This is a genomic window from Flavobacterium hydrocarbonoxydans (assembly GCF_009789235.1).
GTDB classification, from domain to species: domain Bacteria; phylum Bacteroidota; class Bacteroidia; order Flavobacteriales; family Flavobacteriaceae; genus Flavobacterium; species Flavobacterium hydrocarbonoxydans.
The window spans coordinates 1-57,671 of sequence record NZ_WSTB01000006.1; the positions used below are offsets into that span (position 1 = coordinate 1).

The window sequence follows — 57,671 nt, forward strand, 5'->3', positions numbered from 1 at the left end:
CTATTATACTTATATATAGTATCGTTTTTTTTAAGGAAACCCGACAGGTTTTAAAAACCTGTCGGGTTGGGGATGGTTTTTAATATTATGAAAATATTCGTTTTAGGGCTTTTAGTTCCGGAATCTCATTGATTATAAAGCGTTCTTTTGAAAACGGATGCCCTAGCCCCGATAGAAGCGGAAATCCTTTTGTGCCGGGGTTCGGCACAAAAGATTGAAGCGGATAGCGGGAAATAGCTCCTAATCTTTACTATTATATATAAGGTGTAATTTATCATTACATACCGAAAAACAATAACCCGTCTTGTTTTCTACAAGACGGGTTATATTTATTTAGAAACTTGGATTTTGCGAATCTTAGTCTCTTTATTTTAAACTTCTTTTGGCTTGGTTAGATAGTAAACCGGGATTCCGATAAGCATGATTAAAATTCCCCAACCACAAGTTGAGAATTTGGTGATTAACAACGAAACACTAATTGCCGAAGCTACTATAATATATAATAGTGGTAAAAATGGATACCCGAATGCTTTATAAGGTCTCTCTGCATTTGGCATTTTTTTACGCAGAATGAATATTCCGTAGATTGTTAGGATGTAAAAAATCAAGACAATGATGATTACAAAGTCTAATAAATCTCCATATTTTCCGGTAAGACACAAAGCCGAAGCCCAGATACATTGTGCCCAAAGTGCCCATTCCGGAACACTGGCTCCATTAAGAACCGCTGCTTTTTTGAAGAACAAGCCATCGTTTGCCATCGTATAATATACACGGGCACCCGCCATGATTAATCCGTTGTTGCAGGCGAAAGTTGAAATCATAATCATTAAGGCAATAATCAGGGTTCCGATATCGCCAAAAATATATTGTGAAGCGACTACTGCCACCCTATCTGATTTTGCGGTTGCGATTTCGTCTAGCGGGATTACAGCCAAATACATCAAATTAGTCAAAACATATATAATGGTAACTATAAAAGTTCCCAAAAACAAACTGAAACCTACATTGCGTTTTGGATTTTTGATTTCGCCGGCAATAAAAGTTACTCCATTCCAGGCATCACTAGAGAATAACGAACCTACCATTGCGGCTGAAATTCCAGTAATTAAAGCTTTTCCGCTAATTGGCAGCCAAGAACCATTTTCAGGATTATATGAGCGTGGTGTCCAGGCATCTGTCCAGTTAGCATCCCAAACAGAAGCTTTTGCAGCGAGCGTTAATCCGAAGACGATCAAACCTAATAATGATAGAATTTTGATGATTGTAAGTACGGTCTGTAGAATTTTTCCGTTTTTTACACCACGGCTATTTATATAGGTAAGTAAGACAATCGTAAAAATAGAAACAATCTGAGCAGCATTTAATTTGAAAGCACCTAATTCAAATAAAATATTCTCATCGCTTAAAGGCGGGAAAATGTACGCTGCAAACTTTGAGAAAGCTACACCAACGGCAGCAATTGTTCCGGTTTGAATTACGGCAAAAAAACTCCAACCGTACAGAAAGGCAATTAGTTTGTTGTAAGCTTCTTTTAGATACACATATTGTCCTCCGGCTTTAGGAAACATAGCACTTAATTCGCCATAACTTACAGCAGCAATAATGGTAATCAATCCTGAAACTAGCCAAATAAGGGTGAGCCATCCTGCCGAACCAACTTGTCTGGCGATATCTGCACTCACGATAAATATTCCTGATCCGATCATAGAACCTACCACAAGCATGGTTCCGTCTAGTAATCCGAGTTCTCTTTTAAAATTCTCCTGGTCGTTTTCTTGCATTTTTATTTTGGTTTTGGGTTGGTTAAAGATATACTTTTTTCTGAAATTTTAGAATTTAGATGAAAGATTTTAGACTGAACATCAAGCTGAATAGTATGTTTTAAAACTTAAGCTGATTTTTTAAATATTTTATACTCCTTGTAAGATTAATGTAGTGTAAGATTTTATATTTGTATTAATCAAATTAACCAAAACCTAACCATGAATAAAGTTTTAAAATCGATTACACTCGCTCACCAATTAAAAATTGCATTTGTTTTTTTTCTTTTAACCATTAATACTATGGTTTTTGCTCAACAAGAACCTGAATTAAGCGTTATTTTTTTAGATAATGACAAAATTGCAAGTGTTAATGTTGATGAAAAAGAGTTTTTAAAATCTATTAGTGCTGTTATTGAAATTTGTAAAAAAGACTTTAGCACTATTAGTGCTGATCAAAAAATAGCTTTTCTGGTAATTGCTCATAAAACTGAAAAACCAACATTTCAATTGTATTCGAATCCAAAAATAAGTACTGCAATAGAAACTAAATTTTTAGAACAAGTAGCTGCTTTAAATATTGGAAATACAAAATTAGTTGATTTTCCAATTTTAATATCGGTTAACTCTAAATTTGATGAGACCAATACCGATTTTAAAGATATTGATCTGCCCAACCAAAAAAAGGTAACAGCATATCTAAATGCAGATTTGAAAACAAAAGCAGAACTGAATAAAAATTATGCAATAAACGAAGCACTTCCTGTTTTAGCTGCTTATCAAACTATTGTTGACGCGAAGTTTGAAGGCGTTAAAAATTTTGGAAGCCTGGTTGCCAAAACAGCCTTCAGAGACAAACAAGATGTGATACAATTGACAGGCAATAATCCTGATTACTGGAGAGCCACCATGGAAATGGAATTAGATAATCAATTAATACCGGTTACTAAAATATTCATGCTTATTTCGCAGGGCGAATTTGACTATGCTAAAAAATATATCGAAATCGTAAAAATGTTTTCGAATCCTGAAACTATTACTCATCATTATTTAATAGAAATCACCGATCGATTAAAATTGTTTGAAGAACAGCTTAATACTGAAATCAACAAAGGAATTGCAGAGCATGACAAAGGAGAATTTGAGAAAGCAATTTCAATATACAATACTATTTTAGAAGAATACCCAAACTCCTCCTGGGCTAATTTTGAAATTTTCTATTCGCAAAGTGAACTCAACAAAAAAACAGGAAATACCGCTTCTAACAGTATAGAAAATTGGAATCTTAACAAAGGAAAAATATTAAACCATAATCCTTTTTATGGTTTACCAATTGGAGCTCAAAGTCCGGAAGATGCCTACTTACTTGATCGAAGAAACTCATTAAGTCAACTTTTTAAAAATAAATCCCTACAGATAAAAGATATCGAAACATATGCAGATGTGGCAATGGATCTGAAAATTTACGATTTCGCAGCACAGTTATATTGGTACACTTCAAGCTACAACGACAAGAAAAGCAATTCAATTTATAAATTATTGTATTGTTTAGAAAAATTAGGCGTTCCAAACCTAAAAAACAACTTTAAAGGAAACTTTGAAAAAGAATTTAAATCGATTGAAAAAAATCAGGAAAAAGATATGGTAAAAAGTGATGCGTATAAATCATACTAAAAAAATCTTTTTATCTAGAAAACATAAAAAGCATATTTATAATACTATTACTTATGATATCAAGCATAATAGTAATCGTTTAGGCATAAAAAACTTACTCAGAATTAAAGAAATTAAAAGCTATCTCAGAAAAACCATTTAGCAAGGAATTAACTTACAAAGTAAATCATTTATCACGTTTATTAATCTTATAAACAAGTTAATATACCTGCATCCAACAGGACAAACTTCAAGAAAAACAATTCATGACATCATTAAACAAAAGTTAGTATTTCCTGCGCCTTAACTGTTTTCTTCTTACGTCATAAAAATACCCCACACTCGCTTTACGGCCATGTCTCAATCGTAATTTATATCTAAAAATATTTTATTAAAATTAAAAAATAATCATAAATTACTGTTTTTCAGGTGTTTAATTATTTTTAAAAAATAAAATTTTATCTTCAAATATTTGTTGAACCAAATTATATTTTTGTTATATTTGATTATACAATTAAACAATTTGATCAAAAACATGATTTTTACATTAACATTTGTTTAATTATATATCCTTCAACCACCACCCAAAAGGATTACTATTTATAGAAAAAGCCTCTCAATTAGAGGAAGCATAAAGGTTCAAGCATTTTAATTATAAATCGATTAATAAAGATTGATGTCTATGGGCAAATTTTTAAGAACATTTCGTTTTCCTAATGTTTTCATGCTTTTATTAATTGTATTTGTTTCATGCGCCTTACTTATTTGTATTAACTTTTTTACTATCAAAATTTTATCTGCGAATCGTGTTTATGTCAACGGAGAATCGCTTTACTCTAAAGGTCAAAATAATGCTACCATACATCTTATAAGTTATTTGTACACGCAAAACAAAAAAGAATGGGATCTTTTTAGACAGGAATTAGAAGTTCCTCAAGGTGATCGTGATGCTCGTGTTGAGCTTTCGAACGGAGATGAAACTGAAACAATTAAGGAAGGTTTTCGAGCTGGCCGAAATAATGAAAAAGATTTAGATGATGCAATCTGGCTTTTTAGAAATTTTAAAAATGTATCTTTTTTTCTAAAGCAATTCATGAATGGGAACAAGGAGATAATTTAATTTATCAACTTGAACTCATTGGAAAGGAAACCAATGAGAAAATAGAAAGTGGCACACTGCAACCTCAGGACAAAGAAAAAATCCTCGATGAAATCAGTGTAATAAGCAACAAATTAACGCTAAACGAATATAACTTTTTAAATACATTAGGCCAGGGCTCACGTGACATCAAAGACATACTCATCATAACCAATATTTTTTTTATTTTAATTATCATTTGTAGTGTTAGTTTTTATTATTCGATAATGGTTAAAAGATTAATTATTTCTAAAAAAGAGATTGAAAATAAAAATGAAAACCTTATTCAGGTAAACCATGAACTCGACCGGTTTGTTTATAGTGCTTCGCATGATTTACGTTCGCCTATAACCTCTTTAAAAGGATTGATTGAGCTTACACAAATTGAAGACGATACTGACCAGATACGAGAATATTTATGTTTAATGCACCAAAGTCTCACCAGACAGGATCAGTTTATTAGCGACATTATAGACTATTCGAAAAACAAACGAAAACAAAAGATTGTGGAACAAGTAAGTCTGCATGATGTGGTTAATGAAGCTATCGAACAAATGATGCACATAGAAAATGCGAATAAAATTAACTTTAAAAAAGAAATATTAGTTGACGAAATTATGAGTGATGGCTTACGACTTAAAATTATCGTTAACAATTTACTGTCGAATGCCATAAAATATGCCGACACTAATAAGTCAGAAATGTTTATTTCGATCAAAACTTATTTTGCAGATGGTTTTCATAAAATTGAAATTGATGATAATGGTATTGGAATTAAAGAAGAAATTAAAGACCGAATTTTTGAAATGTATTTTGGAACAGACAAAAACAAAGGCTCTGGATTAGGGCTATATATTATAAAAGAAGCTATCGAGAATATAAAAGGAAATATTATGGTTGCTTCTGAAGAAAACGTTGGAACTAAATTTACCGTAACAATCCCCTTGAATTATGGAATCTAAACCTACATTTTTAGTGATCGAAGACAATTTAATTGACCAATATGTAACGAGACAATTACTCAAAAAAGTACTTGAGGTAGATGATGTTTCGGTAGTAAATAATGGCAAAGAAGGTATTTTATGGCTTAATGAGCATCCTGATATTTCTTCGTTAATCATTTTACTGGATATTCAGATGCCTGTTATGAATGGTTTTGAATTCCTGAAAGAGTACAACAAACTTGAAACAATAGTAAAAAGAGAAACCCGAATTTACGTTCTTTCTTCAACACTGGACTCTGATGATATTAAACTGGTTAAAGAAAATTGCTGTGTAACTGCCTTTTTCAACAAGCCGTTCCCAATAGACAAATTCAAGCAGACTATTTTCCAGCATTCATAAAACTTACTGCCAGCGTTATTGCTGCAAAATTCGGTTTACCTGCGAAAAATTTCTTTGATAATAAGGTTCTTTAGTTGATGAAATCATCACACCTCCGTGAGTCGAAGCGTGGACAAACTTAATTTCACCTTCCAGCACTTCGACTACCATTCCAACGTGATTAATCTGACGCCTTCCATTGGTTTTAAAGAAAATCAAATCGCCCTTTTGAGCCTGTTCAGGCTCTACTTTTAGACCTACACGTGATTGCTCATGAGAAGTTCTCGGTAATTTAATGTCAAAGTTTCCAAAAGTAGAGCACATTAATCCGGAACAATCAAAACCAGCATTTGTAGTACCTCCCGAACGATATCGAACTCCAATATTATCAGTTGCCTTAAAAACCAATTGGTCAATAAGTTCAGGAGTTGATGTAAAGACAAAAACTGTTGAGTCTTTCTTTACAACCGAATCATTAGTGGTTTCGGTGACTATTTTTTCAGGATTTTCGGTTACTGCCGCAATGGGTTTGGCTGTCTGAAATGCTGCAGCTTTTTCAGGCGATGTAAGAATCTTTAACTGATATCCTAAGGGGAGTTTCTTTTTTATTCCTGGGTTCTGCTTTTCTAATTCGGCTACTGTGATACCAAATTCTTTGGCGATGGCAAATTTTGTTTCTTTAGGCAAAACTTCCCGAACAACTTCTACCTGAGGAATTGGAGCACTTTCAGTATTTACATTCTCAGCCACAACTTCAACAGCTATAGAAGGAATATTGATTTGCTGTCCGATTTTGAGTCCGTCAGAGACTAAAATCGGGTTTGATTTTTTTAAATCATCAACTGAAACGTTGTATTTTTTGGATATTCCCCAAAGCGTTTCTTTGGCCACAATTGTATGCACTGAAGGATTAACTGCATTGATTTCCTGAACAACTGCAGGCTTTGCCACTACAGCATTATTATTTGGAATTAGTAAAACTGAATTAAGTTTTAAGATTTTAGGAGCATTAGGATTCGCTTCTATTATAGCTTTTGGTTTTACACCATATTGTTTTGCAATTGCATAAATATTATCACCTTTCGAAACAGTGTGTTTGATGAAATTATCCTGAGAAAAGGCACTTATACTAAAAAAGAACAATACTACGATTAACCTAAAAATCATTACTTGGGGGCTTATATTTTTTATTTCCAATTCAGGTTTCATTTATTTAAAACTCAAAAAAGACTTTTATATTTCATAAAGAGCGAATTTAACTTTTAAAACCATAAAAACCGATTTTTTTAACATCTTTTTGAATTCAAAATTACCTTTTAAAACTATTCTAAACTGAGAAGTTTAATTTAAGATGAATTGACTTAAAAACACTAAAGCCCTAGCCCAGATGGAAGCGGTATCCTTTTCTGGCTTCTTTAGCCAGGAAAAGATATAGCGGACAGCTGGAAATAGCTCCTAATAAAAAAACGCCCTGTTTTCACAGAGCGTTTCTTGTATAATAGAGTCTTAAAAATTTATGCTTTTCCGGCTGCAATTAAGTTTAGTGCTGAACCAGCAACGAACCAGCCAATCTGACCTTCGTTGTAGGTATGGTTTGCTAAAATGATATCTTTAGTACCATCGGCATGAACAAACTCTAATGTTAATGGTTTTCCCGGAGCAAACTCGGTTAAATCCGTAAAATTGATGGTATCGTTCTCCTGGATTTTATCGTAATCTGCTTCATTTGCAAAAGTCAACCCTAAAAGACCCTGTTTTTTAAGGTTGGTTTCGTGAATACGGGCAAAAGATTTTACCAATACAGCTTTAACTCCTAAGAAACGAGGCTCCATTGCAGCATGTTCACGAGAAGAACCTTCGCCATAATTGTGATCTCCCACCACTATAGACGGAACTCCAGCCGCTTTATAGGCGCGAGCTACTGCAGGAACTGCATCGTAAGCGCCTGTTAATTGATTTTTAACCGAATTTGTTTTTTGATTGAAAGCGTTTACCGCACCAATCAGCATATTATTTGAAATATTATCTAAATGTCCGCGGAAACGCAACCATGGTCCCGCCATAGAAATATGGTCGGTCGTACATTTTCCGAAAGCTTTGATTAATAATTTTGCACCTGTAATGTTTTTACCATCCCAAGGATCAAACGGAGCTAATAATTGCAAACGATCAGATGTTGGACTTACCGCAACCTGAACTCCCGAACCGTCTTCGGCCGGAGCCTGAAAGCCCGGATCTTCGGCATCGAAACCTTTTGGAGGCAATTCGTCACCTGTTGGCGCATCCAGCATTACTTCTTCTCCATCTTCATTAATTAATGTATCTGTCAATGGATTGAAACCTAAATCACCCGCGATTGCCATAGCTGTTACCAATTCCGGAGAGCCTACAAAAGCCAAAGTGTTTGGATTACCATCTGCACGTTTAGAAAAGTTACGGTTGAAAGAGTGAACGATTGTATTTCTCTCCTCTTTCTCTGCTCCTTCCCTGTCCCACATACCAATACATGGTCCGCAGGCATTCGCAAAAACAGTCGCTCCTATTTTATGAAAAGTATCGATAAAACCATCTCTTTCGATGGTATAACGAACCACCTCTGAACCCGGCGTAATCGTGAATTGAGATTTAGTTTTTAAATTTTTAGCACTTACTTGTCTTGCCAAAGAAGCGGCGCGAGCAATATCTTCGTAAGAGGAGTTGGTACAAGACCCAATTAACCCCACCTGAATTTGTAATGGCCAGTTATTTTTGATGGCTTCTTCTTTCATTTTAGAAATTGGAGTAGCCAGATCTGGTGTAAACGGCCCGTTTAAGTGTGGTTCTAATTCTGATAAATTGATTTCGATCACCTGATCAAAATATTGTTCCGGGTTAGCATACACTTCCGGATCTCCAGTTAAATAAGACGCTACCTTATCAGCAGCATCTGCAACATCTGCTCTGTTTGTAGAACGGAGGTAACGCCCCATAGAAGCATCATAACCAAAAGTTGAAGTTGTTGCACCAATTTCGGCACCCATATTACAAATTGTACCTTTACCTGTACAAGACATAGAAGTAGCACCTTCTCCAAAATATTCTACAATTGCACCAGTTCCTCCTTTTACAGTAAGAATACCAGCGACTTTAAGGATAACATCTTTAGGAGCTGTCCAGCCTGATAATTTACCAGTTAGTTTTACTCCAATTAGTTTCGGAAATTTCAATTCCCAAGCCATACCCGACATCACATCTACCGCATCAGCTCCACCAACTCCAATTGCTACCATTCCTAAACCACCTGCATTTACAGTGTGCGAATCGGTACCAATCATCATTCCACCAGGAAAAGCGTAATTCTCCAATACTACCTGATGAATAATTCCAGCTCCTGGTTTCCAGAAACCAATTCCGTATTTATTAGAAACTGACGATAAGAAATCGAAAACTTCATTGCTTTGTGTTTTTGCTCTGGCCAAATCGGTTACTGCATCTACTTTTGCCTGAATCAGGTGATCACAGTGCACTGTTGTAGGAACAGCAACTGTTTTCTTTCCAGCATGCATAAATTGCAATAACGCCATTTGAGCGGTTGCGTCCTGACATGCTACGCGGTCCGGTGCGAAATCAACATAATCAACTCCTCTTCCAAATGCCTTTGTAGGATTTCCATCCCAAAGGTGATTGTACAAAATTTTCTCGGTTAAAGTAAGTGGACGACCAACTATTTCTCGTGCTTTATCAACACGACCAGGCATGTTGGCGTACACTTTTTTTATCATTTCAATATCAAAAGCCATATGTTTTATTTGTTTTGTTATTTTTTTTTGAACATTCTAAGATACGAAAAATTGATCAGTTACATAAAAAAAAGCCTGAGTTTATGACTCAGGCTTTCAGAATTATGATTAAATTAACTAATCAGTCAATTATTTCACAAGTAATTTATGAGAAGGCGCAAACTTAGTTAAGTTAATTCCTTTCACTGCAGTTACGTATTCTTCAATCGTAGGAGTTCTACCTAATATTGTAGAAAGAACGACAACCGGAGTTGAAGAAAGCAATGACTCTCCTTTTTTACCCTCAGTATCTTCTACTACTCTTCCCTGGAAAAGACGTGTAGATGTTGCCATTACCGTATCTCCCTTAGCCGCTTTTTCCTGATTACCCATACAAAGGTTACAACCAGGACGCTCTAAATACAGCATGTTTTCGTATTCTGTACGCGCTGCACCTTTAGGAGCATCATCATTAAATTCGAAACCAGAATATTTTTGTAAAACTTCCCAGTCACCTTCAGCTTTAAGCTCATCTACGATGTTATATGTAGGAGGTGCTACAACAAGCGGTGCTAAAAATTCTACTTTTCCTTTTTGATCTTCAATGTTTTTAAGCATTTGAGCCAGGATTTTCATATCGCCTTTGTGAACCATACAAGAACCAATAAATCCAAGATCTACTTTTTTATCTCCTCCGTAGAAAGATAAAGGTCTTATTGTATCATGAGTATATCTTTTAGAAACATCAGCATTATTTACGTCTGGATCAGCAATCATTGGCTCAGCAATCACATCAAGATCCACCACAACTTCAGCGTAATATTTCGCATTTGCATCTGGAGTTAAAGCTGGTTTCTCACCAGATTTAATCTCTGCTATTCTTTTATCTGCTTTATTAATCAATCCCTGAAGAACATGTTTTTCATTGTCCATTCCTTTATCGATCATGATTTGGATTCTGCCTTTTGCAATTTCAAGCGATTCAACCAAAGTATCATCTTCAGAAATACAGATAGAAGCTTTTGCTTTCATTTCCGCAGTCCAGTCTGTAAATGTAAATGCCTGGTCTGCCGTAAGCGTTCCTAAGTGAACCTCAATAATTCTACCCTGGAATACGTTTTCACCACCAAATTGTTTAAGCATTTGAGATTGTGTAGCATGAACCACATCACGGAAATCCATGTAGCTCTTCATATCTCCTTTGAAAGTAACTTTTACAGATTCCGGAATTGGCATTGAAGCTTCTCCAGTAGCCAATGCAAGAGCAACAGTTCCTGAGTCAGCACCAAAAGCAACCCCTTTTGACATTCTGGTATGAGAATCTCCACCAATAATAATCGCCCACTCATCGATTGTAATATCGTTAAGTACTTTATGAATTACGTCGGTCATGGAATGATAAACACCTTTTGGGTCACGAGCTGTGATCAATCCGAAATCATTCATAAATTTCATCAATTTTGGAATGTTTGCCTGTGCTTTTTTATCCCAAACCGAAGCAGTATGACAACCTGATTGGTAAGCACCATCAACGATTGGAGATATTACTGTAGCAGCCATAGACTCTAATTCCTGAGCCGTCATCAAACCTGTAGTATCTTGCGAACCTACAATGTTAACTTCAACACGAACATCAGAACCAGCGTGTAATACTTTCCCCGGAGTTGTACCAACTGCATTTCTGTTGAAGATTTTTTCAACTGCAGTAAGCCCTTGTCCTTCAATAGAAACCTCTTTTGATGGAGCGAAAACAGTAGGAATATCAATTCCTAAAACTTTACATGCAAATGTTTGGATTTTTTTACCAAATACAATTGCGTAAGATCCACCAGCTTTGATAAATTCCATTTTCTGAGGCGTAAATGCCTTAGAAATGTCAATTAATTCTTTGTTTCCGTTATATAATTTTTTAGTTTTTGTATTGATGGTAAGAACCGTTCCTGTAGCTACAGAATAAGTTTCTTCCAGAACAGGATCGCCACTTTCGTTACGAACAACATTACCTGCAGCATCTGTCTTTTTTACCCAGTTTTTAAGGTCAAGACCAATACCACCTGTAACATCTACAGTAGTAAGGAAAATTGGAGAAATCCCGTTTGTTCCAGCAACAATTGGAGCAAAATTCACAAAAGGAACATACGGACTAGCTTGTTTTCCTGTCCAAAGTGCCACGTTATTTACACCTGACATTCTAGATGAACCAACTCCCATTGTACCTCTTTCAGCAATCATCATCACACTTTTATCAGGATGTTGTGCCTGTAACGCTTTTATTTCGGCTTGCGCCTCAGGAGTAATCATACATTTACCGTGCAATTCACGATCTGATCTTGAGTGCGCCTGGTTACCCGGAGAAAGTAAATCTGTAGAAATATCTCCCTCACCAGCAATAAATGTAACTACTTTAATTTCTTCTGCTACTTCTGGCAGTTTTGTAAAAAACTCAGCCTGTGCATAACTTTCAATAATTTCTCTGGCGATTGTATTACCGCTTTCGAATGCCGCTTTTAAACGGTCTGTATCTGCATCATAAAGATACACTTGTGTTTTTAGGACTTTTGCCGCTTCTTTTGCAATAGCATCATCATTACCTAAAGCTAAATCTAGTAGCACTTCAATCGAAGGACCACCTTTCATATGTGATAACAATTCAAAAGCAAAAGCAGGAGTTATTTCTTTTACTACCTCTTGCCCAAGAATAATCTCTTTTAAAAATTTGGCTTTTTCACCAGCAGCACTGGTTGTTCCTGGTATAGTGTTGTAAATAAAAAACTGAAGAGAATCTTCTCTGTATTCATTATTTAAATCTTTAATTTGAGCAATAATAACACTTAATAAGTCAGCACCATCAATTGGTTTTGGATTAAGTCCTTGTTCTTTTCGCTCTTCAATTTCTTTAATGTAATCGTTATAAATATCAAAAGCCATAGTATGTTAGGTATTTTATTTTTTTTGTACGCAAATTTAGAAATTAAACCCGAGAATTAAAAAGAATATAACAGAAGTCCCTTTTTCAAAAATTATTATTGCTAAAAAACGATTTTGATTGTACATTTTTGCCAAAACCTCAATTTTGAATCAAAATAATAAATTATTAATAATTTAAAATCTTTTATTTAACAAAGTCGAAATTACATGTTACAATTGAATTACGATTTTACCTCTATTTAAACAAAGAACCTTTCTAAATAAGGATTTATAACGTTATAGTTAGTCTAGATTTCAACTTGTTTTTAGCTTTTTTTTCAAAACAAACAAAATTGCTTCTGCTCTAAAAAGCCGATTAAAATTTCATTCAAAAAAAAGCAAATAAATATTGCTATTAAAAATATTCTTATAACTTTGCAATTCAAAGTACTTTTAAAAACATATAACTATGAAAAGCAAAATTGAAATTTTTGAAGAATATACTCAACAACCAGGAGTAAAAATCAGTCTTATAGTAAGCGCACTTAGTTCGATCATTCTTATCGTTGCGCTAATCGGGAAAAAATTCCTGCTCAACGAATTAGATTCCATAGGCGCACTTAGTCTGATCATCGAATTTATTTACGGAACGGTACTTACCTATTTAATTTTAAGAAATAAAGAAAAATATCTGCACCTTGTTCCATTCTTAATATTGAATTGGTTCATTGGGTGTTTTTGTACCAATACTGTTATTCCGATTTTCGAAAACCTTTCGATTTGGGTATATATACTAACGCTTGCTTTTTGTCTTTCTAATTTTTTTATTTATCGAAATATCCAAGAAAAATACTTCTCAGAAATTTTCTATTTTATAAATGGACTATCCTTCACATTGATAATTTATTTTGCTGCCTATCTTATTCCTATTACTCACTATTCCTTTATTGGAATGATTGCTCTGGGATTAGGGTTTTACGGCTTAGTTCCTTCAATTGTTTTGGTGCTTCATTCGTATATGATTCTCGGTTTTTTTCAGGAAAACAAAAAATATTTTCTTTCTTTCATTGCAGGGTTTTCAATTGTACTAATTAGTTTAGCAGGATTTGCATTAAAATTAAATGCCGAAAGCACTACAATAACACAAAACACCATTACTAAATCATTTGATAATGACAATGATTTACCTAATTATATCAAGGTTTCACAAAATCTGGAGCCTAATTTTTTTAATGAAATTCTGCTAAAAAAAGAAATCGTTTATATTGGGGCTGATAACTTTTTTAGATTCGATGGTTTCAATTCGTTTGGAAGCAAACAATTCAACGAAAAAAAAATACACAATCCTTTTATTAATATTGCTTATTTCTTTTGTAAGGATATCAATTTAGATTATGATGACCGAATAAATATTTTAAAATCAAATTTTGACAAAAGACTGGAAACCGAAGAACAATTATGGAGCGGTGACGATTTGTTTACAAAAAACATCAAAGAAGATATAAAAGTATATCCTAACTCCAGACTTGCCTACACCGAAATCACCATAGATGTAGCCTGCAATAAAGAATCCTGGCAAGACAAGGAAGCTATTTATTCTTTTCAGTTACCCGAAGGTGCTGTTGCCACTTCATTATCACTTTGGGTAAATGGTATGGAACGAAAAGGTGTTTTGACTACCAAAGAAAAAGCGGCAAATACTTATAAACAAATTGTTGGCGTAGAAATCCGCGATCCGTCATTAATGCAATGGAGAGAAGGGAACAAAGTCGTGGTTAGAGTTTTTCCTATCAATATCAAATTGCCAAGAACCTTCAAATGTGGTTTTACAACTCCTTTAAAAGTTGAGGACAATCAAATGAAATACCAAAGTCTTTCTATAAAAGGCCCTAATATTGCTAATGCCGAAACATTGTCCCGAATTCAGATTGTTGGAAATACGAAAATAGAAACCAGTAAACATTTTGAATTAAATAATAACTACTTCATCAATCAATCCAAGGGTCTTGATCGTTGGGAAGCTACAATGCCTTTAAATAAAAATAAAATTCAGGATTCTTTTGTTTGGAAGAATAACGTTTATGAAGTAAAAGACATTCAAAAAACAATTATTTCATTTGACCCTTCTGAAGTTATTCTAGACCTGAATAGCAACTGGACAACCAGAGAAATAGAATCTCTATTGAATCTTCCGAAGAAAAAATTTTACGTTATTATTGATAAGGAGAAGCAAATCATCAACAAAGAAAATTTTGAATCTGTTCAGTCACAATTTAAGAACTTACATTATTCTTTATTGCCTTTTTATAAAATAAACAAAAATGCTTTAATTATAACTAAAAGCGGAACTTTTTCAGCCAACTTTGAAGAACTGGAAGGTTCTGATTATTTGAAAAAAATAAAAACCAGGACAAAGCAACAGAACCTGAAAGTCATTAATATTTCAGCTGAAATTAATCCGTTTTGGCAAACCATCAAAGAACAAAAATATGTTGATTTTTATCAGACAAGTTTAAAAAACACTTTGCAATTGATAGAAAATAAACAATTTGTTTTGTTTAAAACAGAAATAAATTCGGTAAACATTGAGCCTGCAAACATTTCGATTCATCAAAATTCGAAAAACATTCCATCAAAAAGTACTGGTTCTAACCATATTTACAGAATGTATGCTTTTGGAAAAGTACTCGAAGAGCAAGTTAAAATTCAAAATGACAGTTTAGCTCAAAATCAATATGTAGCACTGGCAAAAGATGCCAATATTGTAACTCCAATTTCGTCCTTAATTGTTCTGGAAACTGATGCTGATTATAAAAATAATGGCATAGAAAAAAATGTTGACACACTAGGAAATGCTTCTATAAACAATGACGGCGCAGTTCCTGAACCATACGAATGGCTACTGATTATCATTGGACTAACCTCTCTGTTTTTCTATTATCAAAAAAATAAAAAACAAATTAGCTAATGATAATTTCATTCTTACATACTAAAAAAGCAATTGCTGTTTTTGTTTTGGCTTGCCTATTGGCTGTCAACTATCCTATTGTGGCAGCCGGGCTTGACAATAACTTTTTTGGTATCTTATTTTCTATCGCACTATTTCTTATCGCGGGCAGACCAACATCTTTGAAATTGAGCTACCCGCTTTTAGTACTAATTTTAGGCTTAGAATTTATCAGCTTCCGACTGCATACTAAAACCTTGCATTTTCAGGCTTTGTTGTTATTGGCCTGTTTGCTTTATTATGGCTTCACTGGAAAGTTTTCGTTTATAGCCTTTATCTGCCTCTTTTTGTTTTCGTCTATTTTTGATCAATTATTCAATTATTTAACGGTCGAAATCAAGCAAGGGCTTTGTTATAGTGTATTTGTAACTTTAAGAAACTTTATCCCGATAAATAAAATCGAAGGCGTAAACTTTTATATCAATAACTCAAAAATTTCTATCGATACGGCCTGCATGGGATTATCTATGTTTAAGACAGGTTTACTTAGCGGGGCATTTTTATTAACTTTAGAAGAACGAAAACAACAAAAATATTATAGCATTCTGCAAATTTTACTTTTTTGCTGTCTATTAGTTCTATTGAATATTATTTCGAATTATTTCAGAATCATAACCCTGATTTTATTCAAATGTACCGAAGAAAACTTCCTGCATCACACTATTGGCATACTTTGTTTTGTGTTTTACCAAATTATTCCAATGCTGTTTTTAATTCGTTTTTTTAAACCGAAGATTAACAAAATTAGCTCAATTGCCTTTTATCCGAAGTTAATTCCGGTAATAACGATCATTGCTATCATATTTATAACGAGTTTCGAAATAAAAAAAGAACAAAACCATTCTATACTTGAGAACCTAAACCCAAAATACAATGTTCAAAAAGGAAGTTGGGTAAACAAAGAAGTTTTTAAAATTGCAACTCCTGAAGAACTGGTGTACATTAAAACGCCTATTCATAAGCCTTTGATTTGCTGGACTGGAAATGGTTATAAAATAGTTGAGTCAAGAAAAATCACAAAAAACAAAGAAGAAATATGGTTTGTGAAAATGGAGAAAAACAATATAGAATACTATTCGTATTGGTGGTATGAATGTGGTAATAAAAAATACACATCGCTTGTAGAAGTATTATTGATCAAACTTTTTTATAATAAATCCGTTCGTTTGATTAATGAAACAAGTAGAGCATGAAAAAAGCCTGATAGATTTTATAATCTGTCAGGCTTTCTTTTTATATGTATCATACTTTACTTTATCTGAGATTCCTGCGAAATGACAAGATTGTGTAGTTTTATTTACATCAACTTCTGAATAATAATCTCTTCAGTAATTCCTTCAGCATCGGCTTTGTAGTTTTTAATAATTCTGTGACGCAAAATTCCGGTTGCTACTGCTTTTACATCTTCGATATCCGGAGAAAATTTCCCATGAAAAGCGGCGTGAGCTTTGGCAGCCAAAATTAAATTTTGAGATGCTCTTGGTCCTGCTCCCCAATCCAGATAATTTTTTACAAAATCATTTGATAAAGGATTGTCCGGGCGGGTTTTACTAACCAAAGTTACAGCGTATTCAATAACATTATCTGCCACAGGAATTCTACGGATTAAATGCTGAAAATCGATAATTTCCTGAGCCGTAAATAATGGATTTATGGTAGTTTTTATATCTGATGTAGTTTGTTTTACTACCTGAACTTCCTCCTGAAAAGTAGGATATTCCAGTTTTACCGCAAACATAAAACGGTCTAATTGCGCTTCTGGCAACGGATACGTTCCTTCCTGCTCAATCGGGTTTTGAGTTGCTAATACAAAATAAGGTAAATCTAGTTTGTGATTTTCACCAGCGATTGTAACGGAGCGTTCCTGCATCGCTTCCAACAAAGCGGCCTGCGTTTTAGGCGGCGTTCTATTGATCTCATCCGCAAGAATGATATTTGAGAATATTGGTCCTTTAATGAATTTGAACTGGCGATTCTCATCCAAAATCTCACTTCCTAAAATATCCGAAGGCATCAAATCCGGCGTAAACTGGATTCTTTTAAAATCAAGACCTAAAGCCTGTGACAAAGTATTTATCATTAAAGTTTTAGCCAAACCGGGAACGCCTATTAAGAGAGCGTGACCTCCGGAAAATATACAAAGCAGAATTTGATCTACTACTGCATCCTGACCAACAATGATTTTTGCTATTTCAGTTTTTAATTCGTTTCGTTTTTGTACTAAGTTATGAATTGCTGCTACGTCAGACATTTAAATATGTTTTAAAATTAAAAAGAGTTAGCGTTATGAAATCATAAAACTAACTCTTTTTATTTATTTTATAAAAATTATTTTTTCAACCAATTGTTTGTAAAAGTACAATTTTTGTATTCTCCGATAATTTTAATGTAAGTATCTTTAATTTTATCATCAAACCATTTTCCAATCGCTTTAATTTGTTTTTCTTTTAAAGCCAATTCTCTAATTTTGGTATAATCTTTAGCATAATCTGCTGTATGCGCGTCGATTCTATTGGTAACCGTAATTAGTTTGTATGTTTTTTTTCCTTTTTCATCAGCTGTCAAAAGTGGCTGAGAAACTTCATCGTCTTTTAAGTTAGAAACCTGACCGTATAATGTCGGATCCATTTTAGTCAATTCAAAACGGGTATCTTGTGTATTTGGATTGATTAAGGTTCCCCCGTTTGCACGAGTTTCTTTCTCATCAGATTCTGTTTTAGCAGCATCTGCAAATGATATTTCCTTGCTTACAATTTTTTCCCTGATATTTGAAATTCTCTCTTTAGCATCTTTTAAAGCTTCTTCAGGAACTGTAGGAGCTATCAAAATGTGACGTAATTCTACTTCCTGACCTTTAATTTTTTCAACCATAATAATATGATAGCCATAAATAGTTTCAAATGGCTCTGAAATTTCGCCTTCCTGCAAGCTAAAAGCCACATCCTTAAACTCTTTTACGAAAGAAGTTTTACGGTTCATTTTATAAAATCCTCCGTTAGGAGATGATCCTGGATCCTGAGAATACAAAACGGCTTTAGTGGCAAAACTAGATCCGTCTAAAACATCTTGTCGAATTGATTTTAATCTATCTATAACTTTTTGTTTATCTTCTTTAGAAACCTTAGGCTCTACAACAATTTGTGCTACTTCCATCTCAGCTCCAAAGGTTGGTAAGTCACTTGCGGGAATTTTTTTAAAGAAATTACGAACTTCTTCTGGTGTTATTTCAACAGCATCAACAATCTTCTTCTGCATTTCAGAAGCTAGTTTTTGTTCTTTCAAAATATCAGAAAAATAGGTTTTAAATTCTTCAACCGAATTCTTTTTATAGTAAGCAACCACTTTATTAATGTCACCAACTTGCTGAATCATATAGTTCAGCCTTTCATCCATCATCCCTCTGATTTCGGCATCACTCACAATAATACTATCCTGAATTGCCTGATGTGCATACAGTTTGTCTTCTAAAAGTTTTCCAAGCATCTGACATCTTGAAATATCTTTTACAGAACCTCCCTGACCCGTAATCTCTAAATAGGCTTTGTCAATATCCGAATCTAAAACAATATAATCTCCAACATTAGCAATGATACCATCAATTTTTAACTTTTGTCCTGATGGCGCTTCAACTGGAAGTTGTGCTACAACTGAATCCTTTATAACTTCTTGTGCAGAAAGAATGGAGTTGAAAAAAAGTAAAAAACATATTGTTAATACAGATTTGTAATCAATAGTTTTTAGCTGTAATTTTTTTGATAACATTATTTTAAATTTAATTTGAATGTAAGGTCCTTATGCTGAGCCAAATTGATTTTTATTTTCCGAATGTAAATAAACGTCGTTTTTTTGACTTATTGCGAACAAAAATAACAATTCAAACACATAATACAACAATACAGAATACTATTAACAAAAAATTATATAGAAGTGAACAAATTCAATAAATTATATAAGACATTAACTAACCTAATCGGTATTTTTTATTTTTTTTATTTACATACAAAAGCACTTTCTACTCACTTCACAAACCCAAATAATTATTTCATTTTCAGTTAAATAAAAAAACTTTTCAACACTACAACGTTTTCGTAGAACAAATATTTTCCTACAATTATTATAAAACAAAAATAATACTACTTTAGTTTTCAAATTATCATTTATCTAATTCAAAAATAATGATTCATCATTTTTAAAGTATAAAATTAATTTAATCACAATTTATAACTATAACCAACCTAACCCCCTTAATTATGAAAAAACCAAATTTTAAAATTTATTTGCTAACTGCAGCTTGTGCCTTTTTGTATTCCTGCGAATCAAATGAAACCGAAACAAACTTAGACTCAAGAGCTGAAAGCGAAAAATTTCAGATTATCAACGTTACTAAACATGACGGAAAACCTTTTAGCACAGGAGCTTCAAAATCACTTACTGGAAAATATGTCGCAAACCCAGGCGGAGGAGTCATGATGCAGGCCTTTTATTGGGATGTTCCTGCTGGAGGAAACTGGTGGAATACAGTAAATGGTAAACTTACAGCCTGGTCAAATGCAGGAATTGGTTCCGTTTGGCTGCCTCCGGCTTCGAAAGCGCAAAACGGGGCATTTTCAATGGGATATGACCCTACTGATTATTTCGATTTTGGAGATTTTAATCAAAATGGTACAACCGAAACTCGTTTTGGTTCCAAAGCAGAATTGGTAAGCTTAATAACAAAAGCACACACAGAAAACATGCAGGTATATGCTGATATTGTTATTAACCATAATAGCGGAGGGCAATCTGAAGCAAATCCATATACGGGAACAAACACCTGGACAGATTTTAGCGGTGTGGCTTCAGGAAAATTTAAGCGTTCTAGTCATGACTTTTATAAAAATAGTTACGGAAATAATGACGAAGGAGCTTTTGGAGGTTTCCCGGATTTATGTCATGCAAATCCTTATGTACAAGACTGGTTATGGGGAAGAGCTGATGGTGTCGCCAAATATTACAAAAACACGATGAAATTTGATGGTTGGAGATTTGATTACGTAAAAGGTTTTGGCGCCTGGGTTGTGAATCAATGGAACACCAATGTAGGAGGTTTTTCTGTTGGAGAATTATGGGATTCTAACGTAAATACCTTAGAATGGTGGGCGAACAATGCTAATAGTTCTGTTTTTGATTTTGCCTGTTATTACAAGATGAATGATGCTTTCGACGGAAACAATCTGAATGTTTTAAACGATGACATGATGTGGAAAAGAAATCCGTACAAAGCGGTTACTTTTGTTGCCAATCATGATACAGATGAAATCTGGAGCAAAATGTTAGCTTATGCTTATATCTTAACTCATGAAGGCTACCCAACTATTTTCTATAGAGATTATGAAGAATGGCTGGATAAAACCAAATTAAACAACCTGATCTGGATTCACAACAACAAAGCAACCGGAAATACTTCTATTTTATATACTGATAATGATGAATACATCGCCAGAAGAAATGGCTATAACGGAAATCCTGGTTTAGTAGTATATATCAACAATTCTGACTCCTGGCAGGAAAGATGGATTCAGACCAATTGGGCGAATACTCAAATTAAAGATTTTACAGGAAACTCAGGTTGGTATCCAACTACTCAAGCCGATAAATGGGTCAAAATTCAATGTCCTCCAAGAGGATATTCGGTTTGGTCAATTAATCAATAATTATCTAAAAATCATGTTCAAAGGCTGTTCTAATAGAGCAGCCTTATTTTTTTATAACAGAATCATTTTTATGACGTAACTGATTCTAAATTTAAGAACTGAATATTTTTATTAGCCCATAATTAATAGTACTTTTGCAACCTATTTATACAAAAATATGAGCTTTTTAAAAGAAATACAACGCAGAAGAACTTTTGGAATTATATCGCATCCCGATGCAGGTAAAACAACACTAACCGAAAAATTATTACTTTTTGGAGGTGCAATTCAGGAAGCTGGTGCCGTAAAAAATAATAAAATCAAAAAAGGAGCAACGAGTGACTTTATGGAAATCGAACGCCAAAGAGGTATATCGGTTTCTACATCTGTACTTGCTTTTAATTATAAAGAGAAAAAAATCAATATTCTTGATACTCCTGGTCACAAGGATTTTGCCGAAGATACTTTTAGAACCTTAACCGCAGTTGATAGCGTAATTGTCGTAATTGACGTTGCAAAAGGGGTTGAGGAACAAACAGAGAAATTAGTTGCCGTTTGTAGAATGCGTAACATTCCGATGATTGTTTTTATCAATAAATTAGACCGTGAAGGAAAAGATGCTTTTGACTTAATGGATGAAGTAGAGCAAAAATTAGGTCTTACTGTAACACCACTGAGTTTCCCAATCGGAATGGGTTATGATTTCCAGGGAATTTATAATCTTTGGGAAGAGAACATCAACCTTTTTAGCGGAGACAGCCGTAAAAATATCGAAGAAACTATTGCTTTTTCTGATGTTCAGAACAATCCGGAATTAGATAAAATTGTAGGTCAAAAAGCAGCTGAAAAACTTCGTGAAGAATTAGAATTAATTGATGAAGTTTATCCAAAATTTGATCGTCAGGATTATTTGGACGGAAAATTACAACCTGTGTTTTTTGGTTCTGCTTTGAATAATTTTGGAGTTCGCGAATTATTGGATTGTTTCGTGCAAATTGCTCCTTCACCAAGACCTAAAGATTCTGAAACCCGTTTGGTTGATCCTGCAGAGGATAAAATGTCTGGTTTTGTGTTTAAAATTCACGCTAACATGGATCCAAAACACCGTGACCGTTTAGCTTTTATCAAAATAGTTTCAGGAACTTTCGAAAGAAATAAACCTTATTATCACGTTCGTCAGAAGAAAAATCTAAAATTCTCCAGCCCGAATGCTTTTTTTGCTGAGAAAAAAGAAATTGTAGATATTTCGTATCCTGGTGATATTGTGGGTTTACACGATACCGGAAATTTTAAAATTGGTGATACCCTAACTGAAGGTGAAATAATGAGTTTCAAAGGAATTCCGAGTTTCTCACCGGAACACTTTAGATACATCAATAATGCTGATCCTATGAAAGCCAAGCAATTGGAGAAAGGTGTTGATCAGTTAATGGATGAAGGTGTGGCGCAGTTATTTACTTTAGAGATGAATAACCGTAAAATTATCGGAACGGTTGGTGCTCTTCAATATGAGGTAATTCAGTACCGTTTAGAGCACGAATATGGCGCAAAATGTACGTATGAGAACTTTCCGGTTCATAAAGCATGTTGGGTAAAACCTGATGACGCTAAAAATGACGAGTTTAAAGAATTCAAGCGTATCAAACAAAAATTCCTGGCACACGATAAATACGGGCAATTGGTATTTCTTGCTGATTCTGATTTTACTATACAGATGACACAAAGCAAATATCCAAGTGTAAAATTATTCTTTACATCTGAATTTGATTGATATTCTCCTACTGAGAAAAAAACATAAAAAAAGCGCTAATCTTAGAAATTAGCGCTTTTTTTTAATGTGAATTAAATCAACCTTACTAAGTCATTATATCCCAAAAATCTTGTCATATGTTAATGAAGTACTAATGTAATATAAAGTAACACTGTAATAAAATTTAGTCGATAAAAGTAAGTTTAAATCAGTTTAAATACATTCTGTCACTTCTAGAAACTTTGAGATCAAAAAAAAGCTCCATTTCTGGAGCTTTATAATTTTTATGCTTGTCCTGCCGGACCAAAATTAAGTGGTATTGGGGCTTGTTCGGTTTCTTTGATTTCGCCATGAGCGGCCTCAAATCTATGAATGTTTTCACCAATAGCTCTCAATAATCTTTTAGCATGTTGTGGCGTCAAGACAATTCTTGATTTCACTTTGGCTTTAGGAGTTCCGGGCATGATATTTACAAAATCTAAAACAAATTCAGATGATGAGTGATTTATAATGGCCAGATTAGAATAAATTCCTTCTGCAATTGTTTCGTCTAACTCAATATTGATTTGTTCTTGTTGTTTCGGATTACTCATAATTTTATTTTTATTCCAAATTTCCCTCTTCCCATAAAAAGAAGAGGGATTTTGGATAAGAATTAATAAATATACTCTTCTTTATTAGCCATCATTTCATTGTAATCGTCTTTAGATCCTACGATAGTGTTATCGTATTCTCTCATACCAGTTCCTGCAGGAATTCTGTGACCAACAATTACATTTTCTTTCAATCCTTCTAAATCATCTACTTTACCAGCAACTGCAGCTTCGTTAAGTACTTTTGTTGTTTCCTGGAAAGAAGCAGCTGAGATGAATGATTTAGTTTGTAGCGAAGCTCTTGTAATACCTTGTAAAACTGGCGTTGCAGTTGCGGTAATTACGTCTCTGGCTACAACCAGATTTTTATCGTTACGTTTTAGTAATGAATTTTCATCACGTAAGTCACGAGGTGTAATAATCTGACCTGGTTTCAATACTCCAGAATCTCCAGCATCTTCAACTACTTTCATACCGTATAATTTATCGTTTTGAACGATGAAATCTTTAGTGTGAATTAATTGATCTTCTAGGAATAATGTATCTCCTGGATCCTGAACTCTAACTTTACGCATCATTTGACGAATAACTACCTCAAAGTGCTTGTCGTTAATTTTTACCCCTTGTAAACGATATACCTCCTGGATTTCATTTACCAAGTACTGTTGAACAGCAGCTGGTCCTTGAATTCTTAAAATATCATCCGGTGTAATTGCACCGTCAGACAATGGTACTCCCGCTCTTACGAAGTCATTTTCCTGAACTAGAATTTGGCTTGAAAGTTTAACTAAATACTTTTTAATCTCACCAAATTTAGATTCGATAACAATTTCACGGTTACCTCTTTTGATTTTTCCAAAAGATACAACACCGTCAATTTCAGAAACAACTGCTGGGTTTGAAGGGTTACGAGCCTCAAGCAACTCGGTAATTCTTGGTAAACCTCCTGTAATATCTCCTGCTTTAGAAGAACGACGTGGAATTTTAACCAATACTTTACCTGCTTTAATTTTCTCACCGTTCTCAACCATAAGGTGTGCTCCTACTGGTAAGTTATACGAACGAATCAATTCACCTTCTTTACCGTAAACCAATAAAGTTGGAATTAATTTTTTATTTCTAGCCTCAGAAATTACTTTTTCCTGGAAACCTGTTTGCTCATCAATCTCCACCATGAACGATTGTCCTTGCTCTAAATCTTCGTAAGCAATCTTACCAGTAAATTCAGAAACAATTACACCATTATATGGATCCCATTTACAGATTACAGTTCCTTTGGTTACTACATCTCCATCATTTACAAAAATACTAGATCCGTAAGGAATGTTATGTGTATTTAAAACAATTCCAGTTTTCTCATCAACTAATTTTAATTCAGTTGAACGTGAAACAACGATATCAACAGAGTTTCCTTCTCCATCTTCTCCTTTAACTGTTTTTAAATCTTCAATCTCAAGTCTTCCGTTGAATCTTGTAACAATACTAGATTCTTCAGAGATACCTCCTGCAACCCCTCCAACGTGGAACGTACGAAGTGTCAACTGTGTACCTGGCTCTCCAATAGATTGAGCTGCAATAACTCCGACAGCTTCACCTCTTTGTGTCATTTTTCCGGTAGCTAAGTTTCTACCGTAACATTTAGCACAAATACCTTTAAGAGCTTCACAAGTTAATGGAGATCTAACCTCTACTTTTTCAATCGGAGAAGCTTCGATAACTCTCATGATTGCTTCTGTAATTTGGTGACCTGACTGAACTAATACTTCATTAGTAAGAGGATTAATAACATCCTGCAATGCAACACGTCCTAAAATTCTTTCTCCTAAAGATTCAACGATTTCCTCATTTTTCTTCAAAGCAGAAACTTCAACACCTCTAAGAGTTCCACAATCTTCGATGTTTACAATAACATCTTGCGAAACGTCATGAAGTCTTCTTGTTAAGTATCCAGCATCAGCCGTTTTAAGAGCCGTATCCGCAAGTCCTTTACGAGCACCGTGAGTAGAGATAAAGTACTCAAGGATCGAAAGACCTTCCTTAAAGTTAGAAAGAATCGGGTTTTCGATAATCTCACCACCACCAGCAGTAGATTTTTTTGGCTTAGCCATCAAACCACGCATACCAGTTAACTGACGAATCTGTTCCTTAGAACCCCTCGCCCCAGAGTCAAGCATCATATATACAGAGTTGAAACCTTGTTGGTCTTCTCTAATATTTTTCATTGCTAACTCTGTTAATTGAGCATTTGCTGAAGTCCATACGTCAATAACCTGGTTGTAACGCTCGTTATTGGTAATAAGACCCATGTTATAGTTTACAGAAATACCTTCAACTTGTTCTCTGGCATCTGCAATCAATTTAGTTTTTTGTTCTGGAATTCTAATATCCCCAAGAGAGAATGATAAACCTCCTCTAAATGCGAATTTATAACCCATATCTTTCATATTGTCCAAGAAAGCTGCCGTTGTAGGTACATCAGTCACACTTAAAATGTGTCCGATAATATCTCTAAGGTTTTTCTTCGTCAATACATCATTGATATATCCAGCTGCTTCCGGTACTACTTCATTAAATAATACACGTCCTGCAGTTGTTTGGATAATTTTGTACACTAATTCTCCAGCGTCATTAAAATCTTTTGCTCTAATTTTCACACGAGCATTCAATTCTAGTCTTCCTTCGTTTAATGCAATATTTACTTCTTCAGCAGAATAGAAAGTTAAGTCCTGACCTAAAATTATATGTTCTGGAGTTGAGATACGTTCTTTGGTCATATAATATAGACCCAAGACCATATCCTGAGAAGGTACAGTAATTGGCGCACCGTTTGCAGGGTTCAGGATATTGTGAGAAGCCAACATTAATAATTGTGCCTCTAAAATAGCCTCTGGTCCTAATGGCAAGTGAACTGCCATCTGATCCCCATCAAAATCGGCGTTGAAAGCCGTACATACTAATGGGTGCAATTGGATTGCTTTTCCTTCAATTAATTTTGGCTGGAAAGCCTGAATACCCAATCTGTGTAATGTAGGAGCACGGTTCAGTAATACTGGATGTCCTTTAATTACGTTTTCAAGAATATCCCAAACTACAGGCTCTTTTTTGTCTATGATTTTCTTAGCAGATTTTACTGTTTTTACAATTCCTCTTTCAATCAATTTACGGATTACGAAAGGTTTGTATAATTCAGCTGCCATATCTTTTGGCAATCCACATTCGAATAATTTCAATTCAGGTCCAACAACAATTACCGAACGAGCAGAATAATCCACACGTTTTCCAAGTAAGTTTTGACGGAAACGTCCTTGCTTACCTTTTAAGGAATCAGATAATGATTTTAATGGTCTGTTAGATTCTGTTTTAACAGCAGAAGCTTTACGTGTGTTATCAAATAATGAATCTACAGATTCCTGTAACATACGTTTTTCGTTTCTCAAGATAACTTCTGGAGCTTTAATCTCCATTAATCTTTTCAAACGGTTGTTACGGATGATTACACGACGGTATAAATCATTTAAATCTGAAGTTGCAAAACGACCTCCATCAAGTGGCACAAGCGGACGTAATTCTGGTGGAATAACAGGAACCACTTTCATAATCATCCATTCAGGACGGTTTTCGCGGTTTAAGTTAGACTCACGGAAAGATTCAACAACTTGTAATCTTTTAAGAGCTTCTGTTTTACGTTGTTTAGATGTTTCGTTGTTAGCGCTGTGTCTTAATTCATAAGATAAAGCATCTAAATCAATACGAGCTAATAAATCCATAATACATTCTGCTCCCATTTTGGCAACAAATTTATTAGGATCCATATCATCTAAATATTGGTTTTCTTGCGGAAGTGTATCTAAAATATTCAAATATTCTTCTTCAGTCAAGAAATCTAATCTTTGTAATGATTCTCCATCTGCATTTTTAGCAATACCAGCCTGGATTACCACGTATCTTTCGTAGTAAATAATCATATCTAATTTCTTAGATGGAAGACCAAGGATATAACCAATTTTGTTAGGAAGAGAACGGAAATACCAGATATGAGCAATTGGCACAACAAGGTTGATGTGTCCTACTCTGTCACGACGTACTTTTTTCTCAGTAACTTCAACACCACAACGGTCACAGATGATACCTTTGTAACGAATTCTTTTATATTTACCACAAGCACATTCAAAATCCTTTACAGGTCCGAAGATTCTTTCGCAGAAAAGTCCGTCACGTTCTGGTTTGTGCGTTCTGTAGTTGATTGTTTCTGGTTTCAACACCTCTCCTCTTGATTCTTTCAAGATAGATTCTGGTGAAGCCAATCCAATAGAGATTTTATTAAATCTTTTAACTGGATTTTTATCCTTATTATTATTTCTATTATTCATCATAGTTTTTACTATTGATTTATTTGCAATTAAAAATTGATTTTGCAGACACTTAGCATCGCTACATTTCTACGACCTCGGGTTACTTCTCTAAACTTCAAACCTTATATTTTGAAGTGCTAATTATACAACACTTAGGGTTTATATAAAAAATCGGAACGGTTTACGGGTATAAATCCTAAAAACTTTTATAACAACCAAAGTAGAGACGCGATAAATCACATCTCTACAATTGGTATTTTTTTTTATTCTTCTAAACGAATGTCAAGTCCAAGACCTTTCAATTCATGCATTAATACATTGAATGATTCTGGCAATCCTGGTTCTGGCATAGACTCTCCCTTAACGATAGCCTCGTAAGTTTTAGCTCTACCAATAACGTCATCCGACTTAACAGTTAAGATTTCACGTAGTGTACTTGATGCTCCATAAGCTTCAAGTGCCCAAACCTCCATCTCTCCAAAACGCTGACCTCCAAATTGAGCTTTACCTCCAAGTGGTTGTTGCGTGATCAACGAGTATGGTCCGATAGAACGTGCGTGCATCTTATCATCAACCATGTGTCCTAATTTAAGCATGTAAATTACACCCACAGTTGCTGCCTGATGGAAACGCTCTCCAGTACCACCATCATAAAGGTGTGTATGTCCGAAACGTGGTACTCCAGCTTCATCAGTTAATTCATTAATTTGATCTAAAGAAGCACCATCAAAAATTGGAGTAGCAAATTTTCTACCCAAGTTCATTCCAGCCCATCCCAAAACAGTTTCATAAATCTGACCAATGTTCATACGTGAAGGTACCCCAAGTGGATTCAATACGATATCTACGGGTGTTCCGTCTTCAAGGAAAGGCATATCTTCATGACGAACGATTCTTGCAACAATACCTTTGTTACCGTGACGTCCTGCCATTTTATCCCCTACTTTCAGTTTACGTTTTTTAGCAATATAAATCTTAGCTAATTTCAAGATTCCAGATGGTAATTCATCACCAACTGTAATAGTGAATTTTTCTCTTCTTAAAGATCCTTGTAAGTCATTCAGCTTAATTTTATAGTTATGAATTAAATCATTAACCATTTTATTAGTAGCGTCATCAGCAACCCATTGACCTTTGCTTAAGTGAGCAAAATCTTCTACTGCGTAAAGCATTTTTTGAGTATATTTTTTACCTTTTGGTAAAACTTCTTCACCCAAATCATTCATTACACCCTGAGATGTTTTTCCGTTTACGATCAGGAATAATTTTTCAACCAATCTGTCTTTTAATTCAACAAATTTAGTTTCAAATTCCATTTCAAGAGCTCCTAAAGCATCTTTATCCTGAGTACGTTTACGTTTATCTTTTACGGCTCTTGCAAATAATTTTTTGTCAAGAACTACACCATGTAAAGATGGAGACGCTTTTAATGAAGCATCTTTTACATCACCTGCTTTATCCCCGAAGATTGCACGAAGCAATTTCTCCTCTGGAGTAGGATCTGACTCTCCTTTTGGTGTAATTTTTCCGATCAAAATGTCGCCAGGTTTAACCTCTGCTCCAATTCTGATCATACCGTTTTCATCTAAATCTTTAGTAGCTTCTTCAGAAACGTTAGGAATATCGTTTGTTAACTCTTCATTTCCTAACTTCGTATCTCTAACCTCTAATGAATAATCATCAACGTGGATAGAAGTAAAAATATCATCACGAACTACTTTTTCAGAAATTACAATCGCATCCTCAAAGTTATACCCTTTCCATGGCATGAACGCAACTTTTAAGTTTCTACCTAAAGCTAATTCACCATTTTGAGTAGCATATCCTTCTGATAATACCTGACCAAGAATAACTCTGTCCCCTTTTCTTACGATTGGTTTCAGGTTGATACTTGTACCTTGATTGGTTTTTCTAAATTTAATTAAGTTGTATGTTTTCTCATCAGAATCAAAACTTACCATTCTTTCTTCTTCAGTACGGTCGTATTTGATAGTAATGATGTTTGCATCAACATATTCTACAGTTCCATCTCCTTCAGCATTAATCAATACTCTAGAATCTGAAGCTACCTGACGCTCTAAACCTGTACCAACAATCGGCGCTTCCGGACGGATCAAAGGAACCGCCTGACGCATCATGTTAGATCCCATCAACGCACGGTTCGCATCATCATGTTCCAGGAAAGGAATCAATGAAGCCGAAATCGAAGCAATCTGGTTAGGCGCAACGTCTGTATAATGTACAGCTGATGGCTCAACAACTGGGAAGTCACCTTCCTCACGAGCAATAACATTTGAAGCCGTGATTTTTCCAGAAGCATCCATTTCAATGTTTGCCTGAGCAATCATTTTTCCTTCTTCTTCTTCAGCACTCAAATATATAGGAGTACTTTCTAAATCAACAACACCATTTGTTACTTTACGGTATGGAGTTTCGATGAAACCCATTCCGTTTACTTTTGCATAAACACCAAGAGATGAAATCAAACCAATGTTTGGTCCCTCTGGAGTTTCAATCGGACATAAACGACCATAGTGTGTATAGTGAACGTCACGAACCTCAAATCCAGCTCTCTCTCTCGAAAGTCCACCAGGTCCAAGTGCAGATAATCTTCTTTTGTGCGTAATCTCAGCAAGTGGATTCGTTTGATCCATAAATTGAGACAACTGGTTTGTACCAAAGAAAGAGTTGATAACCGATGATAATGTTTTAGCATTAATCAAATCGATTGGTGTAAACACCTCGTTATCCCTAACGTTCATTCTCTCACGAATAGTTCTGGCCATACGCGCTAAACCAACACCGAATTGTTGAGACAATTGTTCTCCAACTGTTCTAACACGACGGTTTGATAAGTGATCAATATCATCAATCTCTGCTTTAGAGTTGATCAATTCGATCAAATATTTTACAATGGTAATGATATCTTCTTTGGTCAAGACTTGCTTTTCCATTGGGATATCCAAACCAAGTTTTTTGTTCATTCTGTAACGACCAACTTCACCTAAGTTATAACGTTGATCAGAGAAGAACAATTTATCGATAATACCACGAGCAGTTTCTTCATCAGGCGGTTCTGCATTACGCAATTGTCTGTAGATATGCTCAACAGCTTCTTTTTCAGAGTTTGTTGGATCTTTTTGTAACGTGTTGTGGATAATAGCATAATCTGCCTGATTATTATCCTCTTTGTGTAACAAAATAGATTTTACATTAGAATCGATGATTTCTTCAACATTATCTTTGTCGATAATAGTATCTCTATCAAGGATGATTTCGTTACGTTCGATAGAAACTACTTCACCAGTATCCTCATCAACGAAATCCTCGTGCCAAGTGTTCAATACACGTGCAGCAAGTCTTCTTCCAATGTATTTTTTAATACCCGTTTTAGAAACTTTAATTTCTTCAGCAAGGTCAAAAATCTCAAGGATATCCTTATCTCTTTCGAACCCGATTGCACGGAATAAAGTAGTTACAGGTAATTTTTTCTTTCTATCGATATAAGCGTACATAACGCTGTTGATATCTGTAGAAAATTCTATCCAGGAACCTTTAAAAGGAATTACCCTAGCAGAATAAAGTTTTGTACCATTTGCATGGAATGATTGTCCAAAGAAAACTCCAGGAGAACGGTGTAGTTGAGATACTACAACACGCTCAGCACCATTGATTACAAAGGTACCGCTTGGAGTCATATAAGGTATTGTTCCAAGATAAACATCTTGTACAATAGTTTCAAAATCTTCGTGTTCTGGATCTGTACAGTATAGTTTTAACCTGGCTTTTAAAGGCACACTATACGTAAGACCTCTCTCTATACATTCTTGAATTGTATAACGTGGTGGATCTACAAAATAATCTAGGAACTCCAATACAAAGTTGTTTCTTGTATCTGTGATTGGAAAGTTTTCCATGAAGGTGTTGTACAACCCTTCGTTGCCTCTTTCGTCTGATTTAGTTTCTAATTGAAAAAAATCTTTAAAAGATTTAACCTGAACATCAAGGAAATCCGGATATTGAGGTATGTTTTTTGTAGAGGCAAAATTCAATCTTTCAGTCTGATTTGTTATCATCAATGGACAAAATTTTGATTAAAAAAAAGTAATTTTTTGTGTAAAAACACATTGTTTAATCTATACTTTCTTATTATAATCAATACATCTTTAAAAATAAACCGGTATAAGGCAGCTCCATTTTTTTTCTTCGTATTGATCAAAAACTTTTTCGTATTTTAAACTATTTGATAATAAAATTGGATATATTTTATTATACGAAAAATGGTTTAGGCCATTGAGTTTTGACTCAAGACCTAAACCTAGTTCTTAAAACCGAGTTGAATTATTTTAATTCAACTACAGCTCCAGCTTCTTCTAATGATTTTTTAAGACCTTCAGCCTCTTCTTTAGAAACACCTTCTTTAACGTTGCTTGGAGCACCGTCAACTACATCTTTAGCTTCTTTCAAACCTAAACCTGTAAGTTCTTTTACTAATTTTACAACTGCTAATTTAGAAGCTCCAGCTTCTTTCAATACAACTGTAAATTCAGTTTGTGCTTCTTCAGCAGCACCTTCTCCACCACCAGCAGCAACTACTACAGCTGCAGCAGCAGGCTCGATACCATACTCGTCTTTTAATATTGTTGCTAATTCGTTAACTTCTTTAACTGTTAAGTTAACTAATTGTTCTGCGAATTGTTTCAAATCTGCCATTTTTTCTATCGTTTAAAATGATTTGTAAAATATAATTTATTTATTGTGCGCTAATTAAGCAATGAGAAAATGAATTTCTCATCTTGAATATTATGCTTCAGTCTCTTCTTCGCTACCAGCGAATTTGTTTTGTAAAGCAGAAATAATTCTTTGTGCTGGTGATTGCAATAATCCAATAAGTTCTCCAAGAAGTTCTTCTTTAGATTTAATAGTTGCTAATGCATCTAATTGATCATCTCCAATGTAAATTTCAGAATTAATGTAAGCCCCTTTCAATACAGGTTTTGCTGATTTTTTTCTGAAATCTTTAATTATTTTTCCAGGTGCATTTGCAACATCTGAAATGAATATAGCACTGTTACCACTCAATACTGAAGGTAAATCACCATAGTCATTAGAAGAAGCTTCCATTGCTTTTGCAAGCAAAGTGTTTTTTACAACCTCTAATTTTATACCTGCTTTAAAGCAAGCTCTTCTCAAGCTTGAAGTTGTCTCTGCGTTTAATCCAGAAATATCAGATACATAAATGATATTTGTACCAGCTAACTGCGCAGTTAAATTTTCAATCGCGATTGATTTTTCTTCTCTAGTCATACTAAAAATTATTAACTACCAATTATACTGCTTTTGGATCCAATGCAATTGCAGGACTCATAGTGCTTGTAAGGTGAATACCTTTAATGTAGGTACCTTTAGCAGCAGTTGGTTTAAGTTTGATTAATGTTTGAATAATTTCGTGTGCATTGTCATAAATTTGCTCAGCTCCAAAAGAAACTTTACCAATTCCTGCATGTACGATACCAGTTTTATCAACTTTAAAGTCAATTTTACCAGCTTTAACCTCTGCAACAGCTTTAGCAACATCCATAGTTACTGTACCTGTTTTAGGGTTTGGCATTAAACCTCTAGGTCCTAAAATACGACCTAATGGACCTAATTTACCCATAACAGCTGGCATAGTGATGATTACATCAACATCTGTCCAACCATCTTTAATTTTTTGTAAATAATCATCAAGACCTACATAGTCAGCTCCAGCTTCTTTAGCTTCCGCTTCTTTATCTGGAGTAACCAATGCTAATACTTTAACGTCTTTACCAGTTCCGTGAGGTAATGTAACTACACCTCTAACCATTTGATTCGCTTTTCTTGGATCTACACCCAAACGAACTGCGATATCAACAGACTCATCAAATTTTGCAGAAGCTATAACTTTAATCAATGCAGCAGCATCTTTTAAAGAGTATAGTTTGTTCTTTTCAATTTTTGAAGCAGCCTCTTTTTGCTTTTTTGTCAATTTTGCCATTTCTTTCTCTTAATTAAAAAGGAGCTTCTCCTGATACAGTTATACCCATAGATCTAGCAGTTCCAGCGATCATGCTCATTGCAGATTCGATTGTGAATGCATTTAAATCTACCATTTTATCTTCAGCAATTGCTTTGATAACATCCCAAGTAACGCTAGCTACTTTTTTACGATTTGGTTCACCTGATCCAGACTTTAGCTTTGCAGCTTCCAATAACTGGACAGCCGCTGGAGGAGTCTTAACAACAAAATCAAATGATTTGTCTTTATACACAGTAATTTGTACTGGGCATATTTTGCCAGGTTTATCCTGAGTTCTAGCATTAAATTGCTTACAGAACTCCATGATGTTTACCCCAGCAGCTCCTAAAGCAGGTCCAACCGGTGGCGACGGGTTCGCAGCACCTCCCTTAACTTGTAGTTTAACTACCTTACTAATTTCTTTAGCCATTTTTAAAAAATTTAACACCATAATCATTGGAAGCGATTATAGTGGTTATTATAGATGTAACAAAAATTATACTTTCTCTACTTGCATAAAACTTAGTTCTAATGGTGTTTTTCTTCCGAAGATTTTCACCATTACTTCAAGTTTACGCTTTTCTTCATTGATTTTTTCAACTGTTCCGTTGAAGCCGTTAAAAGGACCATCGATCACTTTAACCGTTTCACCTAAGCTGAAAGGAATAGCACGAGTATCTGTATTTACAGCTAACTCATCAACTTTACCTAACATTCTATTTACTTCAGATAATCTCAAAGGAACAGGTTCTCCGCCTTTGATTTCTCCTAAAAATCCAATTACACTAGTAATAGACTTAATAATATGAGGTATCTCACCAACTAAATTGGCTTCGATCATAACATATCCAGGAAAATAAACTTTATCCTTAGACATTTTCTTTCCTTCTTTTACAGTAACTACTTTTTCTGTAGGCACTAAAACTTGGGAAACATAATCACCCATACCTAATCTGGCAATTTCAGTTTCGATGTAAGCTTTGACTTTGTTTTCCTGTCCGCTTACAGCTCTAACCACATACCATTTTTTCACATTATTATCTGCCATGACAAAAAATTTATCCTTTTAACCAGTTAAAAAATCCAGCCAAAGCTTTTGCAAAAAATTCATCTACTCCCCATGTCGCCAAAGCAAATAGAATTGAAAATACAGCCACAACAATTGTCAATTTTTGCACTTCAGCCCAAGCTGGCCAAGTAACATTTGACTTTAACTCCTCGAAAGCCTCTGATAAATAATTAGTAACTTTTGTCATTTGATCTATTTTTTATTGCACGGGCGGAGGGATTCGAACCCCCATCAACGGTTTTGGAGACCGCTATTCTACCCTTGAACTACGCCCGTAATTAAAAGCCAGTGATTTCGATTAAGAAAATCAACTGGCTTTTTATATAATATTTATAGGATTATCCTACGATTTCAGTAACCTGACCTGCACCTACAGTTCTACCACCTTCACGGATAGCGAAACGTAAACCTACGCTCATTGCGATTGGGCTTAATAAAGATACATTGATAGTTAAGTTATCTCCTGGCATTACCATCTCTACTCCTTCTGGTAAAGTAATAACTCCTGTTACGTCAGTTGTACGTACGTAGAACTGTGGACGGTAGTTATTATGGAATGGAGTATGACGTCCACCTTCTTCTTTTTTCAAGATATAAACCTCTGCTTTGAAAGTAGCGTGTGGTTTTACTGATCCTGGCTTAATGATAACCATTCCTCTTTTGATAGATTCTTTATCAATACCTCTTAACAATAAACCTACGTTATCTCCAGCTTCACCTCTATCAAGGATTTTACGGAACATCTCAACTCCTGTAATAGTAGAAGTTAATTTATCAGCTCCCATACCAATGATTTCAACTGGATCTCCTGTATTAGCAATACCTGTTTCGATACGACCTGTAGCAACAGTTCCACGACCAGTAATTGTAAATACATCTTCAACCGGCATCAAGAATGGTTTAGCTACGTCACGCACTGGCTCTTCGATCCAAGCATCAACAGCTTCCATTAATTCAATGATTTTTGGTACCCAAGCAGGATCATTATTCAATCCTCCTAAAGCAGAACCTTGAACAACAGGACCATTATCTCCATCATATTCGTAGAAAGATAATAAATCTCTAATTTCCATTTCAACAAGCTCTAACAATTCAGCATCATCAACCATATCCACTTTGTTCATGAAAACAACGATTCTTGGAATACCTACCTGACGACCTAAAAGGATGTGCTCACGAGTTTGTGGCATTGGACCATCTGTAGCAGCAACTACTAAGATAGCTCCGTCCATTTGAGCAGCACCAGTAACCATGTTCTTTACGTAATCCGCGTGACCTGGACAGTCAACGTGAGCGTAGTGACGGTTAGCTGTTTCATACTCTACGTGTGATGTATTAATAGTAATACCTCTTTCTTTCTCCTCTGGAGCGTTATCGATTTGATCAAACGATTTTGCTTGACAGTAACCAGCATCAGACAATACTTTTGTAATTGCTGCAGTTAATGTAGTTTTTCCGTGATCCACGTGTCCAATTGTACCTATGTTTAAGTGCGGTTTGGAACGATTAAAATTCTCCTTTGCCATTTTACTTAATTTTTAATCTTAGTTATATATTAATTCAATTTCCTACTTACTTGAGCCAACTACGGGAATTGAACCCGTGACCTCTTCCTTACCAAGGAAGCACTCTACCCCTGAGCTAAGTCGGCAGAGAGTTCTGATTGCAGATTTGTGATTGTAGATTTTAGATTAAAAAATCTGAAATCCACATTCTGAAATCTCAACTTCTTTTTTTTGTGGGGAGAGCAGGATTCGAACCTGCGAAGTTCACACAGCAGATTTACAGTCTGCCCTCGTTGGCCGCTTGAGTATCTCCCCAGACAATTTTAGATTTTTGATTTAAGATTTTAGATTATTCTAAAACCAAATCAAGAAACTTAAACTTGTATTATTTCATAATTCTAAAGAACAAATTTCAAATCGCATTTGAAATATTTAGAGCCGGCGGAGGGACTCGAACCCACGACCTGCTGATTACAAATCAGCTGCTCTAGCCAACTGAGCTACGCTGGCAATATCAATAAAAAAGTCCGCTATTTCTAACGGACTGCAAATGTAGTTATTTTATCCTTGTATCAAAACATTTTTTAAAAAAAATTTCGATTTATATATGTGCTCTTATTTTTTCTTTCCTTTTTACCAGTAAACGTTCTAAAGATTCTGCCGAAAGTTCTACCGCTTCTTCAAATGTCTTACACTGCTTTTTCACCACAAAATCATCTCCAGGAACATTAATTTTAATCTCAACCGCCTTGTTTTCCTTATCGCTAGTTCTTTCGACCTTTAAAAAAATATCTGCCGACACTACTTTGTCATAATACTTTTCCAATTTATCCATTCTCTCTTGAATAAAATCCACCAACTTTCTGTCAACAGTAAAGTTAACTGCATGAACATTTACCTTCATAATACTAATTTTAGGGTTAAACATTTCAGAACCATTACTTATTCCTTGGATGCGCATTGGCATATACCTTTTTAAGCTCTGCTAAACTATTATGCGTATATACTTGCGTTGACGCCAAACTTGAATGTCCTAATAATTCCTTAACTGAATTTAAATCGGCTCCGTTATTTAATAAATGAGTCGCAAATGTATGCCGAAGTACATGCGGACTCTTTTTTACTTTTTCAGAGACCCTACTAAAGTAAGAATTTATTAATCGATACACAAAAGATTCACTCAATTTTAACCCTTTTCGGGAAATAAAAAAATAATTCTCATCTATTTCCTCAACAGACTCCCGTTCTTTCAAGTAAAGCACAATTTGCTCTATAATGATTGGCAAAATCGGAATAATACGCTCTTTATTTCTTTTCCCAAGCACCTTTAAAACATTAGACGACAAATCTACATTATAAGTCATCAAATTTATCAGTTCTGCTCTTCGCATTCCAGTAGTATAAAATAACTCTACAATAAGCTTATCACGCACTTCTTCGAAACCAACCGGATTATTTACTGCCTGCATCAGATCAGTTAATTCTTTTTCAGAAAAAGGAATCTGAATTGTTTTAGGCGTTTTTAATGCTTTATGCTTCAGCATCGGACTTACCTCTATTTGTTTTGTTTTTAAAAGGAATTTATAAAATGCTTTTAAAGAAGCCATTTTTCGATTGACAGAAACATTTGCCATTCCATTATCTACAAGTGACACTATCCAGCTTCTAATTTGGCTGTAATTTGCTTTTTCGATATTATCCTGCTCAAAGTGCGTTTTATTAAATTCTTCGAAAACTGTAATATCTGTCAAATATCCATTTATAGTATGTGCTGAATATTTTTTCTCCAACTGAAGATAATCCTGAAAAGCTTCTTTATTTGTTTTCATAAAAAAAAGAGTTTTACTTTTTAACGAAGTAAAATTTTACACTTATATATAATATAGAATTTACAATTATATAATCTTTAAAAAATAAGCATAAAAAAACCGTTAGCATCAAAGTTAAAACTTTATGATGACTAACGGTAATTATTTTTGAAAAGCTACTACTAACTTTCTAAACCATCTTTCATGTTTTGAATGTAAGCCGCTTTTTGAATTTGAGCTCTTTTGATTACAGAAGGCTTAATAAAAGCAGTACGTGCTCTTAATTGACGAACAGTTCCTGTTTTATCAAATTTTCTTTTATAGCGCTTTAATGCTCTATCGATATTTTCTCCGTCTTTAATTGGTATAATTAACATAATATTGACACCTCCTCTCGTTAAGGGTGCAAAAGTAATCAATATTTTGAAACATGAACCATTAATTACGAATTTTTTTTTACAGTAAAATGTTGAGATGTAAAAAGTGAGATGCATACTGAACTAACCAGCAAAGCTCCATTCACTTTTTACATTTTACTTTTCACATTCACAAAATCTACTCTTTCAATAAATTTCTGGAAATTACTAATTTTTGAATTTCGGTAGTTCCCTCGCCTATGGTACACAATTTAGAATCTCTATAGAATTTTTCGACCGGATAATCTTTAGTATAACCGTAGCCTCCGTGAATCTGAACTGCTTCATTCGCTACTTTTACACAAACTTCTGAGGCATACATTTTTGCCATCGCGCCCATTGTAGTAACAGGTTTATGCTGTTGTTTTAAGAACGCTGCTTTGTGTAATAATAATTCTGAAGCTTCGATTTCAGTCGCCATATCAGCCAGCTTAAACGAAATTCCCTGAAAACTACTAATAGGCTGCCCAAACTGATGTCTTTCTTTTGAATATTTTAAAGCAGCTTCGTAAGCGCCTTTTGCAATACCAAGTGATAAAGCTCCGATTGAGATTCGTCCGCCATCCAGAATTTTCATAGCCTGAATGAATCCCTGACCTACTTCTCCTAATCTATTGGCATCCGGAACACGGCAACCATCAAAAACCAACTCTGCAGTTTCACTGGCACGCATTCCTAATTTATTTTCTTTTTTCCCTGATGAAAAACCAGGCATTCCTTTTTCGAAAACAAAAGCAGTCATTCCTTTTGAATCTCCTTTTTCGCCAGTACGCACAATTACTACTGCAATATCACCGGAAATGGCGTGTGTGATAAAGTTTTTCGCACCATTTACAACCCAATAATCGCCATCTTTTACAGCAGTTGTATTCATTCCGCCTGCATCAGAACCTGTATTGTGCTCGGTCAGTCCCCAGGCTCCTATATGTTCGGCTGTTGCTAATTTTGGCAACCATTTTTTCTTTTGTTCTTCATTTCCGAAAGTCAAAATATGATTGGTACATAATGAATTATGAGCTGCAACAGACAAGCCAATTGAAGGATCTACTTTAGAAATTTCTTCGACTACCGTAATATATTCGTGATAACCCAAGCCCGATCCGCCATACTCTTCCGGAACAAGAACGCCCATAAAACCCATTTCACCTAATTGTTTAAAAAGAGAAATTGGAAAAATCTGCGCTTCATCCCATTCCATTATATTAGGTCTAATATTTTTCTCGGCAAATTCTTTTATAGACTGAGCAATCATGGATTGCGTTTCGTTGTAATCAAAATTCATTTGTACACTGTTTTATTTTAGAACTCCAAATATAAACTAATTATTTTTGCTTTTTCAACAGGAAAACCTTTAATTTTTGACAAATCCTCAATATTTGTGATTTTACCGTTCATACTTCTATAAATTACTATTTGTTTTGCTAATGGGTATCTAAAGTATGGAAACTGAGACAACTCCTTTAAAGAAACGTCATTTATGGCTATTTTTTTAAATTTCGGAATTGATCCAACTTTAAAATGCGAATTCAATTCTGAAATAACCTCTGGCGATAATCCCCAGACATCGTTCATTTGCTCCATCGAAACAAAACCTCCTAAACTTTCTTTTTGTTTTAAGATTCGAATTGAGATTCCTTCACCGATTCCGTAAATTTTCATTAAATCTTCCTGTGTAGCCTGATTAATATCTAAAATTATGATTTTTTCTTTTTTAGGAACTATTTTCGCTGCATATTCTTTCTTTGATTCGAAGGTGGCTTTTTTATTCTTCACCCAGTCTGGAAATTTAAAATAAGGTGAAATTATTCTCAGTAAAGAATCTGAAACTTTTGTAACTTCCTGAAATTATTCTGGAGAGTTTACATATTGATTGGTTTTTCTAAATGCCAGCAATCTATCAATTTCCTGAACCGACATTCCGAGCTTATACCCTTTGTAATCGGAAATGAAATTTGGATTAAAAGAATAAATCTTTGGTTTTTGATTGTGTTTTACATTTTTCAAAACATCAATATCCGATTGTAAAGCCAACCATTCCTGTTTTTCTGGAAAGTTTTTCATTGGAACCCTAAAATCAACAAAAAAATAAACCAGCTGCAAAACAACAATGATACCAAAAAGTAAAAAAATTCCTGTACGTTGCTGATTAGTAAACTTAAAATATCCTGACCACTCCCTCAAATTCATATTAAAATAAAATTTCTAATTGTTTTAAAAATATAAATTTAAGGTAAAAAATATTAATTTATTAAGAAAATTAGTAAAAATACATACTTTTAAATAATTGTTTATATTATCTTTAATCACAAATTAAATTAATGAATTTCAGCACTTAAAGATTATTCTTTGCAGATTCTGTTTAAAAATTAAACATTTTATAACTTAAAACGAGATAATTGTTTTTATTTTTTACAAAAAACGATACATTTGGAGCTTAATAACAATAAACCAATATAATAGTATGTCAATTTGGAAAACTAAACCACTTTCGGTACTGCTTGGAGAAGCAGACGAATCTGAAAAAGGCTTAAAAAGAACCTTATCTTCACGATCGCTTGTTGCACTTGGAGTTGGTGCCATTATTGGAGCCGGATTATTCTCATTAACAGGAATTGCTGCTGCTGACCATGCTGGTCCTGCTGTAACAATTTCATTTATTTTAGCTGCTGTTGGTTGTGCTTTTGCAGGGCTATGTTATGCTGAATTTGCTTCGATGATACCAGTTGCCGGTAGTGCTTATACGTATTCGTATGCGACAATGGGAGAATTTATGGCTTGGATTATAGGCTGGGATTTAGTTTTAGAATACGCTTTAGGAGCCGCTACCGTTGGTGTCAGCTGGTCCAGATATTTACTAGAACTACTTGCAAAATATAATATTCACTTACCCCCTGATTTAATTTGTTCTCCTTGGGAAACTTTAACACTGAGCAACGGAACCGTAATTAATGGTGGTATAGTTAATTTACCTGCAATCTTTATTGTTTCTTTACTTTCATTATTATTGATAAAAGGAACCAAAGAATCTGCATCATTAAACAACTTCTTAGTTGTTGTAAAAGTAGCCGTAGTTATTATCTTCATCGTTTTAGGATGGAAATTTATCGACCCTACAAACTACGTTCCTTATATTCCTGAAAACACAGGTGTTTTTGGAGAATTTGGATGGTCAGGTATTGCTGCCGGAGCCGGAACAGTATTTTTTGCTTTTATTGGTTTTGACGCTGTTTCTACAGCTGCTCAGGAAGCTAAAAATCCTCAAAAAGGAATGCCTATTGGTATTCTTGGTTCACTCGTAATCTGTACTTTATTATACGTATTGTTCTCTCACGTAATGACTGGTCTTGTGCCTTATTATAAATTTGCAGGAGATGCTAAACCTGCAGCTACTGCTTTTGCTGTTACAGGTTATGACTTTTTACAAACAGGTTTAATTGTCGCCATTTTAGCGGGTTATACTTCTGTAATGCTGGTAATGCTAATGGGACAAAGCCGTGTATTCTACACCATGAGTAAAGATGGTTTATTACCTCCTTTCTTTAGCGAAATTCACGCTAAATTCCGTACTCCATGGAAAACGAACATTTTCTTCTTAGTATTCGTAAGTTTATTTGCTGGTCTTGTTCCTGTAAGCGATTTAGGACACATGGTAAGTATCGGAACATTATTAGCATTCGTATTGGTTTGTATTGGTGTTATGGTAATGCGTAAAAAAATGCCGGATGCTCCAAGAGCTTTCAGAACGCCTTGGGTTCCGTTTGTACCTGTAGCTGGTATCGTAATTTGTTTGGCATTGATGTATTCTTTACCAAACGAAAGCTGGGCTCGCCTAGTAATTTGGATGGCTTTAGGTGTTGCGATTTATTTTGCTTACGGTAAGAAAAACAGTAAACTAAACAATCCAGATAAATAAAAATTATCTTTTAAATACAAAAAAGGATTATGAAGCTTTAAAACTTTATAATCCTTTTTTTATGTTCGAAAATTACTTTTACAAATCAAAAACCGAAGTTCGTTTGGCACGAATTAAATCTTTCAGACGGATCCAAAATGCCAGGGTAAGATACACTCCAAATCCTAAACCAGCGGTTACAAACGAAATATAAATAAAAAACAAGCGTACACTTGTTACCCGCATCCCCAATTTATCTGCCAAACGTGATGAAACATGAAAACCGTATTTTTCGAAAAAGAATTTTAGTTTTAAGATGGCTGACATGATTCTGATTTTAGATTTTAGATTTTAGACAAAAATACAAAAATATCTAATTGCCGTATTTTCTAATTATACAATTCCTAATCCCCTTTTAGCAACTCCGTTCCGATGGCACATTTTAGACAATGATTCTTATTGCAGTACTCGTTTTTCAATTGTAATAACGATTGTGTTTCAAAAGCATTTTTAGATTTTAATCCAAATGAATTAAACTTTTCTATAATAGAATTTTTCTCTGGCGAAACTTCATCCAAAAGTGTAATTAAATCCTCTGAAATCTCCTCTCCCATCACTTTTGCATAAGCAAACTGTATTGGAATTATGGTATTAATAATTAGTAAATCAACGAACGATTTTGATAGTTTTTTAGCTTTTTTTGGACTTTCTTTATCAAACTGAAAATGGTTTTGCCAATACAAACTCACCGAAACATCAAAAACTTCGTAAATATCTTTTACCGATTTTAAAGTAATTATTTTTGAAAATAAATTCTGCTCTTTCTGATATAAATTAGCTAATTGAGATAGCCTTATCGTTGGAAAATTATCTGGCCTGTGCTTAAAAAACTGAACGGGCTCTACATAATTTTTCTCTAATTGATATTTATGAATGATATAAAAATAAGCAAATTTTAAATCCTTAAAATACACATCTTCTTTTTCTGAATCTAATAATCCGGCACAGCCAAAAAGCAATGACTCCAGATTTAAAAGTGTAAAACTTTCTTTTCGTATAATAGAAAATGGAATTGCCTTTGCCATCTGCAAAAAAGAAGTTCCATTCGTATTCAAACCAAAATTCTTAGCCAATAAGCAAAATAAAACAGCTTCCCAATCATTATTTGTTTCTTCTAACAAATCATAAACGGGTTTTGATTTTCGCTCTAATCGTTCAAAAAAAAGCCTTTCCTGCCAGTTTTTAAAAATAAAATCATCTATCTGGCTGATTTGCTTTTCGCAGAAAATCCAGGATTTGGGAGAAGTTAAAGCATAATAATTAGATATCGTTTCAGGAGAAACATAATCTTTTAAAATCAAAACCGAGATTTCGGTATTATCTTTTCTAAAAATTTCGGTATCGTGTTCCCAAACCACATGCAGAATTACATTTTCATAAGCCGAATCTCTTTCGTGATGATGCAAATACCAATCAGACGATTTTAGATGTATCTCAACATTTCCAGCCCATTTTTGATTGCCAATTGTAATTTGAGCATTAAAAAAATCAGGCCCAGCCAATTCTAAATAGTCACCGGTTTTAATAATCAGGAGCTCCTCTTTTTGAGATGTTTTTAAATTCAGAGTATCAAACTTCTTGAATTTCCAGAGGTAATGAAGGAAATCTTCTTTCATTTTCAAGTTTTATAATAGATTTACAAAACTTAAATATAATAAAATTTATCTTACAAAAAACTATTTCAACAAATATAATTTTGCACAAGCACGGGCATCAGATAAAGCTTCGTGATGATTGAGCGAAATATTCATCTCGCGACAACAATCACTTAATTTTGTTGGTTTTAATCCTTTAGCTTTATAGATTTTTACGGTACATTCCCAACGTGATGCAATATTTAGATCTTCATAATGCAAACCATGAAGTGCCATCGATTTTATCAAAACATTTCGGTCAAAACTTTCATTATGAGCCACTACCACTCTGTTCTTCAATCTCTTTTCGATTTCTGGATAAACTTGTAAAAATGATTTTGCGTTTACCGTGTCACGAGGATAAATTCCGTGTACCTGGATTGTGTAGGGATTATAAATATTATTGGGCGGTTTTATCAATGTAACAAATTCGTCAACAATTATTCCGTTTTCAACGGTAACAATCCCAACTGAGCAAGGATGAAAAGCGGTTGCGGTTTCAAAATCTATGGCGGTGAAAGTCATTTTTTATCAATTTTAAAGCTAAAAAAATCCATAAATCTAAAACTTGGAATTATAGATTTATGGATTATAAATTTACTATTTATTCTTTTATTTTATTGCGCCAATAATATCAGACTTAGTAATTATTTGATGGCCTCCGTTTGCCAATTCAACCAAAACTGCATCGTTTTCTTTTGTAAATAACTTAGAAACCTCATCAATTGGAGTTCCTAATTGCACGATTGGGAAAGGTTTTCCCATTACTTCTTTAATTGGTTTTTCGGCTACATTTTTGTCTGCTACGTAACTTCTAAACAAATCCGTTTCATCAACAGAACCCACAAATCCTGAAATATCAACTACCGGAATTTGCGAAATATTATATTTACGCATACGTTCAATCGCATGCGAAACCAATTCTTCGGTACGAACAACGATTAATTGTTTGTCGATATGATCTTTGATTACGTCTTCAGCTTTGGTTACATTTTCGTCTAAGAAACCGCGCTCGCGCATCCAGTCATCATTAAACATTTTACCTACATATCGGCTTCCTGAATCATGAAACAACACCACAACTACATCTTCAGGTTTAAAATGCTCTTTCAATTGGTGCAATCCTTTGATACAGGCTCCTGCAGAATTTCCAACAAAAATCGCTTCTTCCAATGCAATTTTTCTGGTGTAAACAGCTGCATCTTTGTCGGTAACTTTTGTAAAACCATCAATCAAAGAAAAATCAACATTTTTAGGTAAAATATCTTCTCCAATTCCTTCGGTGATGTACGAATAAATTTCATTTTCATCAAAAACACCCGTTTCGTGGTATTTTTTAAAAACAGAACCATAGGTATCTATTCCCCAAATTTTAATATTTGGATTTTTCTCTTTCAAATATTTTCCAACACCTGAAATTGTTCCTCCAGTTCCTACTCCTACTACAAAATGAGTGATTTTCCCTTGGGTTTGTTCCCAAATTTCTGGTCCGGTTTGTTCATAATGAGCCAAAGAATTTGACAAATTATCGTATTGATTTACGTACCAGGAATTAGGAGTTTCTGTTGCCAAACGTTTCGAAACCGAGTAATAGGATCTTGGATCGGTAGGCTCAACATCGGTAGGACAAACCACCACTTTGGCACCAACAGCACGCAAAATATCCATTTTTTCTTTGGATTGTTTATCCGATATTACGCAAATCAGTTTATAACCTTTTATAATGGCTACAAGGGCTAATCCCATTCCGGTATTTCCAGACGTCCCTTCGATAATGGTTCCTCCAGGTTTTAAACGCCCGTCAGCTTCAGCATCTTCTACCATTTTTACCGCCATTCTGTCTTTTACAGAATTCCCAGGATTAAATGTTTCGACTTTTGCTAATACTAAGGCATCGATTCCTTCAACTATTTTGTTGAGTTTTACCAATGGTGTATTACCAATTGTTTCTAATATATTTTTTGAAAAATTCATGATTCTATTTTTGAAATTTGTTTTTATTGGAAGAAATTCCAAACTAAACCAAAACTAATCGTTAAATCACGATACGGATTGTTTGGTGATGAATAATAATTATCCTGTGAAAAGGCAGCATTAAAATGTTCTGCTTTTAAATAAATCCTGGTTTGACGAATTCTACCGTTTACAAAGAAATCAAAAACCGGATAACCTCCAATTTTTGTTTTATCCTGAACGAAAAACTCTCCTATAACAGGATTATACTCGTTTCCGTAATATTTTGTAAAATAATTAAATACGATTCCGGTTTGAATATAAAGTGCTTTTTTGAAAAAGTAACCTGAATAATAAAACGTGTTTCTGGTTACAAAATCAGGCACATTCAAAATCAAATCAGACTGATTTACTTTTTGATACAACAAAGTATTATCAAGAGCAAAAGCTCCAAATTTGAACTCTCTACTGGCTTTTACTGATAAATAATTAATCGTATTTTCGTATTGAGCCGGGGCTATAATCTGAGTACGGACAGAATCCTGTGCGGCTGTCGATTTATCTTCAAAATACAAATGATCATTTAGAACTGTGTACTGCACCTCAGCATTTAACCAAGGCGTAAAAACATTGGCACTAAGGGTATTTATTTTTTCGTTTTTGAAATCATTTGACCAGTTGTATTGCACATAACTACTTTGGTACAAATTATAGTTGTTGTTGGGCAATTTATTAATGTTTCTGTATCTGAAATCAAATTGAATTTCCTCGTTTAAATTGTATTTTAATTTAGCATCTAAATCCGAAAGAGACTGATTGGTAATGGATCTGGTGTATAAAAATCTACCATTCCATTTGTTTTTTTGATATTCAAATTGTCCTCCAACATTATTGATTTGCTGGAAGATATTGTCTGTTATAATGGAATCTTTACTTATAACTATAATTCTTCCGTATTTATAATTTGATCTGTAATCGTCAACAAAAAAATTAAACTTCCCTAAAAGAGAATTCTCATACGTCAATCCTGCTTTATTGTACAATTTTTCAAATCGGGTCTGATCTTTTATGCCGCTCGTTACATACGATTCTCCAAAACGTTTAATCGTTACGCCATCTACGGTTGAATTTACCGTTGGCTGTTTGTATTCAAAAAATTTATTTTCGTAATTAAACTGGTGCGTTACATATAAATTATTGTTTCCGTGTTTTGGGTTTACTCTAAAAGCATGATCAAAAAACAGTCGTCTTCCCTTTAAAAAAGATTCGGCATCTGTAAGATAGACCTCTAATCGCTGACGATTGGTATAATTTGGATCACCGCTTTCAAAATCATTTGCCGTTGTAATACCTCCATTTTCCTCATTTAAAATATCCTGATAGGTATAATGAGCGTATAGCACATAACGTTTATCGGTAGTAAAATAACTGGTTGTGAATCTTAAATTTCCAGTACTTGACAACTGATTTATATATTTCCCTTCAGAACGTAAACCTCTGTAAGCAACTGAAAAGTTAAGATTTTTTGAGGTATTTAATGTGATAAAAGAATCTACATTCTGACCTTTTCCTATTGATGTATTAAAAAACAATTCGGTCAAGGGAGTTGGAGCTGAATAATAATTAATTTGATTTGCGTCTAAAAAATTAAAATGTTTGGCTTCGAATCCAATTTCCGGATAAGGCGAAAAATCAGTTAAACTATATTGTAAGGTATTGTATGTTTGTCCAGTATTTGGAAAAGACAAAAGTCCAAAATTATCTCTTCTTAAATAATTTTGTTTGTAAGCACTTTTTATTGTCAAAGAAGTGTCTGCATGAGTTGTATCATGTTCTAATGTTATGATTTCATATTGCTCAATTTTTGCCACTAAACTTTTCTTCTTTTTTACAGTATCGTTTATACTGGAATACTTGGTTTTCATATCTAAATTACTTTTAGAAGTCGATTTTTCCTGAGAGAATAATATAGTGGGTACGGCTAGTAGATATAGAAAAAAGAGTATTCTCATTTGACAGCTTTATATGTGTATAAATTTTCGATAAAATTAGTAAGCAAAGGTAAATTATAAAAACGTATAAAAAAACACTTTAGAATTACAATAAAAGTCAAAATATAGCGTATCACCAAACAAAAAGCCGAATTTGAAGAATCAAATTCGGCTTTTTTAAAATTTATTTAATATTACTATTTATCTGTCTTTGTTTACAGCATCATCTATGAATGGATTTGCATCAATTTCAGCTTGCGGGATTTTCAGGAAAAATCTTTTGTCATCTGCCGTTAAACTGGCAGGAGTCAATATTCTATGATTTCCCGTTCGGGTAATTCCTCTTCGTAATCGTTTAGCATCAAACCATTCTACACCAATTTCGCCATACAATTCTTTTCGTCTTTCTAGCAGAATCTCTTCTAGTAAAGCGTTTCCAGTATTGGTTGATTTTACAGCCATTTCATCTCGATTTTTTTGCAAAGTATATAACAATTTATGCGCATCTGCATCAGCCCCTAATCTGGCTTTTGCTTCTGCCTCGATCAAAATCATTTCTGGTGTTCTGATTATAGCGTTATCGCCTTCAAAACTAAACTTAAATTTTCGGGTAATCCAATATCTGTAATCGTCAACATTTGTTATAGCTTCGCTTTTCTTTTGAAAATATCCTCTCACATCAGTCTCTGAAAATAAATTTACAAAATCTTTGTTGATATACATTGCAGAATACGATGTTGTCAAGTGATCTGCCATCGAAGCTGGAGCATTCCAGTAATAATTGGATTGATCAGTACTTTGAGCACTTCCCCAAATCCATTCGATATTCATATAATCATCAAATCCAGAACGGTAGGCAGAAGCGTCTAAAACTTTAGTAACATCACCACCATAGGCAGCGTTTGCAGCTTTTTCGGCTCCTTCCCAATTGCCCATTACCTGATAAACCTGAGCTAATATTGCGTTTGCAACGTTTTTATTAATATATGATTTTCCTAATCTGTTTGGTGTTAATCCTTCAATTGCAATAGTCAAATCAGCAACAATAAACTTATAAACCTCATCAACTGTTGACATTGGATTTCCTGTAAACGACAAACCAGTATAAATAGGTGGTGCAGCAAAAGTTTTATCTGCAGAATAGGCTGGAGCAAATTCCATTACTAGCTGATGATAAAAAAAACCTCTTAAAGCATGGCCATAAGCAGAAAATTCTTTTTTATCTTCTTCAGCTAATGTGCTGTATTCCAATCCATTTATTAAAGTATTGGCCTGACCAATCATATAAAAACAATAATTCCAGCTAAATATAGTTCTCCTGTTAACAGGCTCTCGATTGTCATTTGCATAATCAAAACTAAACCAGGTGTTTTCTTGAATTAAATCATTTCCCTTAACACTTCTTGCATAAAAAAGAGAATTAAGACCCGCTGTATCCGTACTCGTGTACTGCCCTCTAAAACGTCTCATAATTCCTGAAATAAAAGCCTCAACTCCTTTTCTGGAACTAAATACAACTTCTTCAGGAACTCCATTAGTAGGTTTAGGTTCATCTAAAAAATCTTGAGTACAACCTGCCAATATTAACAATGCTACAATAGCAATGAAAAATTTTGATATTAAAGTTTTCATATAATATATTTTTAAAATTCTAAATTAAGACCAAAAGAAACTACTCTTAAATTGTAGGATCTATTATTTGTTGCACCATCAAAATCTTGCTCTGGATCGATTCCTTTATGGGTTTGATACGTCCACAAATTATCACCTTGAAAATACAATCTTAACTTAGTTAGCTTCGTTTTGTCCAGAATACTTTGTGGAAAATTATAGCCAAAGTTTAAAGCTTTTAGCCTTACATAATCATTTTTATATAAAAAACGGGTTGATTGAGCATTGAAATCATTGTTGGAAGCTAATAAAAGAGGAACATCTGTAACATCTCCTGGTTTTTGCCAACGATTTTCAATATCTACATGTGCAACCTTACCAGAAGATTTAAATCCTTCTAATAAATTTGCATAACTATTATCATAAACATAAGAGCCATAACTAAAATTGAATAAAATATTAAGATCAATATTTTTATATCTAAAGTAATTTGTAAATCCTCCAACTACATCGGGTAATGATGTTTTTCCAACGTAATATTTGGTGGCTTCAAAATATTTTGTAGTCGTAACTTTTTCTCCTGTTGGTTTTCCATCAGTGCCTAAAACATCTTTATACCACATTCCATAACCCGTTTCAGGATCTACCCCAGCCCAATCCTGAATAAAATAATCGTATAACGAACGCCCTACTTCCCATTTTTTAGTACCCTTAATAAAACTTTCCTGTGTCAGCTCGGTTATTTCATTATTATTAAAAGAAAAATTCAGACCTGTAGTCCAATCAAAATTAGCTGTTTTAAAGTTTTTTGAATTTAATGTAATTTCCCATCCATAATTTCTTAAACCACCATTATTAGTTGTAACCCCTGTATTACCTGTAGAACCAGGTAAAGGTTTACTATAAATCAAATCAATGGATTTTTTATTATAATAATCAACTGTACCGAATAATCTGTTATTAAAAAATCCAAAATCAATTCCTATATCAGTAGAAGATGTTTTTTCCCATGTCAGTAATCTGTCAATAGTATCACCTAATACAACACCTGTATTGTTTAATTCATTCCAACCTGTTTCAAATAACTGAAGATATGGAAAGTAATTATTTAGACTACTATTGGTATCTGTACTCGTATCATTACCATATAAAGTTTTATTATTTCCTAATTCTCCATAGGAACTTCTTAACTTTAAATAGGTAAAGATGCTATTGTTTTTTAGAAAATTCTCTTCTGAAATTAACCATGAACCTCCTACTGAGAAAAAATCACCCCATCTTACATCTTTGTCAAATCTAGAAGAACCATCTTTTCTATAAGATCCTTCAACAAAATATTTTTCTTTATAATTGTAAGCTAAACGACCTAAATAACTGGACAGCCTTTCTTCATTTTTATAACCCGAAACATCAGTAGGCTTTGTACTTCCATCCAGAACCATTACACCTGGCAGAAATCCTTCTCCTTTAGCTCCCAAAGCATCAATTTGAAACTTATAGGCTTCCTGTATCAAATCAATAGAGAAATTGTGATCTTCTAATGATTTTTTATAATTCAAACTATTAATCAAATTTGTTGATGTGGTAATATTTCTATCTTGTGTAACTCTACCTCCTACACTTGAAGCATACCCCACTTCATTACTAGCATAAATAAAATAATCATAGAGATATTTGTCGTAAGCCAAATTTGTTCTAAAAGTCAAGTTTTTTGCTAATGCAAATTCTAAATAGGCATTTGCTGTATAATTATCCCGTTTATTGCCTACTTCATACTTATATAAAGATCCTACAGCATTTTCATTATTATATTGAGGACGGGTTCCGTTTACTAATTGTCCCTTATTAGCACCATAATCATAAATATTTGCGCCTTTCGCATCTTTAATCAAATCTCCATTATCATCTCTTCTGTAAACTGGATATATTGATGGAATTGTGTAAATCCATTGAATAGCACTCTGAAAATTTCCACCACTTTGCGAAGGAAAATTTTGATTAGAAGTAGAATAAAACATGGTTACTCCAGCTTTTAGCCATTCATTTATTTTAGTATCAAGGCTTAAACGGGTTGTTGTTCTGTCAAATTTAGAAGTACGAACATTTCCTTCCTGAGCTAAATAATTGGTGGTGAAAAAATACTTTGTATTTTCGCTTCCGCCCGAAAAAGACAATGTGTGCTCTTGTCTTACAGCTGCATCATTTAATATTAAATCTTCCCAATCTGTATCCCATTTTTTATCTGAAGTAACCAAATTACCGTTTGCGTCCACTGGATTAGCTACTGTATATGGATTATAACCTAATCTGGAAATTAAGGCGTTTGATGCGTTTGTACCAGCAATATCAGGTGATTGCTTATTGACATACTGGTTTGTATTTCTAAGCGCTTCCCATGTAAGTTTCATATAATCATCTGAATTTACCCTTTCATGCAATTTAACTGCATTGGAAGCAAAACCTGCCTGAGTAGTAAAATTTACTCTTGGAGCAGAATTAAGTTTGCCTCTTTTTGTAGTAATTAAAATTACCCCATTTGCTGCTCTGGAACCATATAATGCAGATGAGGCAGCATCTTTTAGGACACTCATCGATTCAATTTGGTCTGAACTTATAGTATTTAAGTTACCACTAAAAGGAGCACCGTCCAACACGATTAGTGGAGACGCAGAAGCATTAATAGAGCCCATACCTCTAATACTAATAACTGGACTTTCCCCTGGCTGCCCACCAGCGGCAATAATATTAACACCTGCAACGCTACCCTGCAACGCTGTTAAAACGTTTGTGTTTTGTTGTTTTTCAAGAACATCCGACTTGATTGTAGCCACAGAGCCTACAATTGCTTTTGCTTGCTGTTTACCATAAGCGACAACCACAACCTCATCTAGCGATTTTGTATCTGCATCCAAGGTTACATTCAATTTGTCAGAAGTACCTACAGCAACCGTTTTATCGCTCATTCCTACATAGGAGAAAAGCAACACATCTCCTGTTTTTGCCTTGATAGAATATTTTCCGTCAAAATCTGTTTGTGTACTATTTTTAGTACCTTTGACTACCACATTTACCCCTGGAATCGCTCCTGTGTCTCCAGAAACAACTCCCGAAACATTTCTCTCTTGTGCCAAAGAAATCTGCATGGATAATACTCCAAATAGGGTAAGAATCCAATGTAATTTTAATTTCATAATTAATGCGTTTTGAATTTGTAAGACGAAAGTCTTAATAAAATCATAAACAAACAAAAAATATATGTTAAAAAACTTACTTTTAATTTTTAATAAAAGGCGTTTTTCTTATAAAAATGTATTTTATTGATTTTAATTTAAAAAAAAAACATTGTAATCTAAATTTACATTCAAACAAAAACATCCTAATTTATTTCCTTATTTAAAATTTCTATTTTTTTTAAATAAGGAGTATTTTTATCCCAGAATAAAATTATTGTTTCAAAAATTTATCAAAGAATGCTTCAAAAAAACTTTTCAGGATTTGTTTTAGAAAGTGGCACTGACGAAGCCGGTCGGGGATGCCTCGCTGGCCCTGTGACGGCTGCGGCTATAATTTTGCCAGATAATTTTGAAAATAAATTACTGAATGACAGTAAACAATTGTCTGAAAAAACCCGTGAATTACTCAAGCCAATTATTGAAGCACAGGCCATTTCGTTTGCTGTAACACATTTACATGCCAATGAAATTGATGAAATTAACATCCTGAATGCTTCGATGAAAGGAATGCAGGAATGTATTTTGAAGCTAAATCAGAAACCAGAATTTATTATTGTAGATGGTAATCGCTCTTTGTATGCAAAATTGGGTTTAAAAAATACTTTGGGAAAACAATTTTCTACTGATGAAATCGAAATGCTAAAATCGATTCCGAATCAAAGTATTATAAAAGGGGATGCAAAGTTTTTGAGTATTGCTGCCGCTTCGGTATTAGCAAAAACATATCGTGATGAATATATGAATGCAATTCATGAGGAATTCCCGATGTACAACTGGAAAAAAAACAAGGGTTATCCCACTCAGGAACATCGTGATGCCATCAAAAAATATGGCCCTACGAAGTACCACCGAATGAGTTTCAGACTTTTGCCGGAACAATTAAAATTAGAGTTTTAAATAAAAAAAAGACTCACCAAACTGATTAGCCTTACATATAAAATTTTATACTTTTAAAACTGATATTTATATCCAAAATCAGGAGAAAATCCAATTTGATCTTTTTGATTTACACTGTTGGTGATTCTGTTATATTCTAAAGTAAAAATATTAGTATGATTGGTAACATTTTGCAAATCAACATAAAACTGATGAAATCTCTTTTTGGTTTTACTGTTGATTTTAAATCCAAACTTGACATCCAGCCTTAAATAAGGATCATATTGTTTACTAAAAGCATTTGCATCATCTTTTATTTCGTAACCTGCGGCCATTGAAGCAGCCAGATCTACGGGTGTATAATATCGCCCTCCCGCTGTAGTGAACTTAGTATCAATGGAGAATACATTTTTTCTGGCTTTTCCAACTTTGAATTCTTTTCCGCCCAAAGCATTAAAAACATAGCCATTATTAAAAGGTGAATTTCGTTCGATTCCGTCACTTCCTTTGTATTTACTTTCGAAAAGAGAAGTCGTAAACAAACCATAATAGCCATCGCTGAAAGATTTTTCGAGTGTAAATTCGATTCCCTGATTAAATCCTTTTCCTTTACTTACCAAAGATGTTTTATCAATAGAATAGCCATAATCAGCTCCTTCAGTTAAGGAAGAATAACTACTTGCGAAAGATTCTACTCCCGCCTTATCAATAGCCTGATAATAAACTTCTACTTTCCCTCTCCATTTCTTCGCCAATCGTACATCATATCCCAAAACAAAATGCTGACTTTGCACTAAATCCAAATCTTTATTGGTCTGAACCGGTACGCCATTTACATTTTCATTCAAAAACAAAATTGGAACTGCTACACTCTGATGATTTAAACCATAACCAAAACTCACTGTATTATTTGAATTAAAGGCATAAGACAATGCTGTTCTTGGCTCAAAAACAAATTCTTCATTTATAGAAAAATACTGTCCGTGAATTCCTCCGTTAAAAGTTAACTTTTCCGTCAATCGAAACTGACCTTGTGCATACGGCTGAATAATCGTATAATCTTCATTAGTATTAATTAACTGCACTAAATCCGGGTAACCATCGCCATCATTATCCTGTTGTCTGTCACGGGAAGCTACATTAGCATCTAAATGGTATGCTTCATAAAGTAAACCCGTTCTAAAAGTTATTTTTTTATTGATTTTAGAATTAAATAAGGTCGAGAATGTGATTCGGTTTTCGGCATTATCATTATCCTGGAAGCGTAATTTATTTTCAGCTGGTGTTTCATAATCATAATAACGATCATTTTTATAGGTATTTGCCGAATTTGAAAATCCTATAATTGTTTTTAGATAAGAATTGGTTCCAATGTCTAAATTGTGCTTTAATCCTACTGATGTAAATCCGGAAGTCACATAACCATCTTCATCTTTTGCCGCAAAAGGATCGTCTTTGTCAATGTCTTTCCCCAGAAAATCAATATTGGAAGCGCCATAAATTCCGAAGAGAGAAAAATTCCCTATTTTATGTTTTCCAAAATCAACATTAAAACTAATATCATGATAATTAGGCTGTGCCGCTGTACCTGCCAAACCCGTAACGCCTACAAACCCGTATCGTGCGGCTGCTACAAATGAACCTCCTGTTTTTCCTAAGGGGCCTTCCGCCATGGCTTCGACTCCGGGATAAGCCCCTACACTCACCATATATTCATAATCATCCGGATTTCCTTTTCGGAAACCCAAATCAAAGACACCTCCTAAGGCGTTCCCGTATTCAGCAGGAAAAGCCGAAGTTAAAAAATCGGAATTTCCTAAAAGGTTCGGATTTAATGCGGAAACAGGACCTCCGGTTGTGGCTAAAGTAGCAAAATGATTTGGATTCGGAACCGGAATTCCCTCCACACGCCATAACATTCCTGAAGGTGAATTTCCGCGTACTACAATATCATTTCGTGTATCATCTCCCGTTGAAACTCCTGCAAAATTAGAGACCAAACGCGCTACATCGCTTCTTCCTCCTGAGTAACGACTCACCTCTTCAGGACTGAATTGTTTGGTTGAAACAATCGCCATTTTATTGATTGGTTTAGATTTATTAGAACCCGATGATACTACTATTTCATCTAATGTATTAAAGCTTTCGGTCATCGAAACGGTTATCAGCACATCTTTTCCTGTTGTAACATCAATATCTGAAACAGAAGTGTTTTCGTAACCCATAAAACTAATGCTTACATTTTGTCTCCCAGTTGGAACATTAAGGATTTTAAAATTCCCCAATTCGTCTGAAACATCCTGGATATTTTCGGATCCAATTAATGCTATTGTGGCACCTGAAATAGGTTTTTCCGATTGTTTATCAATAATTTTTCCTTTTATGACACCCGTTTGCGCATAAGAAATTAAGCAGATGACATTGAAAAGAAGTAAAAAATATTTTTTCATTTTATTTAGCTTTAAGGTTATAAAAGCAAAAATAAACCACTGAAATTTCTTAAAAATTGACTTGAGTTAAGATTTGCTGTTTAATGTAATTCTGGTTCTAATCCGGCTTAAACTCTCGGGCTGAATACCCAAATAACTGGCAATATGTTTAAGAGAAACTCTCTCGACTACTTTTGGGCAATATTTTACAAAACGCAAATAACGTTCTTCATGCGATAATAATGACATTGCCATATTTCTGCCTGTTAACCCTTTGATGGTTCTTTCCATCATTATTCTTAAAAAAGAATTAAAAACCGGATATTCTGAAACCAGTTTTTCAAAATCACTTTTATACACTATATATACCTCACAATCTTCCAGAGCTTCGATATTTAACAGCGATGGTTTTCCGTATAAAAAACTTTCGAAATCGGCATACCAGTCATTTTCAAAGAAAAAATTGCCCGTAGATTCTACTCCATCAACCAGATAATAATAACGGATGCAGCCCTCAGCTATAAAAATTCCAAAATTACACACATCGCCTTCTACTAAAAGATGTTCGTTTTTTTTTACCTTTTTAAAATTTAATATATTTTTAAAAGCCAGACTTTCGGTTTCATTAAACGCAATCATTCGGGATAAATCTGTAATTACACTTTGCATGATAGAACTGTTTAGAAAGAAAATAGTTTTGGTTGTATAACCATAGATAACCAAAACTATTAAAAAAAATTGCGTTAAAACACTATAAAAGAGAAATATAACAAATTAATGATACTACTCGTTTTTGTCAAACAGTACTTTAAGCTGATGGGCCCATTCAAAAATACTTTCGTCTGTAGCCCTGTCTGCTTTATCAAAATAAAAATGTTCCTTGATTTCTAATCCGCAATAGGTAAAAATACCTGTATCTGATGTTAGCATTAAAGCTTTATCCATACCCATCGCTTCATACTCTGCATTTGATTTCCCGTGTGAATTGATAATGATGGTCTGTTTCCCTGTCAGTAATCCTTTTTGAATGCCCTGATCGTAACGATACGCAAATCCGTAACTAAAGACACGGTCGATATAGCCTTTCATAATGGCAGGCATTCCGGTCCACCAGATTGGATAGACAAACACAATACGATCAGCCCAGCTAATAAAATCCTGTTCGTTTTTTACCTCATCAGCAACCTGCCCGATGCGCTGACCATTCATATCATTTAAGGAAAGAACCGGATTAAAAT

The 57,671-nt window shown here is 34.2% G+C and carries 42 protein-coding genes and 4 tRNA genes (1 of these 46 running past the window's edge); 10 read left to right on the plus strand and 36 right to left on the minus strand.

Annotation, left to right across the window (positions count from 1 at the left end; all coding sequences use genetic code 11):
* Positions 1–371: 371 nt before the first annotated feature.
* Complete coding sequence (locus GON26_RS11775) at positions 372–1,784, minus strand: APC family permease (RefSeq protein ID WP_160374983.1); 1,413 nt, start codon at positions 1,782–1,784, stop codon at positions 372–374.
* A gap of 201 nt (positions 1,785–1,985) precedes the next feature.
* Between GON26_RS11775 and GON26_RS11780 the strand changes: the two genes are divergently transcribed.
* From GON26_RS11780 to GON26_RS11790, 4 genes are all read left to right on the plus strand, one after another.
* Positions 1,986–3,437, plus strand: a complete 1,452-nt coding sequence (locus GON26_RS11780) for a hypothetical protein (RefSeq protein WP_160374984.1) — start codon at positions 1,986–1,988, stop codon at positions 3,435–3,437.
* Positions 3,438–4,098: 661 nt separating this feature from the next.
* A complete protein-coding gene (locus GON26_RS21675) occupies positions 4,099–4,536 on the plus strand; it encodes a hypothetical protein (protein ID WP_230407932.1) in 438 nt (145 codons plus the stop codon).
* Positions 4,537–4,781: 245 nt separating this feature from the next.
* The gene (locus GON26_RS21680) at positions 4,782–5,516 is read left to right on the plus strand and encodes a sensor histidine kinase (protein WP_230407933.1); all 735 of its coding nucleotides are present in this window, start codon (positions 4,782–4,784) and stop codon (positions 5,514–5,516) included.
* Positions 5,506–5,898: a response regulator gene (locus tag GON26_RS11790; RefSeq protein ID WP_160374985.1), complete on the plus strand. Its 393-nt coding sequence runs from the start codon at positions 5,506–5,508 to the stop codon at positions 5,896–5,898. The genes GON26_RS21680 and GON26_RS11790 overlap by 11 nt, the downstream gene beginning before the upstream one ends.
* Before the next feature lie 15 nt (positions 5,899–5,913).
* Here the strand turns inward: GON26_RS11790 and GON26_RS11795 are convergent, their stop codons facing one another.
* From GON26_RS11795 to GON26_RS11805, 3 genes are all read right to left on the minus strand, one after another.
* The gene (locus GON26_RS11795) at positions 5,914–7,044 is read right to left on the minus strand and encodes a C40 family peptidase (RefSeq protein ID WP_160374986.1); all 1,131 of its coding nucleotides are present in this window, start codon (positions 7,042–7,044) and stop codon (positions 5,914–5,916) included.
* A gap of 347 nt (positions 7,045–7,391) precedes the next feature.
* Positions 7,392–9,656, minus strand: coding sequence for an aconitate hydratase (locus GON26_RS11800; protein WP_160374987.1), 2,265 nt, complete (start codon positions 9,654–9,656; stop codon positions 7,392–7,394).
* Positions 9,657–9,785: 129 nt separating this feature from the next.
* The gene (locus GON26_RS11805) at positions 9,786–12,563 is read right to left on the minus strand and encodes a bifunctional aconitate hydratase 2/2-methylisocitrate dehydratase (protein ID WP_160374988.1); all 2,778 of its coding nucleotides are present in this window, start codon (positions 12,561–12,563) and stop codon (positions 9,786–9,788) included.
* Between the two features lie 448 nt (positions 12,564–13,011).
* Between GON26_RS11805 and GON26_RS11810 the strand changes: the two genes are divergently transcribed.
* A complete protein-coding gene (locus GON26_RS11810) occupies positions 13,012–15,510 on the plus strand; it encodes an XrtN system VIT domain-containing protein (protein ID WP_160374989.1) in 2,499 nt (832 codons plus the stop codon).
* On the plus strand, positions 15,510–16,742 hold the full coding sequence (gene xrtN / locus GON26_RS11815; protein WP_160374990.1) for an exosortase N: 1,233 nt from the start codon (positions 15,510–15,512) through the stop codon (positions 16,740–16,742). The genes GON26_RS11810 and xrtN overlap by 1 nt, the downstream gene beginning before the upstream one ends.
* 104 nt (positions 16,743–16,846) lie before the next feature.
* On the opposite strand, the gene GON26_RS11820 is transcribed toward xrtN, so the two are convergent.
* Positions 16,847–17,800: an AAA family ATPase gene (locus GON26_RS11820; protein ID WP_160374991.1), complete on the minus strand. Its 954-nt coding sequence runs from the start codon at positions 17,798–17,800 to the stop codon at positions 16,847–16,849.
* A gap of 77 nt (positions 17,801–17,877) precedes the next feature.
* On the minus strand, positions 17,878–19,311 hold the full coding sequence (locus GON26_RS11825) for a peptidylprolyl isomerase (RefSeq protein WP_160374992.1): 1,434 nt from the start codon (positions 19,309–19,311) through the stop codon (positions 17,878–17,880).
* A 488-nt stretch (positions 19,312–19,799) separates the two neighbouring features.
* Here GON26_RS11825 and GON26_RS11830 point away from each other — a divergent pair, with 488 nt between their 5' ends.
* Together GON26_RS11830 and GON26_RS11835 are read left to right on the plus strand one after the other, a co-directional pair.
* Positions 19,800–21,242, plus strand: coding sequence for an alpha-amylase (locus GON26_RS11830; protein WP_160374993.1), 1,443 nt, complete (start codon positions 19,800–19,802; stop codon positions 21,240–21,242).
* Between the two features lie 157 nt (positions 21,243–21,399).
* Positions 21,400–22,992: a peptide chain release factor 3 gene (locus GON26_RS11835; protein ID WP_160374994.1), complete on the plus strand. Its 1,593-nt coding sequence runs from the start codon at positions 21,400–21,402 to the stop codon at positions 22,990–22,992.
* Between the two features lie 263 nt (positions 22,993–23,255).
* Here GON26_RS11835 and GON26_RS11840 read toward each other — a convergent pair whose 3' ends face one another.
* The 20 genes from GON26_RS11840 to GON26_RS21820 form a co-directional block, all read right to left on the minus strand.
* Entirely contained in the window at positions 23,256–23,564 is a 309-nt protein-coding gene (locus tag GON26_RS11840) for a DUF3467 domain-containing protein (protein WP_025572408.1), read from the minus strand.
* A 62-nt stretch (positions 23,565–23,626) separates the two neighbouring features.
* Positions 23,627–27,937: a DNA-directed RNA polymerase subunit beta' gene (gene rpoC / locus GON26_RS11845; protein ID WP_160374995.1), complete on the minus strand. Its 4,311-nt coding sequence runs from the start codon at positions 27,935–27,937 to the stop codon at positions 23,627–23,629.
* A gap of 242 nt (positions 27,938–28,179) precedes the next feature.
* Positions 28,180–31,992, minus strand: a complete 3,813-nt coding sequence (gene rpoB / locus GON26_RS11850) for a DNA-directed RNA polymerase subunit beta (protein ID WP_160374996.1) — start codon at positions 31,990–31,992, stop codon at positions 28,180–28,182.
* A 265-nt stretch (positions 31,993–32,257) separates the two neighbouring features.
* Positions 32,258–32,629, minus strand: coding sequence for a 50S ribosomal protein L7/L12 (gene rplL, locus GON26_RS11855; RefSeq protein WP_007807437.1), 372 nt, complete (start codon positions 32,627–32,629; stop codon positions 32,258–32,260).
* A 90-nt stretch (positions 32,630–32,719) separates the two neighbouring features.
* Positions 32,720–33,223: a 50S ribosomal protein L10 gene (gene rplJ, locus GON26_RS11860; RefSeq protein ID WP_160374997.1), complete on the minus strand. Its 504-nt coding sequence runs from the start codon at positions 33,221–33,223 to the stop codon at positions 32,720–32,722.
* A 22-nt stretch (positions 33,224–33,245) separates the two neighbouring features.
* Positions 33,246–33,935: a 50S ribosomal protein L1 gene (gene rplA / locus GON26_RS11865; protein ID WP_007807440.1), complete on the minus strand. Its 690-nt coding sequence runs from the start codon at positions 33,933–33,935 to the stop codon at positions 33,246–33,248.
* Between the two features lie 13 nt (positions 33,936–33,948).
* Positions 33,949–34,386, minus strand: coding sequence for a 50S ribosomal protein L11 (rplK, locus tag GON26_RS11870; RefSeq protein WP_160374998.1), 438 nt, complete (start codon positions 34,384–34,386; stop codon positions 33,949–33,951).
* 66 nt (positions 34,387–34,452) lie between these two features.
* Positions 34,453–35,004: a transcription termination/antitermination protein NusG gene (gene nusG, locus GON26_RS11875; RefSeq protein WP_007807444.1), complete on the minus strand. Its 552-nt coding sequence runs from the start codon at positions 35,002–35,004 to the stop codon at positions 34,453–34,455.
* 10 nt (positions 35,005–35,014) lie between these two features.
* Complete coding sequence (gene secE, locus GON26_RS11880) at positions 35,015–35,212, minus strand: preprotein translocase subunit SecE (protein ID WP_008466927.1); 198 nt, start codon at positions 35,210–35,212, stop codon at positions 35,015–35,017.
* Between the two features lie 18 nt (positions 35,213–35,230).
* Positions 35,231–35,301 (minus strand) — tRNA-Trp (locus GON26_RS11885).
* 62 nt (positions 35,302–35,363) lie between these two features.
* The gene (gene tuf, locus GON26_RS11890; RefSeq protein ID WP_007807448.1) at positions 35,364–36,551 is read right to left on the minus strand and encodes an elongation factor Tu; all 1,188 of its coding nucleotides are present in this window, start codon (positions 36,549–36,551) and stop codon (positions 35,364–35,366) included.
* Positions 36,552–36,604: 53 nt separating this feature from the next.
* Positions 36,605–36,676, minus strand: a tRNA-Thr gene (locus GON26_RS11895).
* A gap of 88 nt (positions 36,677–36,764) precedes the next feature.
* Positions 36,765–36,845, minus strand: a tRNA-Tyr gene (locus GON26_RS11900).
* A 121-nt stretch (positions 36,846–36,966) separates the two neighbouring features.
* Positions 36,967–37,040: transfer RNA gene (locus tag GON26_RS11905), tRNA-Thr, on the minus strand.
* A gap of 91 nt (positions 37,041–37,131) precedes the next feature.
* Positions 37,132–37,434: a ribosome hibernation-promoting factor, HPF/YfiA family gene (gene hpf, locus GON26_RS11910; protein WP_160374999.1), complete on the minus strand. Its 303-nt coding sequence runs from the start codon at positions 37,432–37,434 to the stop codon at positions 37,132–37,134.
* A gap of 34 nt (positions 37,435–37,468) precedes the next feature.
* Complete coding sequence (locus GON26_RS11915; protein WP_160375000.1) at positions 37,469–38,359, minus strand: tyrosine-type recombinase/integrase; 891 nt, start codon at positions 38,357–38,359, stop codon at positions 37,469–37,471.
* 161 nt (positions 38,360–38,520) lie between these two features.
* Positions 38,521–38,715: a 30S ribosomal protein S21 gene (gene rpsU, locus GON26_RS11920; protein ID WP_007807454.1), complete on the minus strand. Its 195-nt coding sequence runs from the start codon at positions 38,713–38,715 to the stop codon at positions 38,521–38,523.
* Positions 38,716–38,893: 178 nt separating this feature from the next.
* Complete coding sequence (locus GON26_RS11925) at positions 38,894–40,036, minus strand: acyl-CoA dehydrogenase family protein (protein ID WP_160375001.1); 1,143 nt, start codon at positions 40,034–40,036, stop codon at positions 38,894–38,896.
* Between the two features lie 17 nt (positions 40,037–40,053).
* A complete protein-coding gene (locus GON26_RS21815) occupies positions 40,054–40,527 on the minus strand; it encodes a ComEA family DNA-binding protein (protein ID WP_317164709.1) in 474 nt (157 codons plus the stop codon).
* A gap of 72 nt (positions 40,528–40,599) precedes the next feature.
* Complete coding sequence (locus GON26_RS21820) at positions 40,600–40,941, minus strand: hypothetical protein (RefSeq protein ID WP_317164710.1); 342 nt, start codon at positions 40,939–40,941, stop codon at positions 40,600–40,602.
* A gap of 274 nt (positions 40,942–41,215) precedes the next feature.
* Here GON26_RS21820 and GON26_RS11935 point away from each other — a divergent pair, with 274 nt between their 5' ends.
* Complete coding sequence (locus tag GON26_RS11935) at positions 41,216–42,667, plus strand: amino acid permease (RefSeq protein ID WP_160375002.1); 1,452 nt, start codon at positions 41,216–41,218, stop codon at positions 42,665–42,667.
* Positions 42,668–42,745: 78 nt separating this feature from the next.
* Here GON26_RS11935 and GON26_RS11940 read toward each other — a convergent pair whose 3' ends face one another.
* The 7 genes from GON26_RS11940 to GON26_RS11970 all read right to left on the minus strand — a co-directional run bounded on the left by GON26_RS11940 (position 42,746) and on the right by GON26_RS11970 (position 53,086).
* A complete protein-coding gene (locus GON26_RS11940; protein WP_007810860.1) occupies positions 42,746–42,973 on the minus strand; it encodes a PspC family transcriptional regulator in 228 nt (75 codons plus the stop codon).
* Between the two features lie 77 nt (positions 42,974–43,050).
* The gene (locus tag GON26_RS11945) at positions 43,051–44,322 is read right to left on the minus strand and encodes a DUF2851 family protein (protein WP_160375003.1); all 1,272 of its coding nucleotides are present in this window, start codon (positions 44,320–44,322) and stop codon (positions 43,051–43,053) included.
* 60 nt (positions 44,323–44,382) lie between these two features.
* Positions 44,383–44,865: a 3'-5' exonuclease gene (locus GON26_RS11950; RefSeq protein WP_160375004.1), complete on the minus strand. Its 483-nt coding sequence runs from the start codon at positions 44,863–44,865 to the stop codon at positions 44,383–44,385.
* Between the two features lie 87 nt (positions 44,866–44,952).
* Positions 44,953–46,314, minus strand: coding sequence for a pyridoxal-phosphate dependent enzyme (locus GON26_RS11955; RefSeq protein WP_160375005.1), 1,362 nt, complete (start codon positions 46,312–46,314; stop codon positions 44,953–44,955).
* A 23-nt stretch (positions 46,315–46,337) separates the two neighbouring features.
* Positions 46,338–48,305 (minus strand): putative porin, encoded by a 1,968-nt coding sequence (locus GON26_RS11960; protein ID WP_160375006.1) that lies wholly within the window; start codon positions 48,303–48,305, stop codon positions 46,338–46,340.
* Positions 48,306–48,485: 180 nt separating this feature from the next.
* On the minus strand, positions 48,486–49,916 hold the full coding sequence (locus GON26_RS11965) for a RagB/SusD family nutrient uptake outer membrane protein (protein WP_160375007.1): 1,431 nt from the start codon (positions 49,914–49,916) through the stop codon (positions 48,486–48,488).
* Between the two features lie 11 nt (positions 49,917–49,927).
* Positions 49,928–53,086 (minus strand): SusC/RagA family TonB-linked outer membrane protein, encoded by a 3,159-nt coding sequence (locus GON26_RS11970; protein ID WP_202110868.1) that lies wholly within the window; start codon positions 53,084–53,086, stop codon positions 49,928–49,930.
* 279 nt (positions 53,087–53,365) lie between these two features.
* Here GON26_RS11970 and GON26_RS11975 point away from each other — a divergent pair, with 279 nt between their 5' ends.
* Entirely contained in the window at positions 53,366–54,025 is a 660-nt protein-coding gene (locus GON26_RS11975) for a ribonuclease HII (protein ID WP_160375008.1), read from the plus strand.
* 53 nt (positions 54,026–54,078) lie between these two features.
* On the opposite strand, the gene GON26_RS11980 is transcribed toward GON26_RS11975, so the two are convergent.
* The 3 genes from GON26_RS11980 to GON26_RS11990 form a co-directional block, all read right to left on the minus strand.
* Entirely contained in the window at positions 54,079–56,454 is a 2,376-nt protein-coding gene (locus GON26_RS11980) for a TonB-dependent receptor (RefSeq protein WP_160375009.1), read from the minus strand.
* A gap of 66 nt (positions 56,455–56,520) precedes the next feature.
* Positions 56,521–57,102, minus strand: coding sequence for a Crp/Fnr family transcriptional regulator (locus tag GON26_RS11985; protein WP_202110869.1), 582 nt, complete (start codon positions 57,100–57,102; stop codon positions 56,521–56,523).
* A gap of 114 nt (positions 57,103–57,216) precedes the next feature.
* Positions 57,217–57,671, minus strand: the 3' portion of a protein-coding gene (locus GON26_RS11990) for an NAD(P)H-dependent oxidoreductase (RefSeq protein ID WP_160375010.1). It continues 127 nt past the right edge of the window; 455 of the gene's 582 nt are visible here — the last part of the coding sequence; its start codon lies beyond the right edge, outside the window — the gene reads right to left on this strand; it ends in the stop codon at positions 57,217–57,219.

Excerpts from the sequence above, each read along its gene's own strand:
- GON26_RS11775 (WP_160374983.1), bottom strand. The coding sequence starts at position 1,784 with ATGCAAGAAAACGACCAGGAGAATTTTAAAAGAGAACTCGGATTACTA.
- GON26_RS11780 (WP_160374984.1), top strand. The coding sequence starts at position 1,986 with ATGAATAAAGTTTTAAAATCGATTACACTCGCTCACCAATTAAAAATT.
- GON26_RS21675 (WP_230407932.1), top strand. The coding sequence starts at position 4,099 with ATGGGCAAATTTTTAAGAACATTTCGTTTTCCTAATGTTTTCATGCTT.
- GON26_RS21680 (WP_230407933.1), top strand. The coding sequence starts at position 4,782 with ATGGTTAAAAGATTAATTATTTCTAAAAAAGAGATTGAAAATAAAAAT.
- GON26_RS11790 (WP_160374985.1), top strand. The coding sequence starts at position 5,506 with ATGGAATCTAAACCTACATTTTTAGTGATCGAAGACAATTTAATTGAC.
- GON26_RS11795 (WP_160374986.1), bottom strand. The coding sequence starts at position 7,044 with ATGATTTTTAGGTTAATCGTAGTATTGTTCTTTTTTAGTATAAGTGCC.
- GON26_RS11800 (WP_160374987.1), bottom strand. The coding sequence starts at position 9,656 with ATGGCTTTTGATATTGAAATGATAAAAAAAGTGTACGCCAACATGCCT.
- GON26_RS11805 (WP_160374988.1), bottom strand. The coding sequence starts at position 12,563 with ATGGCTTTTGATATTTATAACGATTACATTAAAGAAATTGAAGAGCGA.
- GON26_RS11810 (WP_160374989.1), top strand. The coding sequence starts at position 13,012 with ATGAAAAGCAAAATTGAAATTTTTGAAGAATATACTCAACAACCAGGA.
- xrtN (WP_160374990.1), top strand. The coding sequence starts at position 15,510 with ATGATAATTTCATTCTTACATACTAAAAAAGCAATTGCTGTTTTTGTT.
- GON26_RS11820 (WP_160374991.1), bottom strand. The coding sequence starts at position 17,800 with ATGTCTGACGTAGCAGCAATTCATAACTTAGTACAAAAACGAAACGAA.
- GON26_RS11825 (WP_160374992.1), bottom strand. The coding sequence starts at position 19,311 with ATGTTATCAAAAAAATTACAGCTAAAAACTATTGATTACAAATCTGTA.
- GON26_RS11830 (WP_160374993.1), top strand. The coding sequence starts at position 19,800 with ATGAAAAAACCAAATTTTAAAATTTATTTGCTAACTGCAGCTTGTGCC.
- GON26_RS11835 (WP_160374994.1), top strand. The coding sequence starts at position 21,400 with ATGAGCTTTTTAAAAGAAATACAACGCAGAAGAACTTTTGGAATTATA.
- GON26_RS11840 (WP_025572408.1), bottom strand. The coding sequence starts at position 23,564 with ATGAGTAATCCGAAACAACAAGAACAAATCAATATTGAGTTAGACGAA.
- rpoC (WP_160374995.1), bottom strand. The coding sequence starts at position 27,937 with ATGATGAATAATAGAAATAATAATAAGGATAAAAATCCAGTTAAAAGA.
- rpoB (WP_160374996.1), bottom strand. The coding sequence starts at position 31,992 with ATGATAACAAATCAGACTGAAAGATTGAATTTTGCCTCTACAAAAAAC.
- rplL (WP_007807437.1), bottom strand. The coding sequence starts at position 32,629 with ATGGCAGATTTGAAACAATTCGCAGAACAATTAGTTAACTTAACAGTT.
- rplJ (WP_160374997.1), bottom strand. The coding sequence starts at position 33,223 with ATGACTAGAGAAGAAAAATCAATCGCGATTGAAAATTTAACTGCGCAG.
- rplA (WP_007807440.1), bottom strand. The coding sequence starts at position 33,935 with ATGGCAAAATTGACAAAAAAGCAAAAAGAGGCTGCTTCAAAAATTGAA.
- rplK (WP_160374998.1), bottom strand. The coding sequence starts at position 34,386 with ATGGCTAAAGAAATTAGTAAGGTAGTTAAACTACAAGTTAAGGGAGGT.
- nusG (WP_007807444.1), bottom strand. The coding sequence starts at position 35,004 with ATGGCAGATAATAATGTGAAAAAATGGTATGTGGTTAGAGCTGTAAGC.
- secE (WP_008466927.1), bottom strand. The coding sequence starts at position 35,212 with ATGACAAAAGTTACTAATTATTTATCAGAGGCTTTCGAGGAGTTAAAG.
- tuf (WP_007807448.1), bottom strand. The coding sequence starts at position 36,551 with ATGGCAAAGGAGAATTTTAATCGTTCCAAACCGCACTTAAACATAGGT.
- hpf (WP_160374999.1), bottom strand. The coding sequence starts at position 37,434 with ATGAAGGTAAATGTTCATGCAGTTAACTTTACTGTTGACAGAAAGTTG.
- GON26_RS11915 (WP_160375000.1), bottom strand. The coding sequence starts at position 38,359 with ATGAAAACAAATAAAGAAGCTTTTCAGGATTATCTTCAGTTGGAGAAA.
- rpsU (WP_007807454.1), bottom strand. The coding sequence starts at position 38,715 with ATGTTAATTATACCAATTAAAGACGGAGAAAATATCGATAGAGCATTA.
- GON26_RS11925 (WP_160375001.1), bottom strand. The coding sequence starts at position 40,036 with ATGAATTTTGATTACAACGAAACGCAATCCATGATTGCTCAGTCTATA.
- GON26_RS21820 (WP_317164710.1), bottom strand. The coding sequence starts at position 40,941 with ATGAATTTGAGGGAGTGGTCAGGATATTTTAAGTTTACTAATCAGCAA.
- GON26_RS11935 (WP_160375002.1), top strand. The coding sequence starts at position 41,216 with ATGTCAATTTGGAAAACTAAACCACTTTCGGTACTGCTTGGAGAAGCA.
- GON26_RS11940 (WP_007810860.1), bottom strand. The coding sequence starts at position 42,973 with ATGTCAGCCATCTTAAAACTAAAATTCTTTTTCGAAAAATACGGTTTT.
- GON26_RS11945 (WP_160375003.1), bottom strand. The coding sequence starts at position 44,322 with ATGAAAGAAGATTTCCTTCATTACCTCTGGAAATTCAAGAAGTTTGAT.
- GON26_RS11950 (WP_160375004.1), bottom strand. The coding sequence starts at position 44,865 with ATGACTTTCACCGCCATAGATTTTGAAACCGCAACCGCTTTTCATCCT.
- GON26_RS11955 (WP_160375005.1), bottom strand. The coding sequence starts at position 46,314 with ATGAATTTTTCAAAAAATATATTAGAAACAATTGGTAATACACCATTG.
- GON26_RS11960 (WP_160375006.1), bottom strand. The coding sequence starts at position 48,305 with ATGAGAATACTCTTTTTTCTATATCTACTAGCCGTACCCACTATATTA.
- GON26_RS11965 (WP_160375007.1), bottom strand. The coding sequence starts at position 49,916 with ATGAAAACTTTAATATCAAAATTTTTCATTGCTATTGTAGCATTGTTA.
- GON26_RS11970 (WP_202110868.1), bottom strand. The coding sequence starts at position 53,086 with ATGAAATTAAAATTACATTGGATTCTTACCCTATTTGGAGTATTATCC.
- GON26_RS11975 (WP_160375008.1), top strand. The coding sequence starts at position 53,366 with ATGCTTCAAAAAAACTTTTCAGGATTTGTTTTAGAAAGTGGCACTGAC.
- GON26_RS11980 (WP_160375009.1), bottom strand. The coding sequence starts at position 56,454 with ATGAAAAAATATTTTTTACTTCTTTTCAATGTCATCTGCTTAATTTCT.
- GON26_RS11985 (WP_202110869.1), bottom strand. The coding sequence starts at position 57,102 with ATGCAAAGTGTAATTACAGATTTATCCCGAATGATTGCGTTTAATGAA.